Origin of the sequence: Eudoraea sp., from assembly GCF_049665975.1 — a bacterium.
Taxonomy (GTDB): Bacteria; Bacteroidota; Bacteroidia; order Flavobacteriales; family Flavobacteriaceae; genus Eudoraea.
On sequence record NZ_JBATGR010000120.1, the window covers coordinates 1 to 40,486 of the forward strand.

Annotated in this window: 28 protein-coding genes; 19 read left to right on the forward strand and 9 right to left on the reverse strand. The window is 37.5% G+C overall.

Annotation, left to right across the window (positions count from 1 at the left end; all coding sequences use genetic code 11):
- The coding region (locus WBN20_RS04785) for a CusA/CzcA family heavy metal efflux RND transporter (protein WP_424280896.1) at nucleotides 1–2,472 on the forward strand (2,472 nt) is incomplete at its 5' end.
- Between the two features lie 10 nt (nucleotides 2,473–2,482).
- Complete coding sequence (locus WBN20_RS04790) at nucleotides 2,483–3,628, forward strand: efflux RND transporter periplasmic adaptor subunit (RefSeq protein ID WP_424280897.1); 1,146 nt, start codon at nucleotides 2,483–2,485, stop codon at nucleotides 3,626–3,628.
- A 32-nt stretch (nucleotides 3,629–3,660) separates the two neighbouring features.
- On the opposite strand, the gene WBN20_RS04795 is transcribed toward WBN20_RS04790, so the two are convergent.
- A complete protein-coding gene (locus tag WBN20_RS04795) occupies nucleotides 3,661–4,476 on the reverse strand; it encodes a ZIP family metal transporter (protein WP_424272394.1) in 816 nt (271 codons plus the stop codon).
- Complete coding sequence (locus WBN20_RS04800) at nucleotides 4,476–5,135, reverse strand: metal-dependent transcriptional regulator (RefSeq protein ID WP_424272392.1); 660 nt, start codon at nucleotides 5,133–5,135, stop codon at nucleotides 4,476–4,478. The genes WBN20_RS04795 and WBN20_RS04800 overlap by 1 nt, the downstream gene beginning before the upstream one ends.
- Before the next feature lie 77 nt (nucleotides 5,136–5,212).
- Between WBN20_RS04800 and WBN20_RS04805 the strand changes: the two genes are divergently transcribed.
- The gene (locus tag WBN20_RS04805) at nucleotides 5,213–7,516 is read left to right on the forward strand and encodes a TonB-dependent receptor (RefSeq protein WP_424280898.1); all 2,304 of its coding nucleotides are present in this window, start codon (nucleotides 5,213–5,215) and stop codon (nucleotides 7,514–7,516) included.
- Nucleotides 7,517–7,567: 51 nt separating this feature from the next.
- The gene (locus tag WBN20_RS04810) at nucleotides 7,568–8,713 is read left to right on the forward strand and encodes a lycopene cyclase family protein (RefSeq protein ID WP_424280899.1); all 1,146 of its coding nucleotides are present in this window, start codon (nucleotides 7,568–7,570) and stop codon (nucleotides 8,711–8,713) included.
- Here WBN20_RS04810 and WBN20_RS04815 read toward each other — a convergent pair.
- Nucleotides 8,710–9,684 carry a polyprenyl synthetase family protein gene (locus WBN20_RS04815; protein ID WP_424272099.1) on the reverse strand — a complete coding sequence of 325 codons (975 nt, stop codon included), beginning with the start codon at nucleotides 9,682–9,684 and terminating at the stop codon, nucleotides 8,710–8,712. The genes WBN20_RS04810 and WBN20_RS04815 overlap by 4 nt on opposite strands.
- Before the next feature lie 166 nt (nucleotides 9,685–9,850).
- Between WBN20_RS04815 and WBN20_RS04820 the strand changes: the two genes are divergently transcribed.
- Genes WBN20_RS04820 through WBN20_RS04835 form a run of 4 tightly spaced genes read left to right on the forward strand, consistent with a single transcriptional unit; the run spans nucleotide 9,851 to nucleotide 16,498 of the window.
- A complete protein-coding gene (locus tag WBN20_RS04820) occupies nucleotides 9,851–10,456 on the forward strand; it encodes a TetR/AcrR family transcriptional regulator (protein ID WP_424272100.1) in 606 nt (201 codons plus the stop codon).
- Nucleotides 10,457–11,791, forward strand: a complete 1,335-nt coding sequence (locus tag WBN20_RS04825; protein ID WP_424280900.1) for a TolC family protein — start codon at nucleotides 10,457–10,459, stop codon at nucleotides 11,789–11,791.
- Between the two features lie 26 nt (nucleotides 11,792–11,817).
- Nucleotides 11,818–12,987, forward strand: a complete 1,170-nt coding sequence (locus tag WBN20_RS04830) for an efflux RND transporter periplasmic adaptor subunit (RefSeq protein ID WP_424271273.1) — start codon at nucleotides 11,818–11,820, stop codon at nucleotides 12,985–12,987.
- A 4-nt stretch (nucleotides 12,988–12,991) separates the two neighbouring features.
- Nucleotides 12,992–16,498 carry an efflux RND transporter permease subunit gene (locus WBN20_RS04835; protein ID WP_424280901.1) on the forward strand — a complete coding sequence of 1,169 codons (3,507 nt, stop codon included), beginning with the start codon at nucleotides 12,992–12,994 and terminating at the stop codon, nucleotides 16,496–16,498.
- 75 nt (nucleotides 16,499–16,573) lie between these two features.
- Here WBN20_RS04835 and WBN20_RS04840 read toward each other — a convergent pair whose 3' ends face one another.
- Together WBN20_RS04840 and WBN20_RS04845 are read right to left on the reverse strand one after the other, a co-directional pair.
- Nucleotides 16,574–17,905 carry a RagB/SusD family nutrient uptake outer membrane protein gene (locus tag WBN20_RS04840; RefSeq protein WP_424280902.1) on the reverse strand — a complete coding sequence of 444 codons (1,332 nt, stop codon included), beginning with the start codon at nucleotides 17,903–17,905 and terminating at the stop codon, nucleotides 16,574–16,576.
- A gap of 10 nt (nucleotides 17,906–17,915) precedes the next feature.
- Nucleotides 17,916–20,846 (reverse strand): SusC/RagA family TonB-linked outer membrane protein, encoded by a 2,931-nt coding sequence (locus tag WBN20_RS04845; RefSeq protein ID WP_424280903.1) that lies wholly within the window; start codon nucleotides 20,844–20,846, stop codon nucleotides 17,916–17,918.
- A 194-nt stretch (nucleotides 20,847–21,040) separates the two neighbouring features.
- On the opposite strand from WBN20_RS04845, the gene aspS reads away from it, so the two are divergent.
- The 4 genes from aspS to WBN20_RS04865 all read left to right on the forward strand — a co-directional run bounded on the left by aspS (nucleotide 21,041) and on the right by WBN20_RS04865 (nucleotide 25,186).
- On the forward strand, nucleotides 21,041–22,795 hold the full coding sequence (gene aspS, locus WBN20_RS04850; RefSeq protein ID WP_424280904.1) for an aspartate--tRNA ligase: 1,755 nt from the start codon (nucleotides 21,041–21,043) through the stop codon (nucleotides 22,793–22,795).
- Nucleotides 22,796–22,851: 56 nt separating this feature from the next.
- Complete coding sequence (locus tag WBN20_RS04855) at nucleotides 22,852–24,648, forward strand: chloride channel protein (protein WP_424280905.1); 1,797 nt, start codon at nucleotides 22,852–22,854, stop codon at nucleotides 24,646–24,648.
- Nucleotides 24,638–24,901, forward strand: a complete 264-nt coding sequence (locus tag WBN20_RS04860; protein WP_424280906.1) for a hypothetical protein — start codon at nucleotides 24,638–24,640, stop codon at nucleotides 24,899–24,901. The genes WBN20_RS04855 and WBN20_RS04860 overlap by 11 nt, the downstream gene beginning before the upstream one ends.
- A 90-nt stretch (nucleotides 24,902–24,991) precedes the next feature.
- The gene (locus WBN20_RS04865; protein ID WP_424280907.1) at nucleotides 24,992–25,186 is read left to right on the forward strand and encodes a cold-shock protein; all 195 of its coding nucleotides are present in this window, start codon (nucleotides 24,992–24,994) and stop codon (nucleotides 25,184–25,186) included.
- A 58-nt stretch (nucleotides 25,187–25,244) separates the two neighbouring features.
- On the opposite strand, the gene WBN20_RS04870 is transcribed toward WBN20_RS04865, so the two are convergent.
- On the reverse strand, nucleotides 25,245–25,700 hold the full coding sequence (locus WBN20_RS04870) for a nucleoside deaminase (protein WP_424273224.1): 456 nt from the start codon (nucleotides 25,698–25,700) through the stop codon (nucleotides 25,245–25,247).
- 68 nt (nucleotides 25,701–25,768) lie between these two features.
- Between WBN20_RS04870 and WBN20_RS04875 the strand changes: the two genes are divergently transcribed.
- Both WBN20_RS04875 and WBN20_RS04880 read left to right on the forward strand, forming a co-directional pair.
- Nucleotides 25,769–27,535: a 1-deoxy-D-xylulose-5-phosphate synthase gene (locus WBN20_RS04875; protein ID WP_424280908.1), complete on the forward strand. Its 1,767-nt coding sequence runs from the start codon at nucleotides 25,769–25,771 to the stop codon at nucleotides 27,533–27,535.
- A gap of 4 nt (nucleotides 27,536–27,539) precedes the next feature.
- Nucleotides 27,540–28,637, forward strand: a complete 1,098-nt coding sequence (locus tag WBN20_RS04880; protein ID WP_424280909.1) for a DUF3078 domain-containing protein — start codon at nucleotides 27,540–27,542, stop codon at nucleotides 28,635–28,637.
- Here WBN20_RS04880 and dgt read toward each other — a convergent pair.
- Complete coding sequence (gene dgt / locus WBN20_RS04885) at nucleotides 28,634–29,977, reverse strand: dGTP triphosphohydrolase (RefSeq protein WP_424280910.1); 1,344 nt, start codon at nucleotides 29,975–29,977, stop codon at nucleotides 28,634–28,636. The two genes, WBN20_RS04880 and dgt, sit on opposite strands and share 4 nt — an antisense overlap.
- Before the next feature lie 219 nt (nucleotides 29,978–30,196).
- Here dgt and WBN20_RS04890 point away from each other — a divergent pair, with 219 nt between their 5' ends.
- From WBN20_RS04890 to WBN20_RS04900, 3 genes are all read left to right on the forward strand, one after another.
- Entirely contained in the window at nucleotides 30,197–33,025 is a 2,829-nt protein-coding gene (locus WBN20_RS04890) for a TonB-dependent receptor domain-containing protein (RefSeq protein WP_424280911.1), read from the forward strand.
- A 21-nt stretch (nucleotides 33,026–33,046) separates the two neighbouring features.
- A complete protein-coding gene (locus tag WBN20_RS04895; RefSeq protein ID WP_424280912.1) occupies nucleotides 33,047–34,237 on the forward strand; it encodes a multidrug transporter in 1,191 nt (396 codons plus the stop codon).
- 287 nt (nucleotides 34,238–34,524) lie between these two features.
- A complete protein-coding gene (locus WBN20_RS04900; RefSeq protein WP_424280913.1) occupies nucleotides 34,525–34,926 on the forward strand; it encodes a carboxypeptidase-like regulatory domain-containing protein in 402 nt (133 codons plus the stop codon).
- A 73-nt stretch (nucleotides 34,927–34,999) separates the two neighbouring features.
- Here WBN20_RS04900 and WBN20_RS04905 read toward each other — a convergent pair whose 3' ends face one another.
- The gene (locus tag WBN20_RS04905) at nucleotides 35,000–35,359 is read right to left on the reverse strand and encodes a toxin-antitoxin system YwqK family antitoxin (RefSeq protein ID WP_424271301.1); all 360 of its coding nucleotides are present in this window, start codon (nucleotides 35,357–35,359) and stop codon (nucleotides 35,000–35,002) included.
- A gap of 501 nt (nucleotides 35,360–35,860) precedes the next feature.
- Between WBN20_RS04905 and WBN20_RS04910 the strand changes: the two genes are divergently transcribed.
- Nucleotides 35,861–38,122 carry an anion permease gene (locus WBN20_RS04910; protein WP_424271300.1) on the forward strand — a complete coding sequence of 754 codons (2,262 nt, stop codon included), beginning with the start codon at nucleotides 35,861–35,863 and terminating at the stop codon, nucleotides 38,120–38,122.
- A 47-nt stretch (nucleotides 38,123–38,169) separates the two neighbouring features.
- Here the strand turns inward: WBN20_RS04910 and WBN20_RS04915 are convergent, their stop codons facing one another.
- Nucleotides 38,170–39,945, reverse strand: coding sequence for a Na/Pi cotransporter family protein (locus WBN20_RS04915; RefSeq protein WP_424280914.1), 1,776 nt, complete (start codon nucleotides 39,943–39,945; stop codon nucleotides 38,170–38,172).
- 100 nt (nucleotides 39,946–40,045) lie between these two features.
- Between WBN20_RS04915 and WBN20_RS04920 the strand changes: the two genes are divergently transcribed.
- Nucleotides 40,046–40,486, forward strand: a 441-nt coding sequence (locus WBN20_RS04920; protein ID WP_424280915.1) for a DUF6503 family protein, incomplete at its 3' end; no start/stop codon positions are given.

The following is a 40,486-nucleotide window of genomic DNA, read 5'->3' on the forward strand; positions in this document are numbered from 1 at the left end:
GACCCAATGTCTATGGAAGAAAGTGATGTCATTATAATTTTAAATTCAAAAAAAGAATGGGTTTCGGCTAACTCTAAAGATGAACTGGCCAATAAATTCAAAGAGGCACTTTCAATACTTCCCGGCATAGAAGTAGAATTTACTCAGCCCATTGAAATGAGGTTTAATGAATTAATAACAGGTGTTAAGGCAGATATTGCCATAAAAATCTTTGGTGAAGATTTGGAAATTCTCAGCAAAATAGGCAATCAGATAAAATCATTAATTGAAAATGTGAACGGGGCTGCTGATATAACTGTCGAAAAAATTGTTGGCCTTCCTCAAATGAACGTCAGATACAAACGTGAAAAAATTGCACGTTATGGCCTGAATATCAAGGAACTGAATGATATGATTGCCATGGGATTTGCCGGGAAAAAAGTGGGTAGTATTTACGAAGGCGAAAAGCGGTTTGATTTAGTGGTTCGCCTCACAAACGATAACAGACAGGATATTGACAATCTTAAGAATTTATTTGTTGATCTCCCTTCCAATGGTAAGATTCCCCTGAGTGAGCTTGCTGATATCTCCTATCAAAAAGGAGCTGCCAAAATATCGCGGGATGACACCAAAAGGAGAATAGTGGTAGGCATTAATGTGCGTAACCGTGATTTACAGTCGGTGGTAGATGATGTCCAAAACTTAATAAATGACCACATAACACTGCCTGCCGGATATACGATAAGTTATGGCGGGCAATTTGAAAATCTTCAAAGTGCGAGATCAAGATTAATGGTAGCGGTACCTATTGCTTTGGTTTTAATTTTTGTGTTGCTCTATCTCGCTTTTAAATCTTTTAAAGAAACATTAATGATTTTTACAGCAATTCCCCTTGCATCTGTTGGAGGAGTATTGTTATTATGGATAAGAGACCTGCCCTTTAGTATTTCTGCAGGAGTAGGTTTTATAGCCCTTTTTGGTATTGCTGTTCTCAACGGTATTGTATTAATAGAACATTTTAAAGAATTAAAACTAGAAAAATTTGAAAGCATGGAAGCGCTAATTATTCAAGGCACAAAAGACCGGTTAAGGGCTGTAATACTAACTGCATCTGCAGCTGCATTGGGATTTCTGCCAATGGCAATATCCACAAATGTCGGAGCTGAAGTACAACGTCCTTTAGCAACCGTTGTGATAGGCGGCCTGGTAAGTGCCACCTTTTTGACACTAATTGTGCTCCCGGTCTTATATAGCATATTTAGTAAACCAGGAAAACTTGTACTAAAAAAACTTCTAAAAAAGAATAATTCTAATGCTCTTCTTATCGCAGCAATTCTTTTTACACCCGTTTTAAGTGCACAGGAAAGTGGTTTAAGCCTTGACGGATTAATGGCAATTGCATTGGAAAACAATGCAGGCCTCAAAGCAGATTCATTAAAGGTTAGCAAATCTGATGCTATGATATCAAGCGCCTTCAGCTTTGACAAGACTCAGGTTTATTACGAGTATGACCAAAATAATCTTGCTATAAATGGTGAACCAGTAAACGTTTTTGGGGTACAGCAGGATTTTCTTTTCCCAACAGTTTATTTCTCGAAAAAGAAAGTAAATATGGCCGGTTATAATTTAGAATCCAGTGGGTATGAAATCCAAAAAAAAAGATTGAAAAAGGAGGTAACAGCCAGATTTTATGACTATCAATATGCAAAAGAGAAGGAATTTATTTATAAACAATTAGATAGTCTGTTTAGAAATTTTGCGACCATAGCCGAACGCCGTTTTGAACTTGGAGAAACCAATTATCTGGAAAAAATAACCACTCAGTCCAAACAAAAACAGATCCAAATTAAATTAGATGAGGCAGAACAAGATGTAGTCTTAGCCTATGGAAATATAATTAAAATGGTACAGGTTGAGGACAGTATTAACATTAGAATGGCCGCACAAAAGAAAGTTACATTGAGTCCTGTAGGGTTGGAAAATAGTATAGAATTAGAATATTATTCCAATAGAGTAAATCTTTTTGATAATCAACGTAAATATGAAAAACAACTTTTATTACCCGATCTGAGTTTGAGCTATTTTCTGGGATCAAACAGCAATCTGAATCAAAATTTATATGGCTATTATCTGGGTCTTAAAATTCCATTGTTGTTTTTTGGTCAATCTTCCAAAATTAAGGCATCCTCCATTGCCCGTGATATTGCAGTTGAACAATCAAAGGAGTATGAAGTTCAATTAAATAATGAATATATGGCCCTTAATGCCAAATTAATTAAGCAGGAAAAGGCTTTAAAATATTATGAAGAAGAGGGCACAGTTATATCTGATGAAATTTTAAAAACGGCTACCCTGAGTTTCAAAAACGGTGAAATCAACTATTTCCAGTATATCCTTAGTCTTGAAAATGCCTATGAGATTAAACTGGATTACTTAAATAGCCTAAATGATTACAATCAAACCGTTATTGCCATTAACTATCTAACTTATTAAAAACTAAGTCATGAAACGTATTTTATATTATTTCATTCAATTCATATTTGTAATCAGTATTTTGAACTGTAAAAATGTAGAACCTGCACATAGAACAGACGTTCAGGAGGATCTAAATCCTGAAGACACCGTTATTGAACTTTCGAATAAACAATTTGAAGAAAACGCCATGACAATAGGTAGTATGGAAGAAAAATCTTTTCCTGAATTGGTTCAGGCCAATGGATTAATTGATGTGCCTCCGGCAAACAGAGCAGTAGTGAGTGCAACTATGGGGGGCTATATTAAAAATACGCATTTATTAATCGGAGATCGGGTAACCAAAGGGCAAGCATTGGTAACTATTGAAAATCCGGATTTTGTAACCTTGCAACAAGAATATTTAGAGATAAAGGAACAATTGACCTATTTGAAATCTGAATATAAGCGCCAACAAATATTGATTAAAGAAAACATTTCATCACAAAAAAGTTTTTTAAAAGCTGAAAGCGACTATAAAAAAGCAGAAGCCACTTACAAGGGGCTTCGAAAACAATTAGATCTGCTCAAAATTTCTCCTTCAGATGTTGAAAAGGGTATTATAAGTACTACCTCCACATTAAATGCCCCCATTAGTGGCAGCATTACCCAGGTTAATATATCTCTGGGGATGTATGTTTCGCCTGCAACACCTATCATTGAAATTGTAGATAATGACCATATCCATTTAGAATTATCTGTTTTTGAAAAAGATATAATGAAGCTTCATAAAGGACAGGAGATTACCTTTGAAATACCGGAAGCATCATCAAAAGTATATGCCGCAGAGGTTTATTTAATAAGCACATCCATAGAAGAAAACAGAACGGTAAAAGTACATGGTCATCTTAAAGATCTTGAAAAGCATAATTTTCTGACAGGAATGTTCGTCCACGCAACTATAATTATTTCAGATAATGTGACCATGAGTATTCCTTCGGAGGCAATTGTATCCAATGAGGGTACATCATACCTCCTATTACTGGAATCTAAAAAAGAGGAAGTGTATAATTTGAAACCGGTAAAAGTGGAAGTAAGTACTGTATATAATGGGTACACCTCCATAAAGAATGCAAATGACTTTCCTGCCGATTCAAAGTTTTTAACAAAGGGTGCATTTACCTTAATGGGCGAATGATGAAAAGCATAAAAAATTTATAGCAGCGTAAATTAACTTAATCCCACATCTAAGGCCATCATAATAATAAAGCCACCAATAAAGCCCATTGTGGCTATATCAGTATATTTATCCTGTTGTGTCTCAGGGATTACCTCTTCCACAACCACAAAAATCATCGCTCCCGCCGCAAAAGACAAGGCATAAGGCAGAATAGGCTGGAAAGTAAGTACTGCCCATGCGCCCAAAACTGCAGCTATAGGCTCTACCATAGCAGATGCTTGTCCGTAGGTAAAACTTTTAAGTCGGCTCAACCCTTGCCTTCTTAATGGCATGGCCACTGCAAAACCTTCGGGAAAGTTTTGTAGGCCTATCCCAAGTGCCAAAGCCACTGCTCCACCTATATTGGCCCCTTCAAAACCGGCGGCAACTCCTCCAAAGAGGACTCCCACTGCAAGACCTTCTGGTATATTATGCAAGGTTATTGCCAGAGTAAGCAACGTTGTTCTGTGCCAGGGTGTTTTTATTCCTTCACTTTCTTTAAAATTTATATGTATGTGTGGTAAAACCTTGTCCAGTCCATAAATGAAAACTGCACCAAGCAAAAATCCGATCGACGCCGGTATTACTTTAACAAAACCTTCCCCCGGGCTCATTTCTATTCCCGGAGCCAGAAGACTCCAAAAACTAGCAGCTACCATTACGCCACCGGTAAAGCCCAGCATTCCATCAAGTACGGCCCTGTTCATAGTCTTAAAAAAAAAGACCAGACCGGCACCTAATGCAGTAAGACCCCAGGTAAAAAGGGTCGCGTAAAAAGCAGCCAAAATGGGATTTATTGATTCAAAATAACTAATGATATTCTCCATCATAACTTGATCATTTTAACGTATAAGTTAGAAGCTATTTGCTGTGAAAGATTTAATTCTCTTTGGTCAATATGAATTCGTAATGAATTATCAAACTCTTCTTTTTCAACAATCTTCATTTTATTTCCAAGTGCTATATTGTTTTTATCGAGGAACCTTAAGAATACGGCAGATGAATCTTTTACCCCCACACATATTGCTGAAGAACCTATGGGAATTTGACTTAATAATTGATTATCACGCTCTATGAACTCGCCATTTTTACCGGGAATTGGATCTCCGTGAGGGTCAAATTTTGGAAAACTTAGAAGTTGGTCAAGTTTATCAATTAGTTTTTCACTTTTAATATGCTCTAGTTGTTCAGCTATTTCATGTACTTCATCCCAGGTGAAATCTAATTTTTCTACTAAAAAAACCTCCCACAAACGATGTTTTCTAATTATAGATAAGGCAGTCTTAGTACCAAGGGTGGTTAATGATACCCCTTGATACTTTTTATAATGAACCAGCCCCTTTTCTGATAATTTTTTCATCATATCAGTTACTGAAGACGGTTTGGTTTCCATCCTTTCTGCCACGGCATTGGTTGAAATAACTTCTTCCCCTTCGCTGCCCAGATGAAATATGGCCTTTATATAATTCTCCTCAGAATGGGTCATAAAAAACATTTTAACAAAAATACATTTTTATTTGTAAAAACAAATTTTTAGATTTGTCTAAATATTATATTTGGCATATGAAATACATTGCCGTACATATTCCTTTAAGAGCAGTCCTATTGGTGTTTGCAAGTATAATCGGGATATCCAATATGTATTCTCAGCGGAATACTATAAAAGGTATTATTATGGAGGGGAAATTACCTGTTCCTTTTGCTAATATATACCTTCAAGGAACAAATCTTGGTACATCTTCAGATAGGAATGGCCAGTTTACTATTAATAACATTCCCGATGGAACCTATAAAATCAAAGCTTCTTCCATGGGGTACAACAGTTTCTACCAAAAAATTACTTTGGCAAATAATGAGGAACTGATACTTACTGTAATACTTAAAAGTTCATCCGAGCAATTAGATGAAATGGTAGTTACAGGTACTTTAAAACCCGTAAAAAGATTGGAAAGCCCTGTCCCTGTAGAAGTATATAAGCCCGCTTTTTTTAAAAAGAATCCTACCTCAAGCATTTTTGAATCCCTTCAGAATGTGAATGGCGTACGACCCCAGATTAACTGCAATGTCTGCAATACGGGAGATATTCACATTAACGGCCTCGAAGGACCATATACACTTGTGTTAATAGATGGCATGCCCATTGTAAGTGGTTTAGGCACTGTATATGGCCTGTCCGGAATACCCAATTCCCTCATAGAACAAATTGAAATTGTTAAAGGCCCCGCTTCTACCTTATATGGGAGCGAAGCCGTAGGCGGACTTATTAATATAATTACTAAAAATGCGCTGCGTGCTCCCACATTTGCCGCAGACAATTTTATGAGTGGCTGGGGTGAGTACAACCTGGATATTGGATCCAAAATTGAAATTGGAAATAATTCCAACTTATTGTTAGGATTAAACTATTTCAAATACGACAACCCAATCGATGACAATGGAGATAATTTCACAGATCTAACTCTTCAGGATCGCATATCTTTCTTCCAAAAATGGAGTTTAAATAGGGAGTATAACCGTATTTTTTCATTGGCTGGCCGTTTTTTTTATGAAGACAGATGGGGTGGTGAAATGCAATGGACCCCTGAATTCAGAGGCGGAGACGAAATATATGGTGAAAGTATATACACAAGAAGGTGGGAAATACTGGGAAAGTATCAATTGCCCGTTAAAGAAAATATTCTGCTTTCTGTTTCTTACAATGACCATAGTCAAAATTCTGTGTACGGCGTAGTACCTTATCTTGCAGATCAGCGTATTGGTTTTGGGCAATTAACCTGGGATAAGGTTTTGGCAAAGCACGATCTTCTATTTGGAAGCGCAATAAAATACAATTATTATGATGACAATACCCCTGCAACTTCCGGGTTAGTCAGGAATGAAGCAGACATAGTTTGGATCCCCAGTCTTTTTGTTCAGGATGAGATAAAATTTTCCAAAAAGCACTCCTTACTTACCGGTATTCGTTACGATTATGACAAAAGGCATGGTTCAATCTTCACTCCAAGATTAGCTTATAAATGGAAATTTTCAGATAATGACATAATCCGATTAAATGCTGGCACCGGCTTCCGTGTTGTAAATCTTTTTACTGAGGAACACGCCGCTCTAACCGGTTCAAGAGAAGTAATCATTGCTGAAGAACTGAAACCAGAACGATCCATTAATGTAAATCTTAATTACCTCAAAAAAATATACAGTAACGATGGGACATTTATCGGTATAGACGCCTCAGCCTTTTACACTTATTTCAACAATGTTATTCTTCCTGATTATGATACCGATCCCAACTTGATAATATATAAGAATCTGGATGGTAAATCTGTTTCCAAAGGCATAAGCGCGAACCTGGACATGGCATTCCCTTACGGGCTGAAAATACTTTTGGGAGCTACGTTTATGGATGTAAGCAACACACAAAACGGTATCACCCAACGGCAAATTCTGACTGAAAGTTTTAGCGGAACCTGGAGTATATCATATGCCTTCAGAGCTCTAAATCTTTCTATTGACTACACGGGGAATCTATATGGACCAATGCGCTTGCCTCTTTTGAGCGAGCTCGATCCCAGACAGGAATATTCTCCCACCTGGAGTATTCAAAATATTCAATTTACCTATTCCGGTGTAAAAAATTTTGAATTTTATGGTGGTATAAAAAACTTGTTAGATTGGACGCCCAATAAGGGGAACCCTTTTATTATTGCAAGGGCCAATGATCCCTTTGATAAAAATGTTCAATTCGACAATTCAGGTAACGCTATCCCTACACCAGACAACCCATATGGCCTTACGTTTGACCCCACTTATGTGTATGGCCCAAATCAAGGAATGAGAGGGTTTATAGGTATGCGCTACCGATTGAATTAAAGGAGCAAGGTTATTGGTATTGTAATTTGTACTTTTGGTGTTTTCATATTTGTGAACACAGAGTACGACTATATTATAATTGGTGCAGGTGCAGCTGGTTTAATGCTGGCTGAAGCCCTTGGAAGCGATCCCTATTTTAAGGACAAAACGGTTTTATTGGTCGACAAGGATGCCAAAAAGACCAATGATCGGACCTGGTGCTTTTGGGAAAAAAGTGCAGGAGATTTTGATAAAATTATAAATAAAAGCTGGAGCAAAATTCAATTTGAAGGAGCAAGCCTTAAGACAGATCGTGAAATAGCACCTTATACCTATAAGATGTTACGTGGGCTCGATTTTTATAATAACTATTTGAATCGTATACAGGCTTATGCAAATATTACATTTTCACATGTTCTGGTTACCGGAATGGTTGATCATAAAAGCCATGTGGAGGTAACTACAGAAAATGGAAATTACCGCGCTGGAAAAGTATTCAATAGTGTTTTCGATTATAAGTCGCTTTATCAACAAAACAAATACCCAGTTTTACAACAGCACTTTATTGGATGGTTTATTAAATCTGACAAGCCCGTATTTAATCCGGAAAAGGCAACTTTTATGGATTTTTCAATCCCTCAAAAAGGCAATACCCGCTTTATGTATGTTTTGCCATTTTCAGAAAACGAAGGCTTGGTTGAGTATACGCTGTTTTCCGCTGACACCTTAGCTGAAGAGGAATATGAAAATGCCATTAAAAATTATATTAAAGAAAAACTTAATTGTACCAAATACGAGATAATAGAGAAAGAAAGGGGAAATATTCCGATGACCTGCTATAATTTTTCTGCAATGAACAGTGATAACATATTATACATTGGAATAGCAGGAGGTTGGGCCAAACCCAGCACGGGATATACCTTTATGAGTACTAACAGAAAAACCAAAGAATTGGTCGATTTTCTAAAAACAACCAAACCACTTTCTTCATTTAATAAAAAAGATCGATACTGGTATTATGATTTGCTCTTATTAGATATCCTCTATAAAGATAACAGCAAGGGAAGACGGATTTTTGAGTCTCTTTTTAAGGGTAGTAGCCCCCAACTCATTTTTAAATTTTTAGATGAAGCAACCAATATAAAAGAAGATCTTCATATTATTTCAAGCTGTCCCAAAACCTATTTTATCAAAGCACTAGTTAACAGGTTGTTCTAAACCTCTCTGTTCATAAGTCTATTGCCAAAATTTTTTAGAACTTCCTTCTTATTTTCAGGTGCTTCCAAAGAGTTTAATAATTCAAATGCCCGCCGTGTATACTTTTCAATTTCTTCCCTGGTTACTACCGCAGCACCGCTTCTAATAAATATCTCTTTAACGGTTTCTATTTTTTCTTTCGGGTTAGCTGGTTTTATTGAAAAAAGGTTTTTTAATTCATTTTTATCCTCCGCGGCACTTAATTCCATTGCCTTAATATACAGAAATGTTTTTTTATTCTCTATAATATCACCACCTACCTGCTTTCCAAAATTCTCAGGATCGCCGAAGGCATCCAGATAGTCATCTTGTAATTGAAAGGCAATGCCAAGATTGATGGCATAATCATAAATTGCATCCTGAGATTTCTCTGAAGCCCGGGATATTATTGCTCCCATTTTCATACCTGCTGCAATCAAAACAGCGGTTTTATAAGTAATCATTTTAAGATAATCCGGAACAGTAACCTGGTCACTTCTTTCAAAGTCCATATCATATTGCTGCCCTTCACAAACCTCTATTGCTGATGTACTGAAGACTTTAATCAAGGATTTAAATAAATCAGCCGGATAATTCTCAAAATATTGATAAGAATTAATAAGCATAACATCTCCAGACAAAATACCAGTATTAATATCCCATTTTTTATGCACAGTTTTTTCTCCTCTTCTAAGTGGTGCTGCATCCATGATATCATCATGTACCAAAGAAAAATTATGAAAAACTTCAATTGCAAGGGCCGCATCCAGGGCATCCTCATGTTTTCCGCCAAATACATCAGCACTAATAAGGGTTAATATTGGTCTGAGTCTCTTCCCTCCCAAATCCATAATATATACTATCGGATCGTATAAATTATGAGGCTCTTTTGTATTTAGTCTATTCTCCAGATAGGTATTAAAACATCCCCGAAAGAATTCGATGTCCGGCATTTGTAATTTTTTTCCAAAAATACACTAAAAGCACTCACCACAGAACATTTATGTAAATTTCCTGTTAACAAAAAAATGACTTTAGACCGGTGGTTTGTTAAAAAATTGCAAAACCTAGGAAACTATTTATGTTTTTATAGTTTCCTGATTATATTTGCCTTCGATCATGAAAGAAAAAATATTAATCAAAGCAACGGATCTCTTTTTAAATCTTGGATTTAAGAGCGTTACTATGGATGACCTTGCTCATGCAATGGGTATTTCCAAAAAAACCATTTATTCCAATTTTGAAAACAAGACAAAATTGGTGGAGGCCTGTACAATGCATGTCTTTGATTCCGTTTCCTGCGGAATTGATGAGATATGTTTACTTAAAAAGAATCCTATTGAAGAGCTCTATGAGATCAAAAGACTCGTGATGCAGCATTTAAACGATGAGAAGACTTCTCCTCAATATCAGCTTCAAAAATACTATCCCAGAATTTTTAATACCCTTCGGAATAAACAATTTGATATGATGCATGATTGCGTTGTAAACAATGTAAAAAAAGGTATTATTCAAGGAATTTACAGGGATAATCTGAACGTTGAATTTGTCGCAAGAATTTACTTTTCAGGAATCACTAGTATTAAAGATAGCAGACTATTCCCTGTAGCTAAATTTCCAGTGGTTAATCTTATGGACAACTATTTGGAATACCATCTCCGGGGTATTGTCACGCCAAAAGGGAGGGAAATACTCAATAATATAATCAAATCAAATCAGGATTAAATGAAAGTTCAATTTTTAACCATTTTAGCATTCATATCTGTTAGTTGTTCCTTTTCCCAGGAACAACGCAATAGTTTTTCACTCGAAGAGGCCATCACTTATGCGCTTGAATATAATTACAGTGTAATAAATGCCAATAGAGAAATACTAGATGCTCAAAAGCAAAAATGGGAGGTTATTGCTACAGGTTTACCTCAAATTGACGGTAATCTTAGCTACCAAAATCAATTAAAACAACCGGTAACACTTATCCCCGGTGAATTTGTGGGAGGAGAACCCGGGTCTTTCCTCCCTGTTATATTTGGTCAACAAAATCAGGTTAATGCAACAGCCACCCTACGCCAGCAAATTTTCGATGGTTCTTATATTGTAGGCGTGCAGGCCACTGAAGCCTTTCTTAGATATAGTCAAAATAATAAGGAGAAAACAGATCAGGATATAAGGAAAGCTGTCATAGAAGCATATGGCAATGTTTTGCTTGCCCAGGAAACAGTCGCTATCCTGGAGAACAATAAGGAAACCCTGGAGAAAAATCTCTTTGAAACTGAAAAACTCTTTGAAAACGGCCTTGGAGATGAAGAAAGTGTTGAGCAACTTCAAATTACATTGTCTTCCATTATTAGCGCATTAAAAAATGCAATCCGATTTGAAGATATAACATTACAAATGCTCAATTTAATAATGGGGCTTCCAATTGAAGATCAAACTGTATTAAAAGAGAATCTGGATGATCTGGTATTAAAACAAATTGATTTTGACCTCCTCGAATCAGAATTCTTTATGGAAAATAATGTAGATTACAAGTTAGTAGCCAACCTAAATGAGCAAAGGTATTACGAGTTAAAGCTGGCCAAAAGTAAAGCCTTGCCTTCACTTAATGCTTTTGTAAATTATGGAGCCTCTGCTTTTAGCAACACCTTTACATTTTTCGAAAGTGAACAGCAATGGTTCGGATCATCTGTACTGGGCTTCGATTTGAAAATTCCTATTTTCAGTTCACTCAATAGAAGTGCCACAACCCAAAGAGCGAAAATTGCTTATGACCAGGCAAAAACACAACTGACAGAAACCGAAGAACAGATAAGACTTCAACTCGAACGGGCCAAAAGCGATTACATTTTCTCTATTGAGGATTATGAAACTACAAAAAGCAATCTCAATCTGGCAGAGCGGATTGAAAAGAAAAACCAAACAAAATATTTCGAAGGTCTGGCTACTAGTTTTGAATTAAGACAGGCACAAATACAACTTTATACTGCACAGCAGGATTATCTGGAATCTATGGTAGAAGTTATCAATAGAAAAACAGAATTGGAAACTGTTCTTAACAATTAAACCATCAACTCACAAACTCAAATAAAATGAAAAATATTCTTTTAATACTTCTTATTTCAATGGTTTTCGCTTCTTGTGGAAATGGAACTGTCCAATCTGTTGAAACCCTGATTACTGAAGGGAATATAGAGGCAATTAAATTAAAAAAACTAGAACTTACTGAAAAACAAAAGTCATTGAACGCAGAACTTAGACTTCTGGATTCTGTTATCAACTTACAGGATAGTAATTCAAAATTAGCCTTGGTGTCGACCTTTAGAACGGATGCACAAGCATTTCAACATTATCTCGATCTTCAGGGAAACGTCATGACCAAACAGAATGTATTGATCTATCCTGAAATGGCAGGCACTTTGATTAATGTCTACGTTAAAGAAGGTCAAAAGGTGAATAAAGGTCAGCTTTTAGCTACCATTGATGACGGTGGAATGAGCAGTCAGCTCGCACAATTAAAAACCCAGGCTGCTCTTGCCAAAACCACTTTTGAACGCCAAAAAAGACTTTGGGAGCAAAAAATTGGATCTGAAATTCAATATCTGCAGGCTGAAACAAATTATCTGGCAGTAGAGAATTCTGTTAAACAAGCCCAAAGTCAGTTGTCAAAGGCAAATGTAAGGGCTCCTTTTTCGGGAATTATTGATGATGTCATTCAGGAACAGGGAACCGTTGTTTCCCCGGGTAGCGGACAAGCAGTATTTCGTATTGTTAACCTTTCGGATATGTATATCGAAGTTGATGTTCCTGAAAGTTATTTAAAAGGAGTAACTGTAGGCAAGGAAGTTAAAGTCTATTTTCCTGTACTGGGCGATAGCATTACTTCCGTAATACGGCAAACTGGTAATTTTATTAATCCAACTAACAGATCCTTTCGAGTGGAAATAGCCGTGCCCAATAAAAAAAGAAATATAAAGCCAAATCTTACAGCCAGAGTGCAAATCAACAATTATAGTAGCGACGATGCAATTTTAATTCCACAGAGTGTAATTTCTGAAAATGCCTTAGGCGAACAATATGTTTATCTCGCCACAGAGGTTGATTCTAATGACATGGCAATAGCAAAAAAACAGATTATAAATACAGGTCAAACACAGGGAGATTACGTAGAAGTGTTAGCCGGAATTAGACCTGGTGTACAGGTAATATTAGAAGGCGCACGCAATGTCAGGGAAAACCAGCAAGTAAAAATTATTCAATAGTCTTATGAGCAAACAACATAAAAATACAAATAAGGAGTTTAGATTTTCTTCCTGGGCCATTGATAACCCTTCGGTCATTTACGTAATGATTGGTATCTTTTTATTCATTGGATTATCCTCTTATTTTTCAATGCCAAGAGAAGATTTTCCTGAAGTAAAAGAAACCAAGATTTATATTAGTAGTGTTTACCCGGGAAATACCGCAGAAGATATTGAAAGATTATTAACTGACCCCCTTGAAGACAGACTAAAAAATGTGAGTAATTTGGTAGAAATCACTTCTACCTCGCAGGAAGATTATTCCATGATAGTGGTTGAATTTGATGAAGATATTTCCGTTGAAAGTGCCAAACAAAAAGTAAAGGACGAGGTTGACAGTGAAAAAGCAAGTGAAGACTGGCCTATTTTTAATGGTGCAAAAGTAGAACCCGATGTTTTTGACCTTAATTTATCCGAATCTTTTCCTATCATGAATGTGAATCTAACAGGAGATTATCCGGTTGATAAATTAAAGGAATTTGGAGAGTATCTCGAAGATGAAATAGAAGATTTACCAGAGATTAAAGAGGTAGATATCAGGGGAGCACAGGAAAAAGAAGTAGAAGTAGCCGTTGATATTTATAAAATGATGGCGGCCAAGGTTAGCTTTGATGATGTTATACAAGCCATAAATAATGGGAATATGACCATGTCTGCAGGGAATTTAAACACCAGTGGACAGCGCCGTACAATTCGGATTTTAGGTGAAATTGAAGATCCGGTTGAACTTGAAAGTTTTGTTGTTAAATCTGAAAAAAATGCGGCTGTTTATTTAAAGGATATTGCTGAGGTATCATTCAAGGAAGAAGAGAAAACCACCTATGCCCGGGAACGGGGCAGTAGTGTTGTTATGCTTGATATTAAAAAACGTGCAGGTAAAAACGCAATCACTGCGGCAGAAGAGATCAAAAAAATTGTGAAGGATTCAAAGGAGAACTATTTTCCCCCTGACCTGGAGGTTAGTATTGCCAATGATTCCTCGAGTAGAACTTTAAATCAGGTCGATGACCTGGTTAACAATATAATTTTTGGGATCATATTAGTGGTCACAGTTTTAATGTTCTTTTTAGGTTTTCGCAATGCCTTGTTTGTTGGTTTTGCAATCCCTATGTCTATGTTCATGTCCTTTATGGTCCTATCCGCCTTAGGATATACCCTGAATACAATGATCTTATTTGGGCTTATTATGGGACTGGGAATGCTCGTGGATAATGGTATTGTTGTTGTTGAAAACGTATACCGCCTAATGGAAGAGGAGGGAATGTCTCGCGCTGTAGCAGCCAAAAAAGGTGTTGGTGAAATTGCGTTTCCAATAATTATTTCTACTGCCACTACTGTAGCCGCATTCATACCGCTTGGGCTATGGCCTGGTATTATGGGTGAGTTTATGATCTTTTTCCCAATTACGCTATCTGTTGTTCTGGGCTCTTCCCTATTTGTCGCCATATTTATGAACTCCATGCTGGTATCACAATTTATGGAGGTGGGAGACAAAGAACTTACCTTAAAGCAACTTATACGCCTTAGTATTATTCTGGGCGGCTTTGGACTTTTTATTCTGATATTTGGAGGAGAGGTACGCGGATTAGGTTCCTTGATGATAGTATTGGCCATCTTGTTCTGGATATACAAATACGGACTGAAAAAAGCGGCTTTAAACTTTCAGAAAAAATACTTATCACGATTTGAAAATTGGTACGAGAATCGATTGAGGGGTGCACTTAAGGGAAGAAATGTATATGCATACTTTGGTTTTACAGTACTCTTGTTAATAACAGCTTTTATTGCTTTTGGTGTATCCCTCGGAAACGGCCGAACAAAAGTGGAATTTTTTCCGGACAACACCCCTAATGAGATTTATGTTTATATAGAGTATCCACAGGGTACGGCCATAGAAAAGACCAATGAAATAACAAAGAATATCGAAAAAAGAGTCTATGCCATCGCTGATGATTCCAAATATATGGATGGTGAAAACAATTTACTTGTGGCATCGAGTGTTTCACAAGTTGGTAAGGGGGCAGAAAATCCATTTACGGAAGGAGGATCAGCAGCAGAAATGCCTCACAGAGGTAAAATTACCATTTCTATGACAGAGTATAAGTTCAGAGGCGGCAGGGATACCGAAGGACTTAGAAAAGAAATTCAGGACGGTTTAAAAGGCATATACCCTGGGATTGCCATTTCTGTCGAAAAAGATCAGATTGCACCTCCATCGGGTTACCCCATAAATATTGAAATCGAAGGAAAGGATTATGACGTTCTAATAAATACCGCAGAGCAAATGCGAAATTTCCTTAATACAAAAAATATTGAAGGAATAGAAGAATTAAAGATAGATGTCAATACCGGAAAACCAAGTATGCAGGTGACTGTAGATCGTGCAAAAGCAGGCGAACTTGGCGTATCGGTAGGTCAGGTCGGCATGCAGTTAAGGCGCTCACTCTTTGGAGACAAAGCCGGTATTTATAAAGCAGGTGGTGAAGATTATGATATTAATGTTCGCTTTAATAAAGACCTTAGATACAATACTAGCGCTCTATTTAATCAGAATGTAATTTTCAGAGATCAGGCAACAGGCCTGATAAAAGAAATTCCTGTTTCTGCCGTGGCATCTCAAAGAAATACTTCCAGTTTTAGTGCAATAAAACACAAGGATACAAAACGTGTTGTGACACTTTATTCCGGACTTAGACCTGGATTTACGGATGCCGGAGCAATTGTATCTGAAATAAAAAAGGAAATGGAAGAATATAGCGGTATTCCAGCCAATGTAAAAATCGATTATACAGGACAGATTGAAGAACAGAATAAACAGATGCAATTTCTGGTTGGCGCATTCTTTTCAGGGCTTGGTTTAATAATGTTAATTCTTGTTTTCCAATTTGGAGGAATCTCTAAACCAGCTATAATAATGACCGCTATTTTCCTGAGCTTTATCGGGGTTTTTGGTGGATTAATAATAACTGGCTGGCCATTTGTAATTATGATGACCATGATGGGAATTATTTCTCTCGCCGGAATTGTTGTAAACAACGGGGTGGTACTTTTAGATTATACCCAAATACTAATAGATCGAAAAAAGGTGTCTCTGGGCATGACGGATAAGGAATTATTAACAAGAGAACAAGTCACAGAATTAATTGTAAAAGGAGGAAAGGCCAGAATGCGGCCTGTATTGCTCACCGCTATTACCACCGTTCTTGGGTTAATTCCCTTAGCCATTGGCCTTAATATTGATTTCTTTTCGTTATTTACAAGCTTTGATCCTAAGATCTACATTGGGGGAGATAACGTAATATTTTGGGGACCCCTGGCATGGACCGTTATTTTTGGATTGATTGTAGCTACTTTCCTTACATTGATAATAGTACCGGTTCTTTTTAATATAGTTTATAGAATTAAGATTAAACTCAAAGGAGGAGCCAAAAGAACCTCTTTAAAAAAGAAAGATCTAGAAATAGCTGCATAGACTTTTATAGGGTATTCTTCAATAAAAACCCCGCGAAGTGCGGGGTTTTTTGCTTTAGTCGACCTGAACTAACAACTATTCATTTTCAGAAAGTGGTACAGGGAAAACATTATATATCACATCTCCTGGCCTATCTATAGGCAAAGTATTGGACAATCCATAACGTCTAAGATCAAACATTCTATGGTTTTCAGACCACAAAGAATATCTTCTTTGATTTAATAGTTCTGTAGTTAAAGCATCAGCTGTTTGTGCTCCCGCATAATTTGGGAGAGATGCAGAAGTACGAATCGTATTTAAAGCGTCTTCAGCATCCTGCAGATTACTGGCTAAGATACTAGCTTCGGCATACAGCAGTATCAACTCCTCGTTTCTCAGGATTTTAATAGGAGATACATTTGTAGCATATAAACGCGTTTCATGGGTTCCTGTAAGCCCATCCTGGGAACTGGGATCCAGTCTCGGTTCAGCTTTGTCCTCCACACGGGTATCCCCTGCTTCAGCTTCATTAATCCAACTATCATGAACAATAATCTGATCTCCGTTGTTTATGTTGTCTGGCGTAGATGGAACCCTGAACACAGGGTTTGCCTGATCTCCCCCACCCAAGCCAAAAATATGATCGGGACCCAGATCCAGAGCTCCGCTAATATCAAAATAAGAACCGGTAAGTGCCGTTAACGCAGCTGTGCCATCACCAGCATATACCGCGGCCAAAGCAGCTACGGCTCTGTTGAATTGGGTAAAAGTAGCCGGAGTGTCAAATCCGCTAAAACCGCTACTCAAGGGAAAGGCAAAACTATCACCAGCACTTGAAAGATTTCCCTGGGCCTCGTCTAACAAAGCACGGATTTGTGATAATGCATCGTTAAAATCTAAAATTGGACCAGGATTATCAGGGTCGGCTACATCCAATCTGGCCTTATCATAGGATTTTAGAATCTGGATTAATTCATAGGCCTGCATTGTTTTGGCAAACCCAATATATCCATTGGATTCGGCGTCAGTAACGAATTCAGTGTTAGCGGCAGCTTCTATCAACAAATTGGCATTCTTTGTGGCACGGTAATTTCCGTTCCATTGTTGCGTACTGTAAAACGAATTGTTGTCTAACGCAATACCGTCTTTTCCCAGAAGATCTCCAGTATTACGAGGATCTGCATCAAATAAATACAGTTCCCGCCCCATAGTACCACTGGCCGTAACTTCCACTCCCAAACCATCCCTGGTAGTAGATTCTATCCCTACTACCAGTTCGTTCAATTGTCCTTTTGAAGCATTTTGTTGAACACTGCTAACACTGGGTCCGTTCGGATCTAGTACTTTGTCAATTGAGCATGAGTAAGCCATTACTAAAATAGAACAGGCCCATGCTAACATCGTTATCTTTTTGATTATATTTTTCATCTTCAATTTTTTAAAAGTTAACATTCAGGTGAAAGTAGAACTGCCTTGAACTGGGAAAGGGAGTAACCTCTATTCCACTGGAAAGACCAGTACCACCATTAACGGACACCTCCGGATCATAACTACTATAATCTGTAATGGTAAAAATATTTCTGCCTGAGAACCCAAATTTTACACCCTCTACGATATCGCCAAAAACATTGTTCACCGTTTTGGTCGGCAATCTATAATAGATCGCTGCTTCCCTCAAGCGAACATAGCCTGCCGGTTCTACGAATCGTAGCGCATTGGCAGGTGTCGCTAAACGTGCCTGACCTTCAGCAGTTTCCAGATCCGGGGTTACACCTCCCAAATCCGTCAAGAAAGTGGAAAGATTGAGATTTTCACCTCCTTGTTTCCATTGCAAAAGAAACAACACATCAATCTGCTTAAACAAAGTCAGGTTATTGGTAAAGGCCATCTGAAAATCTGGCTCAACATTTCCAACTTGAGTTTGGACACCATCAATTGTACCAACTAATTGGGTTACCGGTTTTCCTTCCTCTATAAAAAAGGTTCCCAAACCAAGACCAAAGCCTGCACCGGGCTGGGGAAAGGCCGGAACATCTAAACGGGTAATTTCCGATCGGTTTAGATAAAACAGAACCCCTGAATTCCATCTAATATTCGGATGATCCAGAACATCAGCCCTTAAACCTAATTCTACCCCTTTATTCCTAAGGTCTGCCAGATTCGTGGTTTCCTGAGTAAACCCTGAAGAGGCAGGGAGCGCTCTGGTAAGAATTAAATCTTTAACTTCTTTACTATAATATGTGGCCTCAAATGAAATTCGATTTTGGAGGAAACCAAGGTCGAATCCCACTTCGAATTCCCCAGCAGTTTCTGGTTCAACATCTGGGTCACCCTTAGCTGCTAAAACCGATTGTCCAATATTGCCCCCAATATTATTGGCTCCAAAACTGGTAAAAGTAGCTCCAAAACCTGCCGGGTTACCTGTTTCTCCATAAGCAACTCTAAACTTGAGTTGGCTTATATCCTCAACGCCCCAAAAATCAAAATTAGAAAAGTTTACTGCCAAAGACGCTTTTGGAAAGCCATAGAATTTATTTGGGTCCCCATTTCTACTGGATTTATCCATACGATATCCCAAGGTGGCAATAAACTGATCCTTATAGTTTCCTTCAACCTGTGCAAAGAAACCAAAGTCCTCCTCTTCTGTCCTAGTCTGATCTATAACTTGGTTAACAGATTGATCTACGCTTGTCTGACCGGCTGCAAGAAGAGAACCCCTGCTATTTACTAAATTAGACTCTTGGTTCAGGTACGTTAAACCCATTTGGGTAGTTAATCCGAAATCTCCTCCCGTGGCATCATAGTCCCATACACCAATAGCTTGTGTATTATATTGTGTGAAGTTATTCTTACCTACGCCAACAAACCCACCTTGGCCACCAATTTGAGCCTGATGTGTTTCGGGAACATAAACATTAGTCTCGTTAGCCAAATAGTCAAGTCCACCACTTAAAACCAATTTTACACGGTGTTTATCGGTCGTTAATATTTTAGTATTTAAGCTTAGCCCCTGAACTATACGATTGTTGCTATCTTCATTTTTTGCATTGTCCCTGACAAAAATCGGGTTCCCAGGATAGTTGGGGTTATTTGGATAATTACCATTGGCATCAGGAAACAGATTGTTCCATGGCCGGGTGAACGCCAAGGTATAACCATAACTAAGTCCACCTTCGTTCTCATTACCTGTAAAACTTCGACTAGAATTAGATCTGGTATAATTGGTAGTAGATGTAAAATCAAAAACATTAGATATCTTATGTTCTATATTGGTACGCAGTGAAAATCGGTCAAAACCGGTATTTTTGATAATCCCATCTTCGTCTCTATACGCTCCACCTACATAGAACTTGGTTCTTTCATTTCCACCTGTCGCATTTAATCTTGTTTCTGTAATAAACCCTGTTTCACCGTAGATAATGTCTTCATAATCATAAAGGCTGCCCTGAGCAGCAATTGTTGCATCAAATTTGGCCCTTTCACCGGCATCAAATGTTTCCTCTACGGAAGCTCCGGTCCAGGGTCGTATCCCCAACGGATTGGCAATGGTATTGGTACCTACATCCTGGCTAAAACTGATTTTAGTTTTTCCAGCTTTACCTCTTTTTGTAGTAATTATGATTACCCCGGCATTCCCTCTTTGTCCATAAATTGCAGCGGCAGAAGATCCTTTTAAAACTTCAACATTCTGAATATCGTTTGGATCCAGATCTGCTAAGCGGTTGCTGGAATTTTCTTCATTCCCCCTGTTTGCGCCTGATGCAAATCTCAATCCGGAGGGTATCTCCACATTGTTATAGTAAACGCCGTCTACAATAATCAGAGGCTGGTTGTTTCCATTGATAGAAGAAACACCCCTAAGCCTGATGGCAAATCCACCACCGGGAGCTCCGGAAGATGATGTAATGTTTACCCCGGGTACTTTACCATATAGTGCCCCATCTACAGTAGACTGACTGGTTGTGCCCACTAGCTCCTGTGCAGAAACCGTTGAAACCGCATTAGCCAAATTTTCACGTTTTACTGAAGTTCCCAAACCTGTAATAATCACCTCGTCCAGACCAGTAGCTGATTCTGCTAAAGTGACATTCAGTGTTGTTGCATCCGTTATCCTAATTTCTCTGGTTTCGAATCCCAAAGAGGAAAAAACCAAGGTTGCCGGAAAATTGTTGACAGAAATTTCATAATTCCCATCAAAATCGCTCGTAGTTCCTGTTGAGGTACCTTTTATTACAACGTCTACCCCTATTAAGGGAGTACCATTTAATTCATCCTGGATATACCCACGGACAGTTTCTTGGGAAAACGCCAAAAACGGCAGCGCAAGAAAAAGCCATAGAAATACCTTGTTAAGTTGAGTTTTTTTCATGTTCAATTAGTATTAAGAATTAGCTATTGTACCTTCCAAGGTAGTGAAGAAAAGGTATAATCAAAATTTTTTTTAAGTTTTTCTTAACAAAATTATCATTATAAAAATATAAAATATGCCAGAAAACACGACCTAATAATATGGGGTGCAAGCATATCTTCTTACATTTGCGGCTGTAAAACAAGGTACTTAAAATGTATAGGAGTCATACTTGTGGTGAATTAAGATCATCACACATAAATAAGGAAGTCACTTTGTCTGGTTGGGTGCAAAAAACAAGAGACAAAGGATTTGTGGTCTGGGTAGATCTTCGTGATCGCTATGGCATTACCCAACTGGTATTTGATGAAGAACGGAGTGATCCTGAAATATTAGAAAAAGCCAGGGTTTTAGGTCGCGAATTTGTATTACAGGTAAAGGGTACTGTAATTGAACGATCTTCTAAAAATTCCAATATCCCTACCGGAGAAATTGAAATATTGGTTACAAAACTTAAGGTATTAAACGAATCCTTAATACCTCCATTTACAATTGAAGACAAAACTGATGGAGGTGAGGACCTGAGGATGAAATATCGCTATCTGGATATTAGAAGAAATCCGGTCAAAGAAAATCTGATTTTTCGTAGTAAAGTTACCATCGAAGTCAGGAATTACCTTTCCAAACAAGGGTTTATTGAAGTGGAAACTCCGTATTTAATAAAATCAACTCCGGAAGGTGCGCGCGATTTTGTAGTTCCAAGCAGGATGAATGAAGGGCAGTTCTATGCCCTGCCACAATCCCCTCAGACCTTCAAGCAATTGCTCATGGTAGGTGGGTTGGATAAATATTTTCAGATCGTAAAATGTTTCAGAGATGAAGATTTGCGCGCTGACCGACAACCAGAATTCACACAAATAGACTGTGAAATGGCTTTTGTAGAACAGGATGATGTATTAAATGCTTTTGAAGGACTTACCAGACATCTGCTACTTGAAATTAACGGAGTAGAGACGGGGGAATTCCCCAGGTTAACCTATGACGATGCCATGAAAAGATTCGGAAATGACAAACCGGATATTCGATTCGGAATGGAATTTGGAGAATTGAACGAAATAGCACAGCACAAAGATTTTAATGTGTTCAATTCCTCTGAATTGGTTGTGGGTATTGCTGTACCCGGCGCAGCATCCTATACTAGAAAAGAAATTGATCAATTAATAAATTGGATACGCAGGCCACAAGTAGGAGCAAAAGGCATGGTATATGTAAAATGTAATGAAGACGGCAGCTATAAATCGTCTGTTGACAAATTTTACAACCAGGAAGATTTATCCAAATGGGCTAAGCATACCGGTGCAAAACCAGGAGATCTTATTTGTATTCTCTCAGGCAATATTGCAGAAACAAGAACTCAATTAAGTGCTTTGCGCATGGAAATGGCAGAACGTCTGGGACTTAGAAATCCGAAAGAATTTGCGCCATTATGGGTTGTAGATTTCCCATTACTGGAGTTAGATGAAGAAACGGGCAATTACCATGCTATGCATCACCCATTTACTTCTCCCAAACCAGGACAGTTAGAATTACTGGATACTGATCCGGCTGCGGTTAGAGCCAATGCTTATGATTTGGTCTTAAATGGAAATGAAATTGGTGGTGGATCAATAAGAATTCACGACAAAGAAACACAAGCCACCATGTTCAGACATCTTGGTTTTACGCCAGAAGAGGCCAAAGCGCAATTTGGTTTTTTAATGGATGCCTTTCAATATGGCGCACCCCCTCATGGAGGAATTGCATTTGGCCTTGACAGGCTTGTGGCCATTCTTGGAGGACAGGAAACCATACGGGATTTTATTGCATTTCCAAAAAATAATAGCGGAAGGGATGTCATGATTGATGCACCTGCCTTTATTGATGATGCACAATTGAAGGAACTTAATTTAAAATTGGATATTCAAACTTAACATCAATCCCGTCTAAAAGCGGCATTTTTTAATACCTTTAAACGTATAGTCACGTAATGCCCAACCGAATAACAACCTTATTTACCAGGTTTCTTAAATGGAGGTACAAAAATATCTCTAATAAGACCTTTACCCAGTTAATGAGCGTGGTGGTTGGATTTTTGGCAGGTCTTGCGGCAGTTACGCTTAAAAACACCACTTATTTCATAGAATCTCTTTTAGAAAAAGGAATCGTTTTTTCCAATTATCAGCTGTATTTTATTACTCCAATTATAGGGCTTACACTAGTGTATCTGTATGTAAAATTTGTACACAAGGAAAAGTTGGAGCACGCCATTTCCTCTATCCTTTTTGCACTCTCTAAAAAGAAAGGAATAATCAGTGCAAAGAAAATATTTTTACCTTTGGTAACGGCCCCGTTAACTGTTGGATTCGGGGGTTCTGTTGGGCTTTTGGGTCCTGCTGTAGCGTCAGGAGCAGCAATTAGTTCAAATGTTGCCCAGTTATTACATATTAATGCCAAAACTAGGTCCCTTCTTATAGCTTGTGCATCCGCGGGGGCTATTGCCTCAATATTTCAGTCCCCTATTGCCGCAATAATTTTTGCCGTCGAGGTTTTTAGTTTGGATTTGACAATGATCTCAATGTTGCCCTTATTATTAGCTTCTATTTCGGGTGTTCTTACATCCTATTTTTTTCTTGGAGATGAATCTTTATTTAGTTTTTCAATAACTGAAAAATTTGAAATAAAAGACACCTTTTTCTATATTGTTTTAGGAGTAGGTACGGCTATCGCCTCTATTTATTTTACAAAAATGTATTTTGGAATTCTAGCTTTCTTTGAAAGATTTAAAAGTCCAAAATATAAACTTCTGGTTGGTGGATTAGCCATTGGTATTATGCTCTATTTTATTCCACCACTCTATGGCGAAGGCTTTGTATTTATTAATAAGCTCTTGCACGGTGAACATATTGATGCACTGGGTAAAACACCTTTTGACAACTACACCAATAATATATGGGTGGTTATAGCACTGCTATTCGGGATTATCATTTTCAAAGCTGTTGCAATGACTACAACTTTTGCAGCAGGGGGTTCAGGAGGTATATTTATTCCTACTATGGTCATGGGAAGTGCATTAGGGAATGTTGTTGGGAAAGTGATCAATAATTTAGGCTTGGGGCTTTCTGTGAATGAAAGTAATTTCACCCTAATTGGAATGGCAGGGCTTATTGCAGGAGTGCTGCAGGCACCTTTAACCGCCATCTTTTTAATTGCAGAAATTACAGGGGGCTACGAACTTTTTGTTCCCTTAATGATTACTTCAGCAATATCCTTTCTTCTTACAAAGAATGCAATTGATTATACCATTTATACGCGAGAATTAGCAAAACAAGGCGCGCTTATTACACATAACAAAGATCAAACTGTGCTGACTTTAATGGAGCTCGATGATATTATCGAAAAAAATTTCAAGGCCGTCAGGCAGGATATGACCCTCGGTGAAATGGTCTACCAATCGGTTGCAAAATCTGCCCGTAATATATTTCCGGTAATAGACGCAAATGATGCCCTTGTAGGTATTGTTCTATTGGATGACATACGTGAATTTATGTTTGACACCTCCATATATGATAAAATAAGGGTCGAATCCTTTATGCACAATGCCCCTGAACTCATATTTTATGAAAGGGACTCTATGCAGGAAGTAATGCGAAAATTCCAGGATAGCAGTGCATGGAACCTGCCTGTAATAAAAGATGGAAAATATTTTGGTTTTATTTCCAAATCAAAGTTGCTAACCGCTTATAGAAGAAAGTTGATTAACTTTACCAAAGAAGATGCAAATTAGGTTCAAACATATCATTCTTTTAATTGTATTGGTGTCTCTTGGGGCTATATTTTATGGTTTCTCACTTGGAGAAGAACATGCTCAAATGGCCAACAAATATATTGGATTTGGCACCGTTGGGCTATTTTTAATAGCTATGCCGTTATTTCTTATTAAGGAGAGCAAAACCAGAAAAGTAAAGGATTATATGCTCACTGAGGAAAATATTCGTAAAATGCAAGGTAAACTTCCCAAAAAGTCTGAAAATCAATAAATTTGGTCAAATTTTGCCTTTTCTTTAAAGAGGTCTGCGCAAAAAATCATACTTTCGTATCGTAATTTTTTTATTTTAATACTTATTTTAATGACAGGAACCGTAAAATTTTTCAATGAATCCAATGGATACGGGTTCATTACCAACGACGACACCGGGAAGGACATCTTTGTTCATGCCACAGCATTGAACGGAGTGGAATTAAACGAAGGCGACAAAGTAGAATACGAAGAAGAAGAAGGAAGAAAGGGCATGGTTGCGGCACAAGTGCAAGTAATCGGATAAAAATATTTTATTTTGAATTGAACGATCCCCGATCCAAAATCGGGGATTTTTTTTGCTCCTAATTCAATCTTCGTTTCTGAATAAAAAACCGTTTTAGTAATTCTGCACACTCCGCTTCTAAAACACCTCCGGATATAGTAGTTTTTGGATGCAATTGGCCCCCTAAAGCAGAAAAACCCCTTTGAGGATCATAAGCTCCAAAAACAATTTTAGGAATTTGACTCCAAAAAAGTGCCCCTGCGCACATTTGACAAGGTTCCAGAGTTACATATAAAGTACAATTATGTAAATATTTTCCTCCTAAAAAGTTAGCGGCAGCTGTTATTGCTTGCATTTCCGCATGTGCCGTTACATCATTAAGTTGCTCGGTTAAATTGTGCCCTCTGGCAATTATTCTATCCTGAACAACAATTATTGCTCCAATAGGAACTTCACCTTTCTCAAAAGCAGTTGCGGCCTCCTGCAATGCTCTTTTCATAAAATAAGCATCGTCAAATTTAAAATCAATAGACATAATACTGCAATATTAGGAATAGATGTGGTTATAACAAAAAATGAATTAATGTACATTTGTTATTTCCTATGAAACTACTGAATACTATTAATTATCCTTCTGATCTTCGCAAAATAAAAGCGAATGAATTACCTCTTCTTGCCAAAGAACTAAGGAATTTTATAATTGATATCGTAGCCGTAAAAGAAGGACATTTAGGTGCAAGCCTGGGTGTGGTGGAATTAACGTTGGCAATACATTATGTATTCAATACGCCTTTTGACAGATTAATCTGGGATGTTGGTCACCAGGCTTACGGCCATAAAATTATCACAGGACGTAAAGATGTCTTTCACACGAACAGGCAACTTGGTGGAATAAGTGGTTTTCCAAAAAGAGATGAAAGCAAGTATGATTCCTTTGGAACTGGTCACAGTTCCACTTCAATTTCTGCCATCCTGGGGATGGCTCTTGCATCAAAATTAAAAGGAGATAATAAAAGACAACATATAGCAGTTATTGGTGATGCCTCTATTGCCAGTGGGATGGCTTTTGAAGGATTGAACCATGCCGGTGTTACAAATACGAATGTTCTTATAATTCTCAATGATAATGCAATTGGCATTGATCCGAGTGTGGGGGCTCTTAAAAAATACCTGACTAATGTCAAAAAGGGTACGGCAAAAGATGAAAATATCTTTGAATGCCTGAATTTTGACTATACGGGCCCGGTTGACGGTCACGATGTTCTTCTTTTAATAAAAGAATTAAAAAGATTGAAAACTGTAAAAGGACCTAAATTACTCCACATTATTACCACTAAGGGGAAAGGTTTAAAAAAAGCAGAGGAAAATCAGGTTACCTATCATGCTCCGGGTAAATTCAATAATCAAACCGGTGATTTGATAAACTCGCAGACTGAAAATAAGCCTCCTAAATATCAGGATGTGTTTGGTCATACACTTGTAGAACTGGCATTAAAAAATGATAACATTATTGGCATTACACCCGCCATGCCTACGGGAAGTTCTTTAAAGTTTATGATGGAACAGATTCCGGAAAGGGCTTTTGATGTCGGTATCGCAGAGCAACATGCCGTTACAATGGCTGCAGGAATGGATGCTGAAGGATTGCTGCCTTTTTGCGCCATTTATTCTACCTTTTTACAAAGGGCTTACGATCAGGTAATTCATGATGTTGCCATACAGAATCTTCCGGTGGCCTTCTTTCTCGACAGATCGGGAGTAGTAGGGCAAGATGGTGGCACACATCATGGGGTATATGATATAGCCTATTTACGTTGTATCCCAAATCTCACGATATTTTCACCCTTAAACGAGGCGGAGCTGCGCAATATTATGTATACTATTCAAGATAGCCTTTCCGGGCCAATTGCTATTCGCTACCCCAGAGGACGTGCTACCACCACTAATTGGAAAGAACCTTTCCAAAAAATGGAAATTGGGGTCGCCGAAGAATTGACCCAGGGCAATAAAATTGCTATACTATCTTTAGGTCACATCGGGAACACTGTTTCCGAGCTCATTATGGACCTGAATATGCCAGGAAAATTAGGTCATTACAATATGCGTTTTGCAAAGCCTTTGGATGAGAAAATGTTACACTTTATTTTTGATACCTATGAGCAGATAATTACCGTAGAAGATGGTTGTAAAATTGGAGGCTTTGGAAGCGCGATTTTAGAATTTGCAAATTCTATAAATAACCCCATCCCTATTTCAATATGCGGAATTGATGATGTTTTCATTGAACATGGAACAGTAGAACAATTACATGAAATGGCACATCTTGATGACCAATCCATTAAAAAACTTATCCTGGAATTATTGAAATAATAGTATGACAAGAAGGTTTATTTTATTCGGATTGTTATTATTATCCTCTTCTTATGCCTACCTGCAGGATACTATTCCTTCAGGTATAGCGGTTGATACTACAAAAATTGATACCATTGTCATCCGTGCCAGGCAATACAAAATAAAAGCAGCACCCAGAGGAGTACGTTTTATCAATCCTGCTATTTCTTTCAATAAAAGTAAAGTTCTAAGTGAACCTTATAAACCATTTGTAATCCCCTCCTTTTGGGTAAAGGAAAATAAAGTGGGATTAAATATAAGTGAGGTAGCCTTTGTTAATTGGAATGCGGGGGGTGAAAATGCGATTTCTGCCATAGGAAACTCGAAATTTGTAAGAAATTATAAATTTAGATACATTAAATGGAATAACGAGCTAATCCTTAGATACGGCATTAATGTACAGGAAGGAAGGGAGGTAAGAAAAACAGAGGACGTAATTAGACTGACCTCTTCTTTTGGCTATCGCCAGGATACACTAAATAAATGGTATTATTCAATTAATACCAAATTTAATACGCAATTTACAGACGGTTTTAACTATCCGAACACAGACAACCCTATCTCCAGATTTATGGCTCCGGGATATTTATTTTTTGGTGGGGGTCCTTCCTTTGTGCCTGACGGCAATAATTTCAGCCTCTACCTATCTCCTACTACTGTAAAAGCAACTTTTGTTCTTGATCAAACGCTTGCAAACCAAGGCGCTTTTGGGGTAAGGAGAGCCATATTTGATGAGGATGGAAATCTGGTGACTAAAGGGTCAACAAAATTTGTTGAATTCGGGATATTAGTAACAAATACCTGGGAGAAAGAAATTGCAACTAACATAATTATGAATCATCGTCTAAGTCTTTTTACAGATTATATAAGACGTTTTGGGAATATAGATGTAGACTGGGAATTGAATTTTACATTTAAGGTGAACAACCTATTTGAGGCCAATTTAGGAACCCATATTATTTATGATGATGATATCCGTTTTGACCAGGTAATCGCTGACACCGGTAATGTAATTGATCCCGGAGTTCCCAAAATCCAATTCAGACAGGTTTTGGCAATTGGCTTAGCGTATAATTTTTAAAGTTGCTTTCCGCTTATTTTGTTATGAATATGCACTGCAGCACTGTCCGACAGGCTGGCAACAAAGCAACAGGAATTTAACAAAACTGTATAAATTGAGCCTTCCATCATTCTGTAAGCATCTGGCAGGGTTTCTATTAACAGTTTATCATAGTTCGTAGGTTTCCCTTCTTTTTGTCTTACCAGGGCTCCTGTATAGACTTCCAGAATATCCGAAATAATTTTGTAGCCGGCGATTTCTTTCTCGATAACTCCGGGTGAGCGATATATTTTATTAACACTCAATTGAATAATGTCCTCAATCTGCGCCTTGTATTGACTGCGATCCAGAAGCGAGATCGAAAACTCACCAGCCAGGATTGCCTCTTCATTTTCAAGAAAAACTGATACCGCATCCGTAATGAGTGTATTAATTGCCAAAGCCCTTAGATAGCTCAGCCTGTCGGCCATAATGGTTAATGAATTGTACTTTTTAGTATTTATAGTGTCTTTAACCAGTTTAATCAAATACTCCAAAGCGTATTCTTCTGAGATTAATCCCAGGTTTATTCCATCTTCAAAATCAATTATGGTATAGCAGATATCATCAGCAGCTTCAACCAAATACGTCAATGGATGCCTGGAATATGCAATGTTTGCTCCTTTGCTTGTAAGGAGAAGTCCTAATTCCTCAGCAACTTCATTAAAAAATTCCTTTTGTGATTGAAAAAAACCAAATTTTTTAGCTGCTATGTGAGTTGTTGGCTTCTTTGGAATAGACTCCTTAGGATATTTCATAAAGGCACCCAACGTGGCATAGCTTAATCGGAGTCCTCCTGATACCCCTTCACGTGATTCCGTGAGTAATTTAAATCCATTGGCATTGCCTTCAAAATCAATGATATCCTGATACTCCTTTTGGGATAAAAGTGATTTGTATTTTTTACCTTCCCCATGTTTAAAGAATTCCCCAATGGCCTTTTCACCACTATGACCAAATGGTGGATTGCCAATATCATGCGCCAGCGCTGCAGCCGCTACAATGGCTCCAAAATCTCCAAATTTATACCCGTGGGTTTCCAACAAAAATGGATGTTTTTTTAATAGCTTTTCACCCGCAATTCTTCCCAGGCTTCGCCCAACAACAGAAACTTCCAGGCTATGGGTTAAACGGGTATGAACAAAATCTGTTTTTGAAAGTGGTATTACCTGTGTCTTGTCTTGCAGGCTCCTGAAAGCAGCAGAAAAGATTACTCTGTCATAATCCACTTCAAATCCCAGACGAGTCTCGTTTTGCTCATTGCGCAATCTTTTATGTGTATCTCCAAAACGCTTTAAAGAGAGGAGTTGATCCCAGTTCATATGTCCTAAATTACGATGGAAAGATACAGTTTTTTAAAGGTGAATAAATATTTAAACAAACCCTTTTTGAACTAATTATTGAACATGGAATTTATGTCTTAACGTTTCCTTAATCTGCTAACCTTATGGTAACCTTAATAAAATAAATGTTTAACCTGCAGGTAACAGGACTTTTACAACTCATAGCGTTCTTTGCGGTTGAAAACGTAAATCAAATAGATGAAACAAGTTTTTATTGTCCTGCTTGCGCTTTTACTATCCCAGTTCATGGGTCATTCCCAGGAAGTTGGAAGTATAATAGGTAAGCTTACAGATAAAGAGGTAAATAATGAGCCTCTTGCGTTTGCCAATGTTCTTATAAAAAATACAACTAAAGGAACCACTTCTGACTTCGATGGCCTGTATGAAATTACAGGGGTTACCCCGGGGGAGTATACTTTAGTATTTAGTTTTTTGGGTTATGAAACGCTTGAAATTCCTAATGTGGTGGTAGAGAGCGGCAAAGTTACTCAGATTAATACAGCTCTTGGAGCCGGTAGTGTTTCACTAGACGAAGTGGTAATTACTGTCTCAACGAGTAAAGATTCAGAAATCGCATTGTTGCTTGAACAAAAAAAGGCTCTTGTTATTCAGGAGGCTATTAGTGCAGAAGCCCTTAAGCTTAAGGGAATAGACAATGCTGCCGCCGCGGTTGCCCAAATTTCGGGAATCTCAAAGCAACAGGGTTCAAGCAATGTTTACGTAAGAGGTTTGGGCGACAGATACCAAAACACGACCATGAACGGGCTTTCATTGCCTTCTAATGACGTCAATAAAAAGAATATTGACCTTGATATTTTCGCCTCCGGTATTATAGAAAATGTTTCCGTTAGCAAAGCATATTCCTCTACATTTTATGGAGATTTTGCCGCTGGAAATGTCAATATCGATTCTAAGGATTACACAGGAAATGGATATTTAGAGGTTTCCCTGGGTAGCGGGCTAAATTCTAATGCAGCAGGTGAAAATTGGGTTCGAAGTGAGGGCCCGAGTAATTTTGGATTCTACAATCGCTATAGTAAGGACCCCTTTAACAGAGTATTGGCGTTTGGTGTAGACCCACAAGATGCCTGGAGTCCGGTAAACATTTCAGGAGCAATTGAAGGAGGCTATTCTTTCCCTTTTGGCAAAGAATCCCGCCTGAGCTTTTTTGGAGCAGCCTCCTTTGACAATGGCTATGAATTATTGGAAGGGCCAGCACGTGATTATACCAATGTTCTTAAAACCGACTTCCCTAACGTACGGGAATATGCCTATAGCACAACAACTACGGCACTAGCCAATATAGGGTATAGGATAGATACCAAAAACGTGGTAAAATTCAGTTCGCTATTTATAAATAATTCGACTGATGCAGTGGGTTATTTTGGAATTAACGGTCTTGGAACAAACAGGGACGCCATATTAAATACAGATGAGGGATTTTATGTAATGAACGTGCAGTTTAACCAGGATATGATTTTTGTAAATCAACTTACGGGAATTCACAATTTTGATGATAAACTTTCTCTGGGTTGGGGAATAGGATATAATACGGTGTTTTCTGATGAGCCTGATCGAAAACGAATTACGCTAGAGAATTATCAATTTGCTTTGGATGGTGATTCAAATACGAACCCCGTTTTTTATACAAATATTCCTTTTGATAATCAAAGGTTTTTCCAAAGTATTAACGACGATGAACTGAATAGTTATATTAATTTGGGTTATGAGTTATCGGAAAAGGTAAAATTAAATTTTGGGTATAACGGCAGAACAAAAGAGCGCAGGTTTAGCAGTATTCGCTATGGTTATGAAATTCTGGATAGAGATAATACTCCAATCACTGACGTTAATAATTTTAATCCGATTTTTAGTGTTTCTAACATCAATATTCCAGAAGGAAGTGGATTGTATGATCTTATTGTCCTTAATCCAATTTCAGATGAAATAGGAAATAAGAACAGACCAGGGTTACCGGAAAATACCTATACCGGAAATCTTGATATTCACGGAGTATACGCCTCGGCAGAATTAAGCCTTGGAGAGAAATGGTCTTTGGTTCCCGGGTTTAGAGTAGAATCTTTTACTCAAAAAGTAGAATATGATGTAATAAACATAAGGCCAGATGATCCGGGTTTTCGTGAAGTTTACGAAAATATCTATTTACCCAGTCTGAATGTCCGCTTTGCCGTAAATGATGATTCTAATTTGCGATTTGCTTTTAGTAAAACAGCCTCATTTCCCGAATTTAAAGAAGTTGCTCCCTTTGTATATGAAGCAGTTACCATAAGATATGGTGGAAATCCCGACCTTTTAGGTGGCTTAAATGGTACAGGAGCTACTTATTCTGATGTATACAACTTAGATTTAAAATACGAATGGTTTTTGGAGCAGGGTGAAATTATATCCTTAGCTGCTTTTTCAAAAACCATTAAAAATCCGGTTAACCGGGTTGTGGCAGCAGATGCTACAGGCACGCAACGTTATTTCAGAACGGGAGATCAGGCAGACATATACGGAGTAGAACTTGAAGTACGCAAAAACCTTTTAACTAATTCCGATGATATCCCTGTCCTGTCTGTAGGTCTTAATGCCGCTTATACCAATACAAAGCAAGATTTAAAAGACATCCCTGCGGGTGAGGATAATACCTTTGGAACCTCTTTTGATAGAGATTCGGATAATTTAGAGGGAGCATCTCCTATTATAGTCAATACCGATCTTAATTACAGCCCGGTGTTTGGCAATTACAAACCTAAAGCCACTGTATCATTTTCATATTTTTCGGATCGGATATTTTCCCTGGGTGCAGGAAGTTTAGGTAATATAGTAGAAAAAGCAGTTCCAACTCTAAACTTCATTTGGAGAAATGAAATAGGTGAGCACTTTGAAGCCAATGCATCTGTTATGAACATTCTGAACCCGGATATTTCCTTTGTCAGGGAAAATACAGGGGTAGGAGATATTACTATAAGAGAATATAAGCTCGGGGTTAACTTTGGGCTAACCCTCAAATATAAATTTTAATTCTATTTAATTCTTAAAACAATGAAAAACAAGTTTTTATCTTTAGGTATAGCCGCAGCACTGCTATTTGCATGTGAGAAGGACAATACCCCGGATATTGTTATCAATGATAACAGTGTCACTAACATCACAGAAGGAGGTGGCGAACCACCAGCAGAAACCACAGTTAATTTGAGCGGTGTCTATACAGAAGATCTTGTATTGGATTCCGAAATTGATTATGTTATAACCGGACCGGTTTTGATGGCCGATGGAACTACTTTGACCATCCCCGCCGGACTGACTATTAAGGCCCAGCCAGTTGGCGTAAATGCTTATATAGCTATACAACAAGGGGCTCAAATTAATGCTTTAGGGACAGCCAGTAATCCAATTATAATGACCTCAAATGCAAATAGCCCTTCTTCCGGAGATTGGGGTGGTCTGGTCATTTGCGGGAGGGCACCCATAAATTCAACTCCTGATGGTTCGGAAGATACCGCAACTTCAGAAGTTGGAGGATTATCTTACGGTGGAAATACGCCAACAGACAATTCGGGTAACGTTCAATATATAAGAATTGAATATGCCGGTGGAGCCGTTGATGGAAATGCTGAATTAAACGGTTTGTCTTTATATGCTGTTGGCAGTGGTACAACAATTGATTATGTTGAGGTTTTTGAAGGATCTGATGATGGTATTGAATTTTTTGGAGGAACTGTAAATGCAAGTCATATTGTAATTGTAAATGCAGAGGATGATTCCATGGATTGGACTGAGGGCTATACAGGAACACTAACAGACGTGTATGTGCAACACGGGGTATCACATGATAAGGCTTTTGAATGTGATGGATACAATACCGATTTTAGTAATGAAGCAGGATATTACTCTGCTCCAAATGTGACTAATTTAACTGTTGTTGGTGCTAATGATGCCAGTGAGGCAATAAGGCTTAGGGCTGGTACTCAGGGAATATTCACCAATGTAGTTCTTAATGATTTTGAGGAAGGTTTTGATTGTGACGGAGATACTGGAGATAATCCTACCGGTCAGGGTGTGCTGGATGGAAATCTCGGTGTTATCGATGTTACTTTTAACAATGTAACTACCAAACTAAAGAATGATACCGGATATACGTTCACAGAGGCCGATTTTATTTCAGGTGATGGTAATGGAACAGGTACAGATGTTTCTGCCTGGGGTACGGGTTGGACAGTAGGTGTTAACTAATCAAAAAAATAAATACTTTTATATAAAGCCCGGTATTACCGGGCTTTTTTTGTAGCACCCACACTTTGTATCTTTAAATTGGGTCTTGTGCCTACAATGCTTTTTTAGGAAAAGCGAATAGGTCAGGGTCTTTCTCTTCAAGTAAGATATTCCACCATTGATCCCTTTTTCCCAATAACTATATTTTGCCCCGCTTTTTGATAACCTTTTTGTTACCAAACTTTAATATACGGGTAACCTTAGATTTACATTGACATGTTTCCTTTGTGTCACAAATAAATTAATCAATGAAAAATTTAGCATTGGTATTTTCACTATTCATTACAACACTGATGTTTTCACAACAACAGGGAGCTGTTGCAGGAACTATTTTAGACAAAGAAATGAATAATGAACCCTTATTATTCGCTAACATAAATATCAAAAATACGCCAACTACCGTTCAGACTAATTTTCACGGAAATTTTGAAATTGATAATATTAATCCTGGTGAGTATACCTTGGTAGTAAGTTATTTGGGATATGAGACTATAGAAGTACCCATCATTATTGAGGAAAATAAAACTACTCAGATAATTAATGGTCTCGAAACTAAAAAAATAAGTCTTCAGGATATTGCTCGTTTGCAAAGAGTATCAGAAGAACCGGTATACATTACTGCCAGTTCTGAACAAAGTTCGCGTAAGTAACAAATATTTTTGGTGTTAAATAAAACATCCCGCTTTATGCGGGATGTTTTATTTTAACTGATAGAATGGACTATTAATTCTTAGCAGCCACACCTTTAGAATTCTGTATTCCGTTAATACTGGCAATTTCATTATTGCTGTATTGCACTTCTTTCATAGTATTATTTGACCAAAAAAGCCACTTACCGGACTTATCTCCATTTTCATAACTGCCCTGAGATATCTTATTTCCTAAAGCATCATAACTAATCCACTCGCCATGCAATTCGCCTTTTAAATTAAAGGTCCCTTCCTGGCTGATTATTCCGTTAGCATGATAGTCCATAACTTCAATTAAGTTGGTCTCTTCATTAAATTTCTGTACTTTCTTATCCTGCCCATAGACAAATACTGTGGTAAATGCCACCGCTAATAATATAATTGTTTTTTTCATGATTACTTCCTTTCATAATTTACTATAATTCAAAGATAATAATTTTTAACTTTAAATCAACTATTACTTAACATTAAATTTACATAGATAACGAAACGTATTGATTTATAGTATTTTATGAGCTTACTTTCTGTGCAACATATTAATACATGTTTTGTATTTACTGACATTTACGCGCTGATAAAGGAAAGTCGATAAAGTCTAACTAATGGTGGGACTAATCAAATTAAAAATCGCAAAGAGCATATATCCACAAATTGTAATTGGAAAATGAGAGGCATCAATACTAAAAAATCATCTTTTTTAGGTCTATTTGTGTATCTTATCGGCAACAAATTAAAACTTCAAAAGATTATATTTGCTTTGCAATAGACTTGGGAATGGATGTTATATTATATGTAATAAAGATGCAGCTCCATTTTTAATATAAATAATAACCTTAAGATAACACCCCAAAAATACATACTTAGGATATTTGCCAATTAATTCTTCTAGCCCATAATGAATGATATTTACTTGATAATGATAATAGCATTAGCCGTCCTGGCCATTGCAGATCTTATAGTAGGGGTTAGTAATGATGCTGTAAATTTTCTCAATTCCGCTATTGGATCCAAAGCCATTTCTTTTAAAACTATTATGATAGTAGCTAGTGTTGGTATTGCATTTGGTGCAATGTCTTCAAGTGGAATGATGGAAGTAGCACGAAAGGGTATCTTCAACCCAAGTGAATTCGTCTTTGCTGAAATTATAATAATATTTATGGCAGTCATGATTACCGATATCCTATTATTGGATTTCTTTAATACACTGGGTATGCCCACATCTACTACAGTTTCTATTGTGTTTGAATTATTAGGAGCTGCTGTGGCTATATCCCTTCTCAAAATATGGTCAGCGGATGGAAATTTCGCAGATTTGAGCATGTATATAAATACCGATAAAGCCACGGAAATTATCCTGGGTATTATTCTATCCGTTATAGTAGCCTTTACTATTGGAGCTCTTATACAGTTTATTGCCCGATTGCTGATAACTTTCAAATTTGAAGACAAACCCAAATGGCGTGGGGCAATTTTTGGCGGTATTGCATTAACAGCTATTGTGTACTTTATCCTCATAAAAGGACTGAAAAGCGCGAATCTTTTTGGTGGAATAATTACAGATTATGTTGCCCAGCAACCTGAACTATTTATACTGGCAAATTTAATTTTTTGGTCCATTATATCCCGTATTTTCACGGATGTGTTTAAATGGAATATTTATACGGTAATTATTGTTGTAGGCACATTTGCTCTGGCCATGGCTTTTGCGGGAAATGATTTGGTAAATTTCATTGGTGTTCCAATTGCTGCGCTGCAGTCTTACCAGGATTGGCAGGGAAGCGGAATTCCGGCATCAGAATATACCATGGAAAGCCTGGCCGCTGCGGTTCGAACTCCCGTGATGCTTTTGCTTCTGGCAGGAATTATTATGGTAATTACGCTGTGGTTTTCTTCCAAAGCTAGGAATGTGGTAAAAACAAGCGTTGATCTTTCAAGACAGAATCAGGGTGAAGAAAAATTTCAACCAAACTTCTTGTCCAGACAGGTTGTCAAGTATTCTATTAAGGTTTTTGATAAAGTAAATGGCATTTTCCCTGAAAGTTTACAAAAAAAAGTAAATCAGCAATTCGCCCAAACCTATGATTATTCATTAACAAGTAAGGTTAAGGATTTACCCGCCTTCGACCTGGTTCGCGCCGCCGTTAATCTTATGGTGGCAAGTGTTTTGATTTCCATTGCTACCTCAATGAAATTACCCCTTTCTACGACTTATGTGACCTTTATGGTGGCTATGGGGACTTCACTAGCCGATCGCGCCTGGGGTACAGAAAGCGCCGTGTACAGGGTTGCAGGCGTATTTAATGTAATTGGTGGTTGGTTCCTAACCGCAATTATTGCATTTACGGCAGCGGCTCTAGTGGCAGTAATAATCCATTTTGGCGGTATTATTGCAGTTGGATTTCTATTGTTATTTGCAGCAATTCTAATAACTAGAAATTATTTGATTCACAGGAAATCTAACAGAATTGCCAAGTTGGAATATGGCCTAAGAAGAGCTGAGAGCAGTTCCATTCAAGGTGTAATTCAGGAAAGTGCGGATAATATAACCGGTGTTATTAAGCGTAGCAATAAAATATATACAAATGCAATAGATGGACTTGCAAGACATGATTTGGAATTGCTAAAGAAAAGTAAGAAACAAGTTTTAAAACTTTCGGCTGAAATAGATGATCTCAGGGATAATATATTCTATTTTATAAAGAACCTGGATGAGAACAGTATTGGTGCCAGTAATTTTTATTTAAACATTTTGGACTATCTACAGGATATGGCTCAATCACTTGAATATATTGGAAAGATTAGCCATAAGCATGTTAATAATAATCATAAAAAACTCACCTACAGCCAGATAAAAGAATTGAAAGAGCTGGATTTAGAAATTGAATCACTTTTTGATAAAACCAAAAATGCTTTTGAAGATCGGGCATTCGAGAAAATCGGGGAAGTGTTGACACATAAAGAGCATATATTTAATTTGTTGACACAAAAAATTACAAGACAAATTACAAGAACGAGGACAGAAGAATCCAGTCCAAAAAATACGACTTTGTATTTTAATCTTTTAACTGAGACCAAAGACCTAGTAACCGCGACCCTAAATTTATTGGAAATATATTACCAACAATACGACAAAAACGTTACGCCGGCAGCTATTTAATAAGCCAAATATCTTTAAAAACAACAGTAAAAAAGAAGTTGACCCAATTAAGCAGCGTTATCGCTCAAACTGGTTTCTTCAGGTAACTCATTTAATAATGGATCTGAGGATACATATAAGATTTGAGCAACCTCTATTAGTTTCTCTATTAGAATTTCAACGTTGTCGTGATCATTAACCAGGGATGATGCCATATCTGTGGTTATAAGATCTTCCCTAATAAGTCTATCAATTTCAATATTTTGTTTTTCCATATTATTTTGAACTTTGCTAATTAGAGCCGTTAACTGTTCATGGAATTCCTCTTTTTTAAGTTCATCTTTAAATAAAAATATAACCCTTAATACCGATATAGCTATCTTTCTATAATTATCATATCTCTTTTTAATATATGCATTATCCGATTCCAAATATTTTGAAACATTCCGGCTTAATTCACCTACATTTCGGAGAATTTCTACCATCTTCCTGTTAGCCAGTTTAATTTGCATAATTCGTCTATTCTGGTCTTCAGTTAGCTTTAATATACTTTGAGCCATGGTAGCGTATTTAATAATTTCACCATAAATAGTCTTTACCTTAGACAGATATAAGGCCCTCACATCTATCTTAAAATCTTCCACAGATTTTTTAATAACTTTTTTAGCCTTTAAATCAGACAAAATATCCCCGCGATGAATATTCAAGGCATGAGTTACAATTTCAAAAATTGCGTTCTTGAATAAATAATCTGTCTCTTTAAACAGAGTGGCAATAGCCGTCTCCGGATATTGCAGCATTTTCCTTTCCAAATATTTTGGTACTTCTATGTCCTTTTCCGGGGTAATAGTTTCAGGCACCATTTTTTCTACCAATCGGGCAATAGGCTTAATAAACCAAACCAATATAAATGTATTCAGAACATTGAATACCGTGTGGAATAAAGAAAGAGCAACCGGCACAGCGGCAGCAGTAACAAATGGGGATGCAGACCCTAATTTCTGAACCATCCAGCTTATTAACTGTAAAAATGGATAGAACAAAGCCAGCATCCAGATTACGCCCAAAACATTAAAAATAAAATGGGCCCTTGCCGTTCTTTTTGCCTGGTAATTGCCAATAATTGCCGCAATATTTGCCGTTATGGTTGTGCCAATATTTTCGCCTAAAACCATGGCGGCAGCCATTTCAAAAGGGATCCAGCCCTGTGCTGTCATTATTAAAGTAAGTGCCATAGTTGCACTGGAAGATTGAATGATCAGGGTAAGTATTGTACCAATAAACAAAAAAAGAAGTACCGACCAAAATCCTGCATTCGTGTACCTTGAAAGAAATTCCAGGATTTGGGGGTTCTCATTAATATCAGGCATTGCATCCTTTAAAAATTGTAACCCTATAAAAAGAATTGCAAATCCTATGATAAACTCACCCCAGTTTTTTGTATTGTCCTTCTTTGAAAACGTAAACAAAAACCCAAAGCCTACTAAAGGAAGTGCTATAGAACTCATGCTTACCTTAAAACCCAGGAGTGTAATTAACCATGCCGTAATGGTAGTACCTATATTGGCCCCCATGATTACACTTATGGCCTCCGGCAAAGTTAGCAAAGAAGCATTTGAAAAACTTACTACCATAAGCGTAGTGGCGGAGGAAGATTGTATTACAGATGTAATGAGAAACCCGGTTATTATACCTAAAAACCGGTTAGAAGTCATGGTTGCAAGAATAGACCGCATTTTATTTCCGGCCAGCCTTAACAAGGCATCACTCATTACTTTCATCCCAAAGAGAAATAACCCCAGGGAGCCAATCAATTCTAAAATATCGGTAAATCCGTAATTCATCTATCTGTCGCAAGTATAATATTTAAATTTAAGTAAACAAATTGTAAATTCTAAGTTAATTTAAGACATTGTATTTCTTTATACAGAAAATAATCAAATCATGACCAAAGTTTTCTTACTATTAGTTTTTGCTTTGAATACGACTATCATTTTTGGACAGAACCTTACTGCCACCCAACTGCTGAACAAAGCGATAGCCTATCACGATCCGCAAGGAAACTGGGAGGATTTTAGCGGAGAGCTTTTCATTACCATGAAAACCCCTAACAACAGCGATAGGTTAAGTGAGATAACTATTGATCTGCCGCAACAATATTTTAAATTAGTTACTAAAAAAGATAATACGACAACAGAACAAATATTAAGCAAACAGGACTGTAAACTTCTGCTTAATGGCTCAAATACAATATCTGAAGAAGAAACTAAAAAACACAGATTAACTTGTGAACGTGCCCGGAACATTAAAAACTATTACACCTATTTATACGGCCTGCCTATGAAACTAAAAGACCCGGGAACCATATTAGATCCAAAAGTATAC

What these genes read in the sequence shown, in the direction of transcription:
- WBN20_RS04845 (WP_424280903.1), bottom strand. Translation starts at nt 20,846, where the DNA reads ATGAAAAAAACTCAACTTAACAAGGTATTTCTATGGCTTTTTCTTGCG.
- aspS (WP_424280904.1), top strand. Translation starts at nt 21,041, where the DNA reads ATGTATAGGAGTCATACTTGTGGTGAATTAAGATCATCACACATAAAT.
- WBN20_RS04790 (WP_424280897.1), top strand. Translation starts at nt 2,483, where the DNA reads ATGAAACGTATTTTATATTATTTCATTCAATTCATATTTGTAATCAGT.
- dgt (WP_424280910.1), bottom strand. Translation starts at nt 29,977, where the DNA reads ATGAACTGGGATCAACTCCTCTCTTTAAAGCGTTTTGGAGATACACAT.
- WBN20_RS04900 (WP_424280913.1), top strand. Translation starts at nt 34,525, where the DNA reads ATGAAAAATTTAGCATTGGTATTTTCACTATTCATTACAACACTGATG.
- WBN20_RS04860 (WP_424280906.1), top strand. Translation starts at nt 24,638, where the DNA reads ATGCAAATTAGGTTCAAACATATCATTCTTTTAATTGTATTGGTGTCT.
- WBN20_RS04915 (WP_424280914.1), bottom strand. Translation starts at nt 39,945, where the DNA reads ATGAATTACGGATTTACCGATATTTTAGAATTGATTGGCTCCCTGGGG.
- WBN20_RS04830 (WP_424271273.1), top strand. Translation starts at nt 11,818, where the DNA reads ATGAAAAATATTCTTTTAATACTTCTTATTTCAATGGTTTTCGCTTCT.
- WBN20_RS04835 (WP_424280901.1), top strand. Translation starts at nt 12,992, where the DNA reads ATGAGCAAACAACATAAAAATACAAATAAGGAGTTTAGATTTTCTTCC.
- WBN20_RS04800 (WP_424272392.1), bottom strand. Translation starts at nt 5,135, where the DNA reads ATGACCCATTCTGAGGAGAATTATATAAAGGCCATATTTCATCTGGGC.
- WBN20_RS04825 (WP_424280900.1), top strand. Translation starts at nt 10,457, where the DNA reads ATGAAAGTTCAATTTTTAACCATTTTAGCATTCATATCTGTTAGTTGT.
- WBN20_RS04820 (WP_424272100.1), top strand. Translation starts at nt 9,851, where the DNA reads ATGAAAGAAAAAATATTAATCAAAGCAACGGATCTCTTTTTAAATCTT.
- WBN20_RS04840 (WP_424280902.1), bottom strand. Translation starts at nt 17,905, where the DNA reads ATGAAAAATATAATCAAAAAGATAACGATGTTAGCATGGGCCTGTTCT.
- WBN20_RS04910 (WP_424271300.1), top strand. Translation starts at nt 35,861, where the DNA reads ATGAATGATATTTACTTGATAATGATAATAGCATTAGCCGTCCTGGCC.
- WBN20_RS04865 (WP_424280907.1), top strand. Translation starts at nt 24,992, where the DNA reads ATGACAGGAACCGTAAAATTTTTCAATGAATCCAATGGATACGGGTTC.
- WBN20_RS04880 (WP_424280909.1), top strand. Translation starts at nt 27,540, where the DNA reads ATGACAAGAAGGTTTATTTTATTCGGATTGTTATTATTATCCTCTTCT.
- WBN20_RS04875 (WP_424280908.1), top strand. Translation starts at nt 25,769, where the DNA reads ATGAAACTACTGAATACTATTAATTATCCTTCTGATCTTCGCAAAATA.
- WBN20_RS04815 (WP_424272099.1), bottom strand. Translation starts at nt 9,684, where the DNA reads ATGCCGGACATCGAATTCTTTCGGGGATGTTTTAATACCTATCTGGAG.
- WBN20_RS04890 (WP_424280911.1), top strand. Translation starts at nt 30,197, where the DNA reads ATGAAACAAGTTTTTATTGTCCTGCTTGCGCTTTTACTATCCCAGTTC.
- WBN20_RS04795 (WP_424272394.1), bottom strand. Translation starts at nt 4,476, where the DNA reads ATGGAGAATATCATTAGTTATTTTGAATCAATAAATCCCATTTTGGCT.
- WBN20_RS04870 (WP_424273224.1), bottom strand. Translation starts at nt 25,700, where the DNA reads ATGTCTATTGATTTTAAATTTGACGATGCTTATTTTATGAAAAGAGCA.
- WBN20_RS04905 (WP_424271301.1), bottom strand. Translation starts at nt 35,359, where the DNA reads ATGAAAAAAACAATTATATTATTAGCGGTGGCATTTACCACAGTATTT.
- WBN20_RS04805 (WP_424280898.1), top strand. Translation starts at nt 5,213, where the DNA reads ATGAAATACATTGCCGTACATATTCCTTTAAGAGCAGTCCTATTGGTG.
- WBN20_RS04855 (WP_424280905.1), top strand. Translation starts at nt 22,852, where the DNA reads ATGCCCAACCGAATAACAACCTTATTTACCAGGTTTCTTAAATGGAGG.
- WBN20_RS04895 (WP_424280912.1), top strand. Translation starts at nt 33,047, where the DNA reads ATGAAAAACAAGTTTTTATCTTTAGGTATAGCCGCAGCACTGCTATTT.